Annotated in this window: 45 protein-coding genes and 7 tRNA genes (2 of these 52 only partly in view); 24 read left to right on the forward strand and 28 right to left on the reverse strand. The window is 66.9% G+C overall.

Going from position 1 to position 57,671, the window contains the following annotated elements; genetic code table 11:
* The 3 genes from KY496_RS08895 to KY496_RS08905 form a co-directional block, all read right to left on the reverse strand.
* Positions 1-60, reverse strand: the 5' end (the start) of a protein-coding gene (locus KY496_RS08895) for a fumarylacetoacetate hydrolase family protein (RefSeq protein WP_219864519.1). 1,125 nt of this gene lie to the left of the window's left edge; only the first 60 of its 1,185 coding nucleotides appear in the window; it begins with the start codon at positions 58-60; its stop codon lies beyond the left edge, outside the window.
* A gap of 161 nt (positions 61-221) precedes the next feature.
* Complete coding sequence (locus tag KY496_RS08900; protein ID WP_005666768.1) at positions 222-3,302, reverse strand: TonB-dependent receptor; 3,081 nt, start codon at positions 3,300-3,302, stop codon at positions 222-224.
* A 121-nt stretch (positions 3,303-3,423) separates the two neighbouring features.
* On the reverse strand, positions 3,424-3,567 hold the full coding sequence (locus tag KY496_RS08905) for a hypothetical protein (RefSeq protein ID WP_219864520.1): 144 nt from the start codon (positions 3,565-3,567) through the stop codon (positions 3,424-3,426).
* Between the two features lie 316 nt (positions 3,568-3,883).
* Between KY496_RS08905 and KY496_RS08910 the strand changes: the two genes are divergently transcribed.
* Genes KY496_RS08910 through KY496_RS08925 form a run of 4 tightly spaced genes read left to right on the forward strand, consistent with a single transcriptional unit; the run spans position 3,884 to position 10,406 of the window.
* Complete coding sequence (locus KY496_RS08910; protein ID WP_219864521.1) at positions 3,884-6,073, forward strand: alpha-glucuronidase family glycosyl hydrolase; 2,190 nt, start codon at positions 3,884-3,886, stop codon at positions 6,071-6,073.
* Positions 6,074-6,109: 36 nt separating this feature from the next.
* Positions 6,110-7,480 carry an enolase C-terminal domain-like protein gene (locus KY496_RS08915; protein WP_219864522.1) on the forward strand — a complete coding sequence of 457 codons (1,371 nt, stop codon included), beginning with the start codon at positions 6,110-6,112 and terminating at the stop codon, positions 7,478-7,480.
* On the forward strand, positions 7,477-8,781 hold the full coding sequence (locus KY496_RS08920; RefSeq protein ID WP_219864523.1) for an MFS transporter: 1,305 nt from the start codon (positions 7,477-7,479) through the stop codon (positions 8,779-8,781). The genes KY496_RS08915 and KY496_RS08920 overlap by 4 nt, the downstream gene beginning before the upstream one ends.
* Positions 8,778-10,406, forward strand: a complete 1,629-nt coding sequence (locus tag KY496_RS08925) for a glycoside hydrolase family 43 protein (protein ID WP_219864524.1) — start codon at positions 8,778-8,780, stop codon at positions 10,404-10,406. The genes KY496_RS08920 and KY496_RS08925 overlap by 4 nt, the downstream gene beginning before the upstream one ends.
* Here KY496_RS08925 and KY496_RS08930 read toward each other — a convergent pair.
* Both KY496_RS08930 and KY496_RS08935 read right to left on the reverse strand, forming a co-directional pair.
* The gene (locus KY496_RS08930; protein ID WP_219864525.1) at positions 10,388-11,665 is read right to left on the reverse strand and encodes an SGNH/GDSL hydrolase family protein; all 1,278 of its coding nucleotides are present in this window, start codon (positions 11,663-11,665) and stop codon (positions 10,388-10,390) included. The two genes, KY496_RS08925 and KY496_RS08930, sit on opposite strands and share 19 nt — an antisense overlap.
* Before the next feature lie 95 nt (positions 11,666-11,760).
* The gene (locus tag KY496_RS08935) at positions 11,761-12,858 is read right to left on the reverse strand and encodes a LacI family DNA-binding transcriptional regulator (RefSeq protein ID WP_071362151.1); all 1,098 of its coding nucleotides are present in this window, start codon (positions 12,856-12,858) and stop codon (positions 11,761-11,763) included.
* Between the two features lie 288 nt (positions 12,859-13,146).
* Here KY496_RS08935 and KY496_RS08940 point away from each other — a divergent pair, with 288 nt between their 5' ends.
* The 3 genes from KY496_RS08940 to KY496_RS08950 are packed head-to-tail and all read left to right on the forward strand — an operon-like array spanning position 13,147 to position 16,881.
* Complete coding sequence (locus KY496_RS08940) at positions 13,147-14,634, forward strand: MFS transporter (protein ID WP_219864526.1); 1,488 nt, start codon at positions 13,147-13,149, stop codon at positions 14,632-14,634.
* Between the two features lie 31 nt (positions 14,635-14,665).
* A complete protein-coding gene (locus tag KY496_RS08945; protein ID WP_219864527.1) occupies positions 14,666-15,685 on the forward strand; it encodes a glycoside hydrolase family 43 protein in 1,020 nt (339 codons plus the stop codon).
* A gap of 44 nt (positions 15,686-15,729) precedes the next feature.
* A complete protein-coding gene (locus KY496_RS08950; protein ID WP_219864528.1) occupies positions 15,730-16,881 on the forward strand; it encodes an endo-1,4-beta-xylanase in 1,152 nt (383 codons plus the stop codon).
* Between the two features lie 78 nt (positions 16,882-16,959).
* Here the strand turns inward: KY496_RS08950 and KY496_RS08955 are convergent, their stop codons facing one another.
* Positions 16,960-19,839: a glycosyl hydrolase 115 family protein gene (locus KY496_RS08955; RefSeq protein WP_219864529.1), complete on the reverse strand. Its 2,880-nt coding sequence runs from the start codon at positions 19,837-19,839 to the stop codon at positions 16,960-16,962.
* A 190-nt stretch (positions 19,840-20,029) separates the two neighbouring features.
* Here KY496_RS08955 and KY496_RS08960 point away from each other — a divergent pair, with 190 nt between their 5' ends.
* The 7 genes from KY496_RS08960 (at position 20,030) to KY496_RS08990 (ending at position 25,130) form a co-directional block, all read left to right on the forward strand.
* On the forward strand, positions 20,030-20,239 hold the full coding sequence (locus KY496_RS08960; RefSeq protein ID WP_123068002.1) for a hypothetical protein: 210 nt from the start codon (positions 20,030-20,032) through the stop codon (positions 20,237-20,239).
* A 1-nt stretch (position 20,240) separates the two neighbouring features.
* Positions 20,241-21,377 carry a class I SAM-dependent methyltransferase gene (locus KY496_RS08965; protein ID WP_219864530.1) on the forward strand — a complete coding sequence of 379 codons (1,137 nt, stop codon included), beginning with the start codon at positions 20,241-20,243 and terminating at the stop codon, positions 21,375-21,377.
* 96 nt (positions 21,378-21,473) lie between these two features.
* Positions 21,474-21,550, forward strand: a tRNA-Met gene (locus KY496_RS08970).
* A 65-nt stretch (positions 21,551-21,615) separates the two neighbouring features.
* Positions 21,616-21,873: a hypothetical protein gene (locus tag KY496_RS08975; RefSeq protein ID WP_219864531.1), complete on the forward strand. Its 258-nt coding sequence runs from the start codon at positions 21,616-21,618 to the stop codon at positions 21,871-21,873.
* 28 nt (positions 21,874-21,901) lie between these two features.
* Positions 21,902-23,311: an ATP-dependent RNA helicase DbpA gene (dbpA, locus tag KY496_RS08980; RefSeq protein WP_219864532.1), complete on the forward strand. Its 1,410-nt coding sequence runs from the start codon at positions 21,902-21,904 to the stop codon at positions 23,309-23,311.
* Positions 23,312-23,442: 131 nt separating this feature from the next.
* Positions 23,443-24,633, forward strand: coding sequence for a hypothetical protein (locus KY496_RS08985; RefSeq protein WP_219864533.1), 1,191 nt, complete (start codon positions 23,443-23,445; stop codon positions 24,631-24,633).
* Complete coding sequence (locus KY496_RS08990) at positions 24,630-25,130, forward strand: TssQ family T6SS-associated lipoprotein (RefSeq protein WP_219864534.1); 501 nt, start codon at positions 24,630-24,632, stop codon at positions 25,128-25,130. Before KY496_RS08985 ends, KY496_RS08990 begins: the two co-directional genes overlap by 4 nt.
* 3 nt (positions 25,131-25,133) lie before the next feature.
* On the opposite strand, the gene KY496_RS08995 is transcribed toward KY496_RS08990, so the two are convergent.
* Positions 25,134-26,735: an amidase gene (locus KY496_RS08995; protein WP_219864535.1), complete on the reverse strand. Its 1,602-nt coding sequence runs from the start codon at positions 26,733-26,735 to the stop codon at positions 25,134-25,136.
* Between the two features lie 185 nt (positions 26,736-26,920).
* Between KY496_RS08995 and ilvD the strand changes: the two genes are divergently transcribed.
* Positions 26,921-28,783 (forward strand): dihydroxy-acid dehydratase, encoded by a 1,863-nt coding sequence (gene ilvD / locus KY496_RS09000; protein ID WP_219864536.1) that lies wholly within the window; start codon positions 26,921-26,923, stop codon positions 28,781-28,783.
* Positions 28,784-28,868: 85 nt separating this feature from the next.
* Here ilvD and KY496_RS09005 read toward each other — a convergent pair whose 3' ends face one another.
* Together KY496_RS09005 and earP are read right to left on the reverse strand one after the other, a co-directional pair.
* Positions 28,869-29,444, reverse strand: a complete 576-nt coding sequence (locus KY496_RS09005) for an elongation factor P (RefSeq protein ID WP_005666727.1) — start codon at positions 29,442-29,444, stop codon at positions 28,869-28,871.
* Between the two features lie 107 nt (positions 29,445-29,551).
* On the reverse strand, positions 29,552-30,727 hold the full coding sequence (gene earP, locus KY496_RS09010) for an elongation factor P maturation arginine rhamnosyltransferase EarP (protein WP_219864537.1): 1,176 nt from the start codon (positions 30,725-30,727) through the stop codon (positions 29,552-29,554).
* Positions 30,728-31,089: 362 nt separating this feature from the next.
* Here earP and KY496_RS09015 point away from each other — a divergent pair, with 362 nt between their 5' ends.
* From KY496_RS09015 to KY496_RS09025, 3 genes are all read left to right on the forward strand, one after another.
* The gene (locus tag KY496_RS09015) at positions 31,090-32,001 is read left to right on the forward strand and encodes a hypothetical protein (protein WP_005666725.1); all 912 of its coding nucleotides are present in this window, start codon (positions 31,090-31,092) and stop codon (positions 31,999-32,001) included.
* A 110-nt stretch (positions 32,002-32,111) separates the two neighbouring features.
* Positions 32,112-32,366 (forward strand): hypothetical protein, encoded by a 255-nt coding sequence (locus KY496_RS09020; RefSeq protein WP_005666724.1) that lies wholly within the window; start codon positions 32,112-32,114, stop codon positions 32,364-32,366.
* Between the two features lie 24 nt (positions 32,367-32,390).
* The gene (locus tag KY496_RS09025; RefSeq protein WP_219864538.1) at positions 32,391-34,283 is read left to right on the forward strand and encodes a S8 family serine peptidase; all 1,893 of its coding nucleotides are present in this window, start codon (positions 32,391-32,393) and stop codon (positions 34,281-34,283) included.
* A 122-nt stretch (positions 34,284-34,405) separates the two neighbouring features.
* Here the strand turns inward: KY496_RS09025 and KY496_RS09030 are convergent.
* From KY496_RS09030 to apbC, 11 genes are all read right to left on the reverse strand, one after another.
* Positions 34,406-34,481: transfer RNA gene (locus KY496_RS09030), tRNA-Glu, on the reverse strand.
* A gap of 121 nt (positions 34,482-34,602) precedes the next feature.
* Positions 34,603-34,678 (reverse strand) — tRNA-Glu (locus KY496_RS09035).
* A 75-nt stretch (positions 34,679-34,753) separates the two neighbouring features.
* Positions 34,754-34,829, reverse strand: a tRNA-Glu gene (locus tag KY496_RS09040).
* A 40-nt stretch (positions 34,830-34,869) separates the two neighbouring features.
* Positions 34,870-34,945 (reverse strand) — tRNA-Ala (locus KY496_RS09045).
* An 87-nt stretch (positions 34,946-35,032) separates the two neighbouring features.
* Positions 35,033-35,108 (reverse strand) — tRNA-Glu (locus KY496_RS09050).
* Positions 35,109-35,164: 56 nt separating this feature from the next.
* Positions 35,165-35,240: transfer RNA gene (locus KY496_RS09055), tRNA-Ala, on the reverse strand.
* Positions 35,241-35,474: 234 nt separating this feature from the next.
* Complete coding sequence (gene gltX / locus KY496_RS09060) at positions 35,475-36,866, reverse strand: glutamate--tRNA ligase (protein ID WP_219864539.1); 1,392 nt, start codon at positions 36,864-36,866, stop codon at positions 35,475-35,477.
* A 63-nt stretch (positions 36,867-36,929) separates the two neighbouring features.
* Positions 36,930-40,571, reverse strand: coding sequence for an AMP-binding protein (locus KY496_RS09065; RefSeq protein ID WP_219864540.1), 3,642 nt, complete (start codon positions 40,569-40,571; stop codon positions 36,930-36,932).
* Positions 40,564-41,937, reverse strand: a complete 1,374-nt coding sequence (locus KY496_RS09070; protein ID WP_219864541.1) for an aminotransferase class I/II-fold pyridoxal phosphate-dependent enzyme — start codon at positions 41,935-41,937, stop codon at positions 40,564-40,566. The genes KY496_RS09065 and KY496_RS09070 overlap by 8 nt, the downstream gene beginning before the upstream one ends.
* Entirely contained in the window at positions 41,927-44,515 is a 2,589-nt protein-coding gene (locus KY496_RS09075) for a diguanylate cyclase domain-containing protein (RefSeq protein WP_219864542.1), read from the reverse strand. Before KY496_RS09075 ends, KY496_RS09070 begins: the two co-directional genes overlap by 11 nt.
* A gap of 223 nt (positions 44,516-44,738) precedes the next feature.
* The gene (gene apbC / locus KY496_RS09080; RefSeq protein ID WP_005666710.1) at positions 44,739-45,827 is read right to left on the reverse strand and encodes an iron-sulfur cluster carrier protein ApbC; all 1,089 of its coding nucleotides are present in this window, start codon (positions 45,825-45,827) and stop codon (positions 44,739-44,741) included.
* A gap of 151 nt (positions 45,828-45,978) precedes the next feature.
* On the opposite strand from apbC, the gene metG reads away from it, so the two are divergent.
* From metG to KY496_RS09110, 6 genes are all read left to right on the forward strand, one after another.
* Entirely contained in the window at positions 45,979-48,120 is a 2,142-nt protein-coding gene (gene metG, locus KY496_RS09085; RefSeq protein ID WP_219864543.1) for a methionine--tRNA ligase, read from the forward strand.
* A gap of 163 nt (positions 48,121-48,283) precedes the next feature.
* The gene (locus KY496_RS09090; RefSeq protein WP_219864544.1) at positions 48,284-49,600 is read left to right on the forward strand and encodes a hypothetical protein; all 1,317 of its coding nucleotides are present in this window, start codon (positions 48,284-48,286) and stop codon (positions 49,598-49,600) included.
* Between the two features lie 76 nt (positions 49,601-49,676).
* Positions 49,677-49,886, forward strand: a complete 210-nt coding sequence (locus KY496_RS09095) for a DUF3460 family protein (protein ID WP_005666706.1) — start codon at positions 49,677-49,679, stop codon at positions 49,884-49,886.
* A 16-nt stretch (positions 49,887-49,902) separates the two neighbouring features.
* Entirely contained in the window at positions 49,903-50,769 is an 867-nt protein-coding gene (locus KY496_RS09100) for a ScpA family protein (RefSeq protein ID WP_219864545.1), read from the forward strand.
* A 26-nt stretch (positions 50,770-50,795) separates the two neighbouring features.
* Entirely contained in the window at positions 50,796-51,635 is an 840-nt protein-coding gene (gene panC / locus KY496_RS09105; protein WP_219864546.1) for a pantoate--beta-alanine ligase, read from the forward strand.
* Positions 51,636-51,738: 103 nt separating this feature from the next.
* Positions 51,739-52,503 carry a flagellar brake protein gene (locus KY496_RS09110; RefSeq protein ID WP_219864547.1) on the forward strand — a complete coding sequence of 255 codons (765 nt, stop codon included), beginning with the start codon at positions 51,739-51,741 and terminating at the stop codon, positions 52,501-52,503.
* A 10-nt stretch (positions 52,504-52,513) separates the two neighbouring features.
* On the opposite strand, the gene KY496_RS09115 is transcribed toward KY496_RS09110, so the two are convergent.
* The 8 genes in view from KY496_RS09115 to KY496_RS09150 are tightly spaced (at most 37 nt apart) and all read right to left on the reverse strand, a layout consistent with a single transcriptional unit that may run on beyond the window.
* Positions 52,514-53,077 (reverse strand): GNAT family N-acetyltransferase, encoded by a 564-nt coding sequence (locus KY496_RS09115; RefSeq protein WP_219864548.1) that lies wholly within the window; start codon positions 53,075-53,077, stop codon positions 52,514-52,516.
* A 1-nt stretch (position 53,078) separates the two neighbouring features.
* A complete protein-coding gene (locus tag KY496_RS09120; RefSeq protein ID WP_219864549.1) occupies positions 53,079-53,504 on the reverse strand; it encodes a F0F1 ATP synthase subunit epsilon in 426 nt (141 codons plus the stop codon).
* A gap of 11 nt (positions 53,505-53,515) precedes the next feature.
* Complete coding sequence (atpG, locus tag KY496_RS09125; RefSeq protein WP_005666697.1) at positions 53,516-54,385, reverse strand: F0F1 ATP synthase subunit gamma; 870 nt, start codon at positions 54,383-54,385, stop codon at positions 53,516-53,518.
* Positions 54,386-54,422: 37 nt separating this feature from the next.
* Positions 54,423-55,466: a hypothetical protein gene (locus tag KY496_RS09130; protein ID WP_229520484.1), complete on the reverse strand. Its 1,044-nt coding sequence runs from the start codon at positions 55,464-55,466 to the stop codon at positions 54,423-54,425.
* A gap of 12 nt (positions 55,467-55,478) precedes the next feature.
* Positions 55,479-55,739 (reverse strand): hypothetical protein, encoded by a 261-nt coding sequence (locus tag KY496_RS09135; protein WP_005666694.1) that lies wholly within the window; start codon positions 55,737-55,739, stop codon positions 55,479-55,481.
* Positions 55,740-55,750: 11 nt separating this feature from the next.
* Complete coding sequence (gene fabI, locus KY496_RS09140; protein ID WP_071362129.1) at positions 55,751-56,533, reverse strand: enoyl-ACP reductase FabI; 783 nt, start codon at positions 56,531-56,533, stop codon at positions 55,751-55,753.
* Entirely contained in the window at positions 56,530-57,213 is a 684-nt protein-coding gene (locus KY496_RS09145; protein WP_219864550.1) for a 3-oxoacid CoA-transferase subunit B, read from the reverse strand. Before KY496_RS09145 ends, fabI begins: the two co-directional genes overlap by 4 nt.
* Positions 57,214-57,231: 18 nt before the next feature.
* Positions 57,232-57,671: the 3' portion of a 3-oxoacid CoA-transferase subunit A gene (locus KY496_RS09150; protein ID WP_219864551.1), read on the reverse strand. The gene runs 208 nt beyond the window's last position; 440 of the gene's 648 nt are visible here — the last part of the coding sequence; its start codon lies off the right edge, out of view; it ends in the stop codon at positions 57,232-57,234.

Raw genomic sequence — 57,671 nt, forward strand, 5'->3', positions numbered from 1 at the left:
GCCGACCAGCAGCGCGCGGTCGAGGTCATCGGGAAGCGGATTGGCTTGGATGGTAGTCATGGGTTCCTCGATTGCTGGTGCCGCCCTCGGGGCGGCAGTATGGGGTTCGGGGCGAAGCCTTCGGACATGATTCTAACATTAATGTTAACGCAATCATCACCTCCTCCTCATGCCTGCCGAGGGACGGCAGGCCTGAGGAGGGCGGGTCAGGCAGCGTCGGGTCAGAACTCGCCGCGCACACCCAGCTGGAAGGTGCGGCCCGGGTCATAGAACCCGAACTGCGCGCTCTCGAACTGGAAGTACGAGTCCCGCTTGGCCTTGTTGATGTTGACGACATCGAAGGTGACGGTCGGCCAGCCCTCACGATCGAACACCCGCTCCAGATCCACGCTCGACGAGAAGTCGGCCTGCTTGTACGCGCGGCCATACAGGGCAGCCGCCGCGATGCCGTTCTGGCCGCCGCTGGCCGCCTGGCTGCCTTCGCGGTAGGTGTGCGAGAAACGGGCCATGAAGCCGTGGTTCTCGTAGTAGATGCCGAAGTTGTTGCTCTTGCGCGGCACGTTCAGCGCCACGAAGCCGTTGGTGCCCTCGCCGCTGGCCGACTGGTTGATCAGGGTCGCGGTTTCGCTGAAGCCGAAGCCCTTGATCGGCAAGAACCTGTCGAGTGGCTGGACCCAGCCGATTTCCAGGCCGCGAATCCGCAGGATGCCGCCGGCATTGCGTTCCTGGCTCATCACCACGGTCGCCGCGCCCGGGCCGCCGCGCGCGTCGATCGCCGCCTGGGCGTTCGGGATCAGGTTGTTATAGGTGACGCCATACTGCTCCAGCGCGCTGAACGGCAAGGTACGGTTCTCGATCACCGTGAAGCCCTTGAGCTTCTTCTGGAACACGGTCAGGCTCACATAGCCTTCGCCGCCGGTGTACCAGTCGACGCCGAAGTCCAGGTTCTTCGAGATGTAGGGCTGCAGTTCGGGGCTGCCGATCGTGCCGACGTCGGCCGACACCGAGCTGAAGTTGATGCCGGGACGCAGCGAGTTCGGATTGGCGCGCGTCATGCTCTTCGATGCCGCGGCGCGCACGATGACGTTGTTGGCGACCGTCAGGGCGGCGGTGCCGGATGGCAGCGTGTTGTTGTAGGTGTTGTTCACATACTGCCACTCGGTCGCGTTCGGGTACTTGGCGCCATTCAGCGTCAGGTTGGCGTTGCGTGGATCGCTGAACGAATTCAGGGAGCCGACCTCCTGCTTGGTGCGCACATACCGCACGCCGGCGTTATACCGGAACGGCATGTTGGCGAGCAGGGTCGACCCGTTGATCTCGGTATAGAAGCCCGAGGTCTTCTCGCGCATGTAGCCCGCGCTCGCCCCGGTCGACGAACTGGTCGAATCCGGCGCCGTCGAGTTGTAGTAATCGTAGTTCGAATCCTTCCTGAAACGGTCCCAGTCGACGACCAGGCGGCCGTATTCGCCAGGCACCAGGTAGCTTGCCAGCTTGTCGGCCGGGATCAGCGAGCCCTGGTAGACCAGCTGGTCGGTGCGTCCCGCGGTGTAGCCGGTGCCGAAGCCGGGATAGAGCGCCGCTGCGCTCGCGCCAGGCGTGTTGGCGCCGTCGCAGGCCGGCGCGCCGTTGGGGCCTTGCAGGAACACGCTTGGATTGTTGCCGCACACCGCGGCCTGCCAGGCGGCCGAGTTGTCCTGGCCGCGGATGCGGCGGTCGATGTCGTCGTAGGCGTAGCCGAGCTTCAGGTTCAGCTTGTTGTCGCCCCAGGTCAGGTCGGTATGGAAGCCCTTGGTGCTGGTTTCGCGCAGCTCGTTCTGGATATTGACGCGGCCACCTGCCCAGCCAAGATTCGCCGGGTTGTTCACATCGTTGTTGAACGTGATGCTGGGCACCCCGCCATTGGTGGCGTCATAGCTGGCCACCAGTCCGCTGCCCGCCGCGGTGATCGGCATGACGGTCGGCGCTTCGTGCGTGAAGTCCGACTCCGTCGCGTTGGCCTGCGCCTCGAGCTTCAGGGTTGGCGCGATCTGCCACGTCATCCCCGGGTTGATGCCCTTGAGCGTGGTCTTGTCGCGGCGCGGGCCGTACTCGATGAAGTAGCGCGCATTGGCGAAGGTGCCGCCCGTCGCCGTGCAACCGGCGCTGCAATCGGCGCGGTCCACGGTCATATTGAGCGGAATGGCGAACTCGTTGCGCATGGCCCAGGTGTAGCCGATGCGCTGCATGTCGTCGTCCTTTTCGCTGTACAGCGTGTCGACGTAGAAGTGCAGGTTTTCGGTAGGACGATACTCGGCGCTGATGATGGCCGAGGCCTTGTCGCGGTCGCCGTAGTATTCCATGTAGCGGCCGAGGCGCGGGACCAGCGCGTTGTCGATCGCGGTGATGCTGGTGCCCGGGTTGTTGGCCTCCAGGAAGCCCTGGTTGATCGGCGTGCCGGGAACGAGGCCCGCGCCCGCGCCGACGGGCACGGTGCCGGGAATCGTCCAGTTGCCGCCGCCGGTATTGTTACGCGAAGGCAGGCCGTTCTGCGCAGCCGACAGGTTGGCATTGGTCAGGCCGACCGTCTCGTAGCCGGTGGTGCGCGCTTTCTGGCGGTTGTAGTAGACGCCGCCGAGGATACCGAACTTGTCGCCCCAGGTCTTGCTCGCCAGGATCGAGCCGCGCCCGCCGACGTCGTTCGCGATTTCCTGCTTCTGCGCGCTCGCGTTGTACACGACGTAGGCGCCTTCCTTGTCGAACGGCCGCGCGCTGCGCAGGTTGACGACGCCGGCGGCGCCGCCCTCGAGCTGCGAGGCATTCGGGCTCTTGCTGACCGTTAGCTTGGTGAACAGCTCGGTCGGCAGCAGGTCGAGGTCGATCTCGCGGTTGGTGCTGGCGCCGTCGATCGGTCCGGACGACGCCACGGCGATCTGCGCATTGTTCAGCAGGACCTTGGTGAAGCTGGAGCCCAGGCCGCGGATCTGGACGTTCATGCCTTCGCCCGTGACGTCGCGCGAAATCTGGACGCCGGGAATGCGGCTGAGCGATTCCGCGATGTTCTTGTCCGGGAATTTACCCATGTCTTCCGAACTGATGGTGTCCTGGAAGCCGACGGCTTCCTTCTTGTCGCGCGCCGACGCCAGCAGGCTGCCGCGGTAACCGGTCACTTTGACGACGTTCACATTGGCTTGCGCATTGGCATCGGTGGTGGTGGCGGTGGTGTCCTGCGCGTACGCCTGGTGAACCAGGCCCGCCATGACGGTCAGGCCGAGCGCCCACTGGCGCCGGCGAGCTACACCCTGCTGCTTAGCATTACGAGTCATTCAATGTCTCCTGATGGTTTTTTTACTTCTATGTACTTCTTGGCAAGCAACCTTCTACGGTTGTCTTATGGGTAGGCAAAACTGCCTTGTCGGGGCAAACAGGGCTTTCTTCCCTGGCGCGCTAGCGGCAGGTCACGCCCTTCGACACGAAGGAATGCGCAGGGCGCGGGGTCGGCAAGTCCGGCCACGCGACTGGAATGGATGAGTGATTGGTGCGGCCGCCAGAAGGCATGGCCGGACGTGCGGTGACGTCTCGCTGTTGCATGCTTATCTCCTCGTTATTTTTCTACTTCAAGCACATGTTACGAACATCTCTATTAACACGAATGTTATCGCAACCATCGCAGTCTACTGGTCAAAAATAATGATTGTCAACAAAATATTCCGCGCGTGGCGAAAGCGCGGATGTTAGGCCTATCTAGCGTGCCTGGCGACCCGGCTGCTGGTGCGCCGGCTGCCGCCTCCGCATCGTGGACGACGCAACAAAATGCTTTCAAATCGAAAAGGTTCGCGCTAACATTCCCGCAGCCGGATGATACAAAACAAACATTCTGGGTCTATAAAAACATGGAGACAAGCGAATGCACCGACTCTTCGGGCGGCTCTGGGCCGCGTTTCTTCTCGGCATGCTGTTATGCATCCCGACCCATGCCGCCGCAGAGGATGGCTATCAACTGTGGTTGCGCTATCAACCCCTCCCCGCCGCCCAGCGCGCGCAGGTTGCCGACTCGATCCTGATGCTCGGCGCCGACAGCCCGACCAGGGGCGCGGCGCGCGCCGAGCTGCAACGTGGCCTGCAGGGACTGCTGGGCAAGGAGCCTGGCGTCGTCGACAGAGCGCGCCTCGATACCATCGTGCTGGCGCGCGGCGTCGACCTGCCGGCCGGCCTGGATGCCGTATCCGCCGTGCGCGAGCAGTTGCGCAAGCTCGGCGACGAAGGCTACCTGGTGCGGCGCGCCAGGCTGGATGGCGTCGCCGTCACCCTGGTTGCGGCCAATACCGACATCGGCCTGCTGTACGGCAGCTTCGCCTGGCTGCGCCAGCTGCAGACGGGCGCCCGCGCTGACCAGATTGCGCTGGCCTCCAGCCCCACCCTGCCCCTGCGCGTGCTGAACCACTGGGACAACCTCGATCGCAGCGTGGAGCGCGGCTATGCCGGCGAGTCGATCTGGAACTGGTGGGAACTCCCGCACATCGTCGATCCGCGCTATACCGACTATGCGCGCGCCAATGCCTCGCTGGGCATCAACGGCGCCGTCCTGAACAACGTGAACTCCAAGGCCGAGGTGCTCGGCGCGCCCTTCATCGCCAAGGCCGCCGCCATCGCCGACGTGCTGCGCCCCTACGGCATCCGGGTCTACCTGTCGGTGCGCTGGTCGACGCCGCTCGAGATGAAGCAGACGAAGACGGCCGATCCGCTCGACCCGGAGGTCGCCGCGTGGTGGAAGAACAAGGCCGACGAAATCTACCGCACCATTCCCGATTTCGGCGGCTTCCTGGTCAAGGCCAATTCGGAAGGCCAGCCGGGTCCGCAGGACTATCGCCGCCACCACGCCGACGGCGCCAACATGCTGGCGCGCGCCGTGGCCCCGCACAAAGGCATCGTGATGTGGCGCGCCTTCGTGTACGCCTCGCCCGAGGAATCGAAGGCGGGCAAGCTGCATGACCGCGCGGTCGAGGCCTACGACCAGTTCCTGCCGCTGGACGGCAAGTTCGACGACAACGTGCTGGTGCAGGTGAAGAACGGCGCGATCGACTTCCAGCCGCGCGAGCCGGCCCACCCGATGTTCGGCGCGATGCCGAAGACGCCGCTGATCATGGAATTCCAGATCACCAAGGAGTACCTGGGCTTCGCCACCCACCTGGCCTATCTCGGCCCGATGTTCCAGGAGACACTGGAATTCGATACCCGCATTGGCGGACGCAAGCTGACGGTGGCCGACACCATCCAGGGCAAGCAGGGCCGCGTCGGCGGCAAGGTAGGTGGAATTGCAGGCGTCGCCAACATCGGCAGCAGCCGCAGCTGGAGCGGCTCGATCTTCGACCAGGCCAACTGGTATGTGTATGGCCGCATGGCCTGGGACCAGGGCCTCGACAGCCGCGTCATCGCGCGCGAGTGGGCGGCCCAGACCTTCAGCCCGGACGCGCGCCTGCTGGACCCGGTCGTGAACATCATGATGCGCTCGCGCGAAGCGGTGGTCGACTACATGACGCCGCTTGGCCTGAACCACGTGATGGGCAGCAGCCACCACCATGGTCCGGCGCCCTGGGTCGACAACCTGGAACGCGCCGACTGGAACCCGATCTATTACCACCGCGCCGGCCGCGACGGCATCGGCTTCGACCGCACCGCCAAGGGCAGCAATGCCGTGGCCCAGTATGCGCCCGAGGTGGCGCGCCGCTTCGCCGACCCGAAAACGACGCCGCCCGAACTGCTGCTCTGGTTCCACCGCCTGCCGTGGGATTACCGGATGCCGTCCGGCCGCACCCTGTGGGAAGAACTGGTGGCGCACTACGACCACGGCGTGGCCGAAGCCGCCGCGATGCAGGCCGAGTGGCAGCGCCTGAAACCCTTCGTCGACGCCCAGCGCTTCGCCGACACCGCGCAGCGCCTGGCCCAGCAGCACGTCGAAGCGCAATGGTGGCGCGACGCCAGCCTCGCCTATTTCCAGGACGTGTCCGAGCTGCCGTTGCCGGCCGGCGTGCGCAAGCCAGCGCACTCGCTCGACCACTACAAGTCGATCCGCTTCCCGTATGCCCCGGGGATCTGAACGATCCCGCCTGCCCCATTCACTCCTGGAGATGAGATGAACCCGATTCAACGCGCCGCCACCCCGACCATCGTGGAAATGCGGGTGATCCCGGTCGCCGGCCGCGACAGCATGCTGCTCAACCTGTGCGGCGCCCATGCGCCCTACTTCACCCGCATCCTGGTGCTGTTGAAGGACAGCGCCGGCCGCACCGGCATGGGCGAGGTGCCCGGCTCCAACGGCATCCTGCTGGCCCTGCAAAAGCTGGTGCCGCTGGTGGAAGGCACCGAGATCGCCCACCACCGCCGCACCCTGAACCGGCTGCGCGCCGCCATCTCGGGCGTCAGCCACCAGGTCACGTCCAGCGCCGAAGCGGCGGTGATGAAGCAGCCGCACGAGATCAACCTGCGTCTCGAGAACGTGGTGACGGCGGTGGAGGCGGCCCTGCTCGACCTGCTCGGCCAGTTCATGGGCCTGCCGCTGTGCGAGCTGCTGGGCGACGGCCAGCAGCGCAGCCACGTGCCGATGCTGGCCTATCTGTTTTATATCGGCGACCGTGGCCGCACCGACCTCGGCTACGACGATGATGCCGGCCGCGACGGCTGGTACCGGGTCCGCAACGAAGAAGCGCTCAGCGCCGAATCGATCGGCGAGATGGCCGCGGCGGCGGTCGAGCAGTACGGCTTCAGGGACTTCAAGCTCAAGGGCGGCGTGATGCGCGCCGAAGAAGAGATGGAAGCCGTCGCCACGATCAAGCGCCGCTTCCCCGAGGCTGGCGTGACGCTCGACCCCAACGGCGCCTGGTCGCTGCGGGAGGCGATCGACGCCTGCCGCGGCCAGGGCCAGCTGCTGGCCTACGCCGAAGACCCGTGCGGCCCCGAGGGCGGCTATTCGGGCCGCGAGATCATGGCCGAGTTCAAGCGCGCAACAGGCATCCGCACCGCCACCAATATGGTCGCCACCGACTGGCGGCAGATGGCCCATTCGCACCTGCTGGGCGCGGTCGACATCCCGCTCGCCGACCCGCACTTCTGGACCATGCAGGGTTCGGTGCGCCTGGCCCAGCTATGCCACGACTGGGGCCTGACCTGGGGCTCGCACTCGAACAACCACTTCGACGTGTCGCTGGCGATGTTCACCCATTGCGCCGCGGCGGCGCCGGGCACGATCACGGCGATCGACACCCACTGGATCTGGCAGGAAGGCCGCGAGCGCCTGACGAAAGAACCGCTGCAAATCGTTGGCGGCCAGGTGGCGGTGCCGGAACGGCCGGGCCTGGGCATCGAGCCGGACATGGAGCAGATCAACGCGGCCCATGAACTCTACAAGAAGGTGGCCGGCGGCGCGCGCGACGATGCGATGGCGATGCGCTACCTGGTGCCGGGATGGACCTACGATCCGAAGCGCCCCAGCATGGTCAATCCATGATCGCAGCAATCCTTGGCCGGACCCGCGGCGGCACCATCCGCGGCCTGCGCTGGTGGATGATCGGCCTGATCATGCTGGGCGCGGTGGTCAACTACCTGACCCGCAGCTCGCTGGCCGTGGCCGCCCCCACCCTGCTGGCGGAGCTGGAGATCACGGCCAGGGAGTATTCGTACATCACGGCCGCCTTCCAGGGCGCGATCATGCTGCAGCCGCTGTGCGGCTACGTGCTCGACGTGATCGGCCTCAAGTACGGCTTCGCGATCTTCGCCACCGCCTGGTCGCTGATCTGCATGGCGCACGGCATGGCCACCAACTGGCAGACCCTGGCCGTGCTGCGCGGCCTGCTCGGCTTCGCGGAAGGCTCGGCCAACCCGGCCGGGATGAAGGCGGTGTCCGAATGGTTCCCGGCCAAGGAGCGCGGCCTGGCGGGCGGCGTGTTCAATATCGGCGCCTCGTTCGGCTCGATGCTGGCCCCGCCGCTGGTGGTGTGGGCCATCCTGCACTACAACTGGCAATCGGCCTTCGTGATCACCGGCGCGCTGGGCCTGGTGTGGGTGTGCGCCTGGCTGCTGCTGTACGACGCGCCGAAGCGCCACCGCCGCCTGTCCGAGGCCGAGGCGGCGCACATCGCCGCCGGCCAGGAAGACCACCTGGCCGGCGACGGCACCAAGCCCTCGGTGCTCAGCATCCTCAAACAACGCAATTTCTGGGGCATTGCCCTGCCGCGCTTCCTGGCCGATCCGGCCTGGGGCACGCTGGCGTTCTGGGTGCCGCTGTACCTGACCACGGTGCGCGGCTTCGAGCTGAAGGACATCGCCATGTTCGCCTGGCTGCCCTTCCTCGCGGCCGACCTGGGCTGCATGTTCGGTCCGGTGGTGGTGCTGGCCCTGCAAAAGCGCGGGATACGCCTGATCAATGCCCGGCGCGGCGCGTTCACCCTCGGCGCCATCATGATGATGGGCGTGGCCTTCGTCGGCTACGTCGACGATGCCTATGCCGCGATCGCCCTGCTCAGCCTTGCGGGCTTTGCCCACCAGACGCTGTCGGTCACCGTCATCACCATGTCGTCCGACCTGTTCTGGCGCAACGAGGTGGCCACCGTGGCCGGCATGTGCGGCACCTTCGGCAACCTGGGCCTGCTCATCTTCTCGCTGCTGATCGGCACCCTGCTGGCCAGCGTCGGCTACACGCCCTTCTTCGTCAGCCTGGCGGTGCTCGACCTGGTCGCGGCGGTGCTGCTGTGGACCCTGGTACGGGATCCCACCTTCGAGCCCCAACCCATTTCGATGCAAAAACCATGATCCACAACCCGATCCTGCGCGGATTCAATCCCGACCCGTCCATCGTGCGGGTCGGCGACGACTACTACATCGCGACCTCCACCTTCGAGTGGTACCCGGGGGTGCAGATCCACCACTCGCGCGACCTGGTCAACTGGCGCCTGGCCGGCCGGCCGCTGACCCGCGCCAGCCAGCTCGACATGCGCGGCGCGCCCGATTCCTGCGGCGTGTGGGCGCCGTGCCTGACCCATGCGGATGGCCTGTTCTGGCTGATCTACACCGACGTCAAGCGCTATGGCCGCACCTCGACCGGCGGCGCCGGCGGCAGCGCCTCGCTGCGCGATTTTCATAATTACCTGGTCACCAGCCCGAGCATCGACGGCCCGTGGTCCGATCCGGTCCACCTGAACAGCAGCGGCTTCGATCCGTCGCTGTTCCACGACGACGAGGGGCGCAAGTACGTATTGAACCAGCTATGGGACCACCGCCCCGGCGGCAAGCGCTTCGCCGGGATCGTGCTGCAGGAATATTCGGTCGAGGAGCGGCGCCTGGTCGGCACTCGCACCAATATCTTCGCCGGGACCGAACACGGCCTGACCGAAGCGCCGCACCTGTACCGCCGCAACGGCTATTACTACCTGCTCACCGCCGAAGGCGGCACCGGCTGGAACCATGGCGTGACGATGGCGCGCTCGCGCGACTTGCTCGGACCGTACGAGCTGCATCCGGACGTGAACGTCCTGAGCACCCGTGCGCGGCCCGACGCCGCACTGCAGCGCGCAGGGCACGCCGACCTGGTCGACACGCCGGACGGCCGCACGTACATGGTCTACCTGTGCGGCCGGCCGCTGCGCAACCGCGGCACCTGCACCCTGGGACGCGAGACCGCGATCCAGCAGGTGGTGTGGGGCGAAGACGGCTGGCTGCGCACGCTCGATGGCGAGGGCATGCCGCAGCTGGACGTGCCGGCGCCCGGCCTGCCCGAATACCGTTTCGACGCCGCGCCCGAACGAAGCGATTTCGACGCCTTGGTGCTGCCGATCGATTTCCAGTGGCTGCGCACGCCGTATCCGGAAGAGCTGTTCAGCCTGACGGCGCGGCCCGGCCACCTGCGCCTGTACGGACGCGAAAGCCTGGGCAGCACCTTCCGCCAGGCGCTGGTCGCGCGCCGGCAGCAGGCCCACTGCTTCAGCGCGTCCACTCTGGTCGAGTTCGAGCCGGAACACTTCCAGCAGCAGGCCGGCCTGGTCTGCTACTACGGCGCCTCTAAATTCCACTACCTGTACATCACGCACGACGACGAGATCGGCAAGCACCTGCGCGTGATGAGCAGCCTGCCCAACCACCTGCAGGCGGACAGCTTCACCGCGCCGCTCGCCCTGCCCGCCGGCGTGCCGGTCGAACTGCGGGTCGAGGTGGACGAGGAGCGCCTGCTGTTCGGCTATCGCGTCGACGACGGCCCCTGGCAGTGGCTACCGCAGCAGTTCGACGCCAGCATCCTGTCGGACGAGGCCAGCGCGCCCGGCCAGCCCAACTTCACCGGCGCCTTCGTCGGCATGGCCTGCCAGGACATGGCCGGCACCGCGCTGTATGCCGACTTCGATTATTTCGAATACCGCGAGCGGCCCTACCGCAGCCGGCTGTAGGCGCAATTGTCGAACTGCTGCAGCGGCACCGCCGCTGCCAGCGCGGCATAGCCGGCGTGCGACGGATGCAGGCCGTCGCCGCTGTCATAGGCCTTGGCCAGGTAGGACGGACGGGCCGGATCGCGCAGCACACCGTCGAAATCCAGCACGCCGTCGAAGGCCTTTTCGGTCCGCACCCAGTCGTTGACCGCTTGGCGCAGCGCCTCGTTGTGCTGCGCCGGCGCATAGTAGCCGCTGCCCATGAAGGGCGTGATGGTCGCGCCGATCACGCAGATTCCCTTGGCATGGGCGCGCGCGATCATCTGCAAATGCGCCTGCTTGAAGTCGCCCAGCATCGCCTCGATCGCTTGCGGCGTGTCCTCTTTCGAGCGGCGCAGCACCCCGATGTCGTTGACGCCGATGAAGACGACCGCATGGCTCACGCCATTCCTGGCCAGGACGTCGCGCTCGAAACGCGTGACGAGGCTCGGGCCCAGGCCCTCGCGCAGCAGGCGGCCGCCGCCGATGCCGGCATTGATCACGGCGAGCTGTCGCTTGCCGTCCTGCGCGATGCGCCGCACCAGATGATCGGTCCAGCGGTTGTTGGCGTCCGTCGTGGCGCCATAGCCGTCGGTGATCGAATCGCCGATCACGACCACGGCCCGCGCGGGCGGCGCGGCGCTGACTTCGATATCGGCCAGCTGGTGCCAGCGGGTGACGGTCTTGGCGTCCGGGAGACTCGCGGCCATGGTCTGGCGGCCCGGAGCCAGGTAAGTCGTGGTACGCGCGCCGGCATGGCCGGTCTGCTGCCCGGCCGCATTCGCCAGGTGCATAGTGACCGCGATATCGAGGCCGCTCGCCGCCGCCAGGTCGACCGGATCGCTGACATACTCGGCGCCCGCCGGTATGCGCACCGAGGTACTGCCGTTGAAGCGCAGGCCCTGGAGCGAACCCGCCACCACCTCGGATGAACCGGGCCGCACGGCGCGCGCGATGCTCGCCTCGTTCACGACCAGCATCTCGCTGCCGTAGGCATTGCTGATCCGGACCCGGACCTGGCTGCCACCCAGCGACAGGCGCACGACCTGGCGCACGGTGCCGTCCTTCCACAACTCGGCCGGCATGGCTTCGGCCTGGCCGTAAGACATCTGGGATGTGCCCCAGCTGGCCACCCAGTGGCGGGAGCCGCTATCAGTAACAGAAGGTGGCAGTGTGCAGGCGCCCAGGCCAAGCGTGGCCAGGACGGCGATGGCCAGGCGGCCTCGACGAAAAGTATTCAATGTGGTCTCCGGTGATGGCATGACCTGCGGGACGCAGGACTACCAAATCTGTAACGCTAATGATAGCGCAAACAAACCAGTGGTAGACGGGAGTTTCAGGCGACGATGCGCACCGGCGGCCGGATCCGCGGCGCCGCGTCGGACTGGCGCCGCACCAGCGTGAAATCGGTCTTGATGTGCTCGGGACCCGCGGCCAGGCCGGTGCGCTCGTTCGTCACGCGCCGGACGATGCATTCGATCGCCGCCTCTGCCATGTCCATGGTCGGCTGGCGCACGGTGGTGAGCGCCGGCCAGATCGTGGTCGACAGCGCGGTATCGTCGAAGCCGACCACCGTGATGTCGCCCGGCACGTCGAGCCCCAGGCGATGGGCTACCGCGACCGTGGCGGCGGCCATGTCGTCGTTGCTGGCGAAGATCGCCGTCGGCCGGTCGGGCAGCGCCAGCAGGATCTCGGCGGCGTCGAGCCCCGAGCGATAGTTGAACATCCCCTGCGCCACCAGCTCGGGCGCGGGGTCGGCGCCGAATTCCTCGATGGCGGCCTGGTAGCCTTGCAGCCGGGCGCTGCTCGCCGACTGGTAGGGATGTCCGCTGATGAAGCCGATCCGCTGGTGGCCCAGTTCGATCAGGTGGCGCGTCATCTCGTAGGCGGCCTGGCGATCGTCGATGCCGATCGCGCTGGCCCGCGCATCGGGCTGGCCGCAGGCGATCAGGGCCAGCGGAATGCCGGCGTCGACGATGCGCGCCACGATCTCGGCATTGTCGACCAGCGGCGGCGGCAGGATGATGCCGTCCATCTGGTTATCGATCAGGCGCTGGGTCTGCTCGGCGATCTGTTCGCCGTCGGCGCACTTCTCGACCAGCAGCTGGACGTTGTTCAGGCTGACCTTGTTCAGCAATCCCAGCAAGACCTCGGTGAGATAGGCGCCGCTGCGCACGCTCGGCATGCTGTACAGGAAGCCGATGCGGATCGGCCGCGATCCGGCCAACAGCCGCGCCTCGGGGTGCGGCGCGTAGTTCAGGGCCGCGGCGGCGGCCGTCACCTTCTTGCGCGTGCTGGCGCGCACGGTAGCCTTGCCGCTCATGACCCGCGACACCGTCATCGGCGACACCCCGGCAAGCTTCGCCACGTCGGCCATATTGGGGCCGCGCTTGAGCTCCGCTGGATTGACGAGTCCGATCGTGGAATTAGGCATGCGGAGAATCCCTGGAAGACCTTGCGATGTTTGCGCGAACTTTAACGTCCTCATTCTAACACGCAGCGCCGTATTTACCGCCACTCCCAGGCTTATATCTGATATGCGGCCGGGCAATAAAGCGGTTGACGGGCGTTAGCATCTCATCCACAATCGAAAACAATGATTGCGCTAACTTTTTGCGAGGTTGACGTGATACATGCGTGGCCCGACCGTCATGAACGCGCTTGCCGCGTGCCTGACGGTTGAGGGCCGCAATTGCTTTTCAACATATAGATTGGCAAGACAATGACTACAATTATCAAGGCGCAGCCGACGCTGGAGACAACTGAAAAAATCGGCTATGCATTGGGCGATCTGGCGGCCAACCTGATCTTCCAGACCCTGCTCACCTTCCTCGCCTTCTTCTACACCGACGTCTATCAGATCTCACCCAACGCCGCGGCCAGCATCATCTTCATGGGCGGCCTGGTCGGCGCCTGCTTCAACCCGCTGATGGGCATCATCGCCGACCGCACTTCGACCCGCTGGGGCAAGTTCCGTCCCTGGATCCTGTGGACCTCGGTGCCGTTCGGCCTGGTGGCGATCCTCGCCTTCAGCACGCCCGACCTGGGCGAGCGCGGCAAGTACATCTACGCGCTGCTGACCTACATCCTCCTGATGCTGGTGTACTCGGCCAACAACCTGCCCTACTCAGCCCTGAGCGGCGTGCTGACCGGCAGCATGGCCGACCGCAACAGCCTGTCGTCGTACCGCTTCGTCGCGGTGCTGGTCGCGCAGCTGGTGATCCAGGTGCTGCTGCTGCCGCTGGTGCTGATCCTGGGCGCGGGCGACAAGGTGGCCGGCTTCCAGACCGTGATGATGTTCTTCGCGGTGGCCGGCACCATCTGCTTCCTGATCACCTTCTTCACCACCCGCGAACGCATCGTGCCCGCGCCAAGCCAGCGCTCGAGCATCAGGCAGGACGTGGCCGACCTGCTGTGCAACCGCCCCTGGGTGGTGATGCTGGTGCTGACCATCCTGGTGTTCATCACGCTGTCGCTCAAGGGTGGCATGTACATCTTCTACTTCCGCAACTACCTGGAGGAGGCGGCGCTGGCGGCTTTTCTCAGCGACGTCGGCTTCCTGGGCTTCATCGACGGCCTCAACGCGGTGCTCACCGGCATGGGCCTGACCGCCTTCCACTGGCCGGAAGACGCCGCCACCTCGGGCTTTTCCCTGTTCAACGCGGTCGGCATCATCCTGATGATCGTCGGGATCGGCTTCTCGAAGCCACTGGCCGACCGCTTCGGCAAGCGCGACGTGTTCGGCGCCGCGCTGCTGCTGGCAGCGATCTTCCGCCTCAGCTACTACTGGATCGGCCCGGGCTCGATCGGCCTGGTGTTCGGCGCCCAGATCCTGTACGGCTTCTTCTACGGCATCACGATCCCGTTGCTGTGGGCGATGATCGCCGACGTCGCCGACTACTCGGAATGGAAGAACAACCGCCGCGCCACCGCCCTGCTGTTCTCGGCCATGATCTTCGGCCTCAAGGCGGGCCTCTCCATCGGTGGCGCGCTGGTGGCGGCCCTGCTGTCGGCCTATGGCTACGACGCCGCCCTGGCCGTCCAGTCGGGCCAGGTGGCCGATGGCGTGCGCCTGTCGGTCAGCGTGTATGCCGCCATCCCCTTCCTGCTGGCCGTGTGCTGTCTGTCGCTGTACGACATTCGCAAGACCACCGAGCTGCAGATCGAGCGCGAACTCGGCGAACGCCGCGCACTCGCCGCCCAGCAATGATTTTCTTCTGAACCCGAACCAGACCATATCCATGCCTGAAATTATCGACAAAGACCGCGTGCAAGCCCTGAAAGAGCGCGCCATCTCCCAGCCGCTGCTCGAGCACATCTACATCGCCGATCCGTCGGCCCACGTGTTCGACGGCCGCATCTACATCTACCCGTCGCACGACATCGAGGCCGGCGTGCCGTTCAACGACGACGGCGCCCATTTCGCGATGGAGGACTATCACGTCGTCTCGATGGACCATCCGGGCGCCGAAGCGGTCGACCACGGCGTGGCCCTGCACGTGCGCGACGTGCCGTGGGCGGCGCGCCAGATGTGGGCGCCCGACTGCGCGCGCAAGGACGGCAAGTATTACCTGTACTTCCCGGCCAAACGGCCGGACGGCATCTTCCAGATCGGCGTCGCGGTCGGCGACAGTCCGACCGGCCCGTTCACCGCGCAACCGCAGCCGATCGCCGGCAGCTATTCGATCGACCCGGCCGTGTTCGGCGACGACGACGGCGAGTTCTATCTCTATTTCGGCGGCATCTGGGGCGGCCAGCTGCAGAAGTACCGCGACAACCTCTACAGCCCCGACCATGAAGAACCGGCGGCGCACGAGCCGGCCCTGCAGCCGCGCGTGGCGCGCCTGCGCGGCGACATGCTGGAGCTGAGCGAAGAGCCGCGCCCCGTGCGCATCCTCGACGCCGACGGCAAGGAGCTGCTGGCCGGCGACCACGATCGCCGCTTCTTCGAGGCCCCGTGGCTGCACAAGCACGACGGCAAGTACTACTTCTCTTATTCGACCGGCGACACCCACCTGCTGTGCTACGCAATCGGCGACAGCCCCTACGGCCCCTTCACCTACGCGGGCCAGATCATGACCCCGGTGATCGGCTGGACCACCCACCATTCGATCTGCGAGTTCGAAGGCCGCTCGTATCTCTTCTATCACGACAGCAGCCTGTCGGGCGGCGTCACCCACCTGCGTTCGGTGAAGGTGACCGAGCTGCATTACGACGACGACGGCAAGATCGTCACCATCTCGCCATATCGCCAGGACTGAGACCTGCGATAACAACCACAATAAATTAAAGGAGACACCACCCGATGACATCTCGACGCGATACGCTGAAACTGCTTGGCACGGCGGCCGGCGCCATGCTCGCCCCCCACGTACTGGCCGCGCAAGACGCCGGTCCCGCCCTGAAGGACCTGGCCAAGGCCAAGGGCATGCGCTTCGGTAATGCCATCGGCTTGCTGGAAGACCAGGACACCCGCAAGAGTTTCCGCGATCCGGCCTACCGCGCCCTGATGGCGCGCGAGTGCAATATGATCGTCGCCGAGAACGAGACCAAGTGGCAGGCCTTGCAACCGAAACCGGGCCCCTACCAATGGGGCCCGGCCGACGAGATGTTCGCCTGGGCGCGCAAGGAAGGCATGGCGATCCGCGGCCATGCCCTGATCTGGCAGGATCCGAAGTGGCTGCCCGCCTGGGTGAACGCGCTGGACCTGAAATCCAAACCGGTCACCCACGCCGAAGCAATCCTGCGCGAGCACGCCAAGACCGTCTGCACGCACTTGAAAGACGTGATCAGTCACGACGTCATCAACGAGGCGGTATCGCCCAAGGACGGCAGCCTGATCCAGAACGTGTTCACCAAGCGCATGGGCGCCGTCGAGCAGATCGAATTCGCCTTCCGCCAGGCCCACGAGCACGCGCCAAAGGCGCAGCTGGTGTACAACGACTTCATGGGCCCCGGCCTTGGCGACGACGCCAAGCACCGCGCCGGCGTGCTGAAACTGCTGGCTGAACTCAAGAAACGCGGCGCCCCGATCCACGCCCTGGGCCTGCAAAGCCATGTCAGCGCGGGCGACATGATGTCCGGCCCCGCCAACACGGCGGTCCTGCGCGAATGGCGCAAGTTCCTGGACGAGGTCACCGGCATGGGCCTGGACCTCCTGATCACCGAGTTCGACGTCAACGACAAGGCCTTCCCCGCCGATTTCGCCAAGCGCGACGCGGCCACCGCGGCGCTGGCGCGCGACTACCTCGACGTGACCCTGAGCTATCCGACTTGCCGCGATTTCCTGCTGTGGGGCATGGCCGACCACGTGAACTGGCTGCAGGTCTGGGCCGACGCGAAGCGTCCGGACGGCCTGGCGCAGCGTCCGACGCCTTACGACAGCCAGTTGCGCGCCAAGCCGATGCGCGAAGCGATTGCCGCTTCGCTGCGCGCGATGCCGATGCGTAAAGCCTGATTCTTCGGCTTCAGCACTATAAAAAAAGGGCAGTCCGCGTAATGCGGACTGCCCTTTTCAGTTAACGCTTCTCGACGCTTACAGGCGCGGGCTTTGCTGCGGGCCCAGGTAGCTCGGCTTCAAGCCACCCGCATCGAGCACCAGCTTCTGCACCACCAGGCCCGGATCGAGCGCCCAGAATTTCAGTACATGCTTGCCCGGTTTCGTCAGCTGGTGCTCGGTCGTGAACACCGCCGCCCCATCCGATACGATCTTTTCCCAGAACTGTTCCGACTCGTCCGCATGCACATTGACGATCTGCGGCGCCTCGTCGTCGATCGACACGGCATAGCGGAAACCGGCGCCCGGCTGGAACTTGAGGGTCGGCGCGAGCGTCACCTGCAACTTCACCTTGCCACTGCTGACCGTGTTGACGTCGTACTCCAGGCGCATGCCCTGCTTCACATCCAGCGCCGCGGCAGTCACCGGCAGAGTCGTCACGCCCGAATCGGTGCGGCCATGGCCTGGAATCCTGAGCCAGCTGCGGCCCTCGGGCGCCAGCGCACGGGTGTAGTTGGCGGCCTCGATCGACACCACGCCATCGGTCTCGACAAAACCCTTGGCGCCTTTCGGGATGTCCGCACGGCGTAGCGGCACATTGACCAGCACGCGCGTATCGTTCGGCCCGGTGATCGTCAGCATGGCCGGCTGCGGCTTGGCCGGCACCTTGTCCCAGCGCACGTCGACGGTCACGCGCTGCTCACCCGTCACCTTGCCGCTCGCCTGGCTCACCACCACCCAGGGTTGATTGGACTCGATGCGGTACTCGAACGGTGCGCTGCCACGGTTAAAGATGTCGAAGTAATGCGATTTCCTAGCGTAGGGATCGAAGGTCGGCAAGTCCAGCGCCTTCAGACCGTAGGCGCCCCAGGCCTTGGCGCTGCCCTCGACCGCCACCGACATATTGGCGCCGGCCGGCACGTCGATGCGGTGCACCGCCGGCAGCACGTTGGCGCGCGGCTGTTCCCAGTTGACGTAGCCGAAGCGGGTCTGCGACATCAGGTGGTTCCACTTGCCGCCGCCGAGCGCGTGGTACTGCTGCGCCAGCTCGGTATCCTTCTTGTACAGCGCCTGCACGCGATCGGCCATGTCGTTGGTGGTGGCGCGGAACTGGGTGGCGTAGTGATGGTTGAGGCCTGCCGCCACGTACAGCTCGTTCATATTTGCGGATGCGGCGACCGGATACTGCACCAGCTGGAAGAAGGCGTCACGCAGCTCGGGGCGCAGCTTGGCCGCCACCTTGCTCGCGCGTTCGGCCAGCGCAGCATAGTCGCGCGCGATGCGGCCGGCCTCGTCATAATTCAGTACGCTGTAGGTGCTCGGTTCGAGCTGCTCGGGCTTGCGGCGGCCATTGAAGCGGGTGTACTGCTCGACGAGGTCGGCGATTTCCACCGCGTGCTCGGCGCCGAACTCGCGCGTGGCCCACAGGCGCAAGTACTCGGGCAGGCGTTCTGCCGGCCAGGCCGCCGGGTTCCAGGCATAGGTCAGGAAGAACTCGATCGGCACTTCCATCGGTTTCAGGTCGCCGACGTTGACGATCCACATGCGCTTGGCGTCGTACTGCCAGGCCAGGTGCATCTGCTCCCAGATCTTCGGGATCGGCGTCACGTTCAGCCATTTATACGAGCGCGGGCCGCCCACGTAGTCGAAGTGGTAGTAGACGCCGGCGCCGCCCGGGCGCGCGCGCTCCTCGGGCGTCGGCAGGCGGCGGATATTGGCCCAGTTATCGTCGCACCACAGCAGCAGCACGTCGTCCGGCACGCGCATGCCTTTCTCGTAATAGCCCTGCACTTCCTTGTACAGCGCCCACACCTGCGGCACCTCGCCCGCCGGCTTGCCGGTATCCTTCTCGATCATCGCGCGCTGGTCGCGCACGATCTTCTGCAGCAGGTCGACGTTGTCGCTTTCCGACATCGGCTCGTCGCCGTCGCCGCGCATGCCCAGCGTGATCACGCGGTCCTGGCCATGCGAGTTGCGCAGGCCCTGCTTCCAGAACTCCTGCAGGCCGGCGGCATTCTTGCTGTAGTCCCAGGCGCCCTTGCCGAAGCGGGCCCACTCGTCGTGCGCGCGCATCATCGGCTCGTGGTGCGAGGTGCCCATGATGATGCCCATCTCGTGGGCCAGGCGGCCGTTTTCCGGATCGTCTGCATAGAAGGCCGTGGGCGGCCACATCGCCGGCCACAGGTAGTTGCCGCGCATGCGCAGCACGAGCTCGAATACTTTTTCGTAGAAGCGGTGGTTGAAGCCGCCGTATTTTTCCTTGGCCCAGTTGGTCAGCGCGGGCGCTTCGTCGTTCAGGAAGATGCCGCGGTACTGCACCACGGGAGCGTCGCTCACCTTGGTATCAAGCGCGACGGACAGCGTCGCCTGGCGCGCCGGGACCACGTCGGCCCACCACTTCCAGGGAGAGACGCCGATCTGTTCCGACAAGGTATAGACGCCGAAGATGGCGCCGCGCCGGTCGCTGCCGGCCACCACCAGCGCGCGCGCCACGCCCGGCATCGGGTTGGCCACGGCCTGGATCAGGAAGCCCTCCCATTTGCCGCGGATGGCGGCGGCGTCGATCTTGCCCTCGGCGGCGAGGCGGTCGACCAGGGCGCTCTGGCCGAGGGTGCCGACGATGACCACGTTATCTAGCGCGCTGCCGGCGCTGTTGGCGAGGACCGGCTTGGCGCCGGATACCAGCGCGATATCGCCCTGCAGGTCGGCGACGGCGCGCCGCACGCCCGCATCGTCGTTCGGGTCGACCAGCAAGGGCGCGGCGCGGCCTTTGTCCGCCAGCACCACGGCTTGCGGGCCGACATCAAAGCGCACGATCTGGCGCTCGCCCAGCGCCCAGGCCGATGGCGCGGCCAGCACCGCGCATACTGCCGTCAATGGCGCAAGGGCGCGCCGGAACAGCTTCATTGTCAGTGTCATGAGCTTCCTTGTCTCCTGTTTGTTATGGTGCATCGCGCACTGTAATAACAATTTATAACATTTAGTGTTAGCGCGATCATTCGAGTATAGGTTTGACGATTCTTTCTTGTCAATTCCTGCGTCGCCAAGCCGGGATGACGGGACGGCGGGTGTAAAATGCCGCTCTTTTCATTCACACCTACAGTTATCCATGAAGCCCGCCCGCATCCTGACCTTCAAGTGCGCCAAGTGCACCAAGCCGGTCAAAGTCTTCCTCCAGAAAGTGTCCGCCTGCTCGCACATCCAGCCCTACCAGGGCATCTGCGCCTGCGGCGAGGTGAAGCGCCACGCGACCGGCAGCCCGGACGCGGTGAAGTCCTATATCGAGTCGACCGACGGCAACTGGCATCACCATCACTGATATGACGACGCGCATCGAATGGGAGGAAGGCGGCGCGACGCGCTCGGCGCTGTGGCGCTCGGAGAGCGGCTGGCCCGCGCCGAAGAAGGTCGTGCTGGCCGACGACACCATGAGCGCCGACGCCGCCTATCGCCTTGCGCTGGACGGCACCGCCCTGCTCTGGCGCGGCGACTTCCAGAATGCACGCCAGCTGCTGCAGGCGCTGGTGCGCCGCATCGAGCACAAGGGCGAGCGCAGCCGCCGCGCCAAGCCCAAGGCGCCGGCCACGCCGACGGAAGCCTTCCACCGCCACCGCCTGACCCAGCTCCAGCGCGCGCGCACATTGGCGATGCTATTGATCCCGTTCGAGGCCGACCACGGCATCCTGCTGCGGCGCGCGCCGGATGCGCGCCTGGCCTGCCTGGAAGCCTATGGCCCGGCCGCCGAACCTTATATAGCTTCGCTGCGCGAACTGCTGGGCGTGATCGGCGCCCATGAGTGGCGCCGCAAGGGCGTCGAGATTGCCGCGCTCGACGACCGCATCCACCCCTGGTATGGCGTGTTCTCGCCGGTGCGCGGCGAATACGTCGAGCTGGTGGCGCAGGCGCCGCTGCCCGCAGGCGCCAAGGTCGCCTTCGACATCGGCGCCGGCACCGGCGTACTGTCCGCCGTACTGGCGCGGCGCGGCATGCGGGTGGTCGCCACCGACATGGATGCGCGGGCGCTCGGCTGCGCGCGCGAGAACGTCGCGCGGCTCGGCCTGGCAGCCCAGGTCGAGGTGGTCCAGGCCGACCTGTTCCCTGAAGGCCGCGCGCCGCTGGTGGTCTGCAATCCGCCCTGGCTGCCGGGCAAGCCGAGTTCGGCGATCGAATACGCGATCTACGATCCGGACAGCCGCATGCTGCGCGGCTTCCTCGGTGGATTGAAGGCGCATCTGGAACCCGGCGGCGAAGGCTGGCTGATCATGTCGGATTTCGCCGAACACCTGGGTTTACGCAGCCGCGAGCAACTGCTGGGCTGGATCGCGGACGCGGGGCTGGAAGTCGTGGCGCGCCACGATACGCGCCCAGTCCATCCACGCGCCAGCGATCCGGACGACCCGCTGCATGCGGCGCGCGCGAAGGAAGTGACTTCGCTGTGGCGCTTGCGCGCTGCTTAGGCTGGTAGCGACTCATCGCAACTTGGGCCCCCGCCTTCGCGGGGGCGACAGTCGATTGCAAATACCCGCTGAACGCGCTATACTATCGTTCTCAGACGCGGGGTGGAGCAGTCTGGCAGCTCGTCGGGCTCATAACCCGAAGGTCACAGGTTCAAATCCTGTCCCCGCAACCAAATTCAATACGAAGCCCGACTCAACGAGCCGGGCTTTTGTTTTCTGCGGCAACAAAAGGCAGAGGATGAGAGACAAGAAAGACAACGCAACGTTCGACCTGCCGGGCTTCGAGCCGGCCGCGCCGCTCGTTCCGCTGCCTGGCTCCAATCCCGAACAGAACTCGGCGCCCAAGCGCTCCGGCCCTCGTCCGCGCCGCATCGCGCTCAAGCAAGAGCAGCTACACCTGCTCGAAGAAACCGACACCACCGGCCTGCCCGTCTGGAAGCGCGACGACAAACTCGACCTGACCGGCCTGCCGGTCTGGGCGCCCGATCCCGAATAGCCCGGCCCTGCCGGCTGGAGGCTTAGCCATGCAATCCGACTCGTTCACCTCGCTGTCCCTCGAACCGCGTTTCCTCGCCAACCTGGCCACCCTCGGCTACCACCACATGACGCAAGTGCAGGCCGAGACCCTGCCGTCGGTGCTGGCCGGACGCGACCTGATCGCCCAGGCCAAGACCGGCAGCGGCAAGACCGCGGCCTTCGGCATCGGCATCCTGAACAAGCTCAATCCGGCGTGGTTCGCGGTGCAGGGCCTGGTGCTGTGCCCCACGCGCGAGCTGGCCGACCAGGTCGCCGGCGAATTGCGGCGCCTGGCGCGCGGCGTCGGCAACGTCAAGATCCTGACCCTGACCGGCGGCGTGTCGATGCGTCCGCAGATCGCTTCGCTCGAGCATGGCGCCCACATCGTGGTCGGCACCCCGGGCCGCATCCGCGACCACCTGGGCCGGGCCACGCTCGACCTGTCGAAGGTCCAGACCCTGGTGCTCGACGAAGCCGACCGCATGACCGACATGGGCTTCTATGACGAGATCGCGGGCATCGTCTCGGCCACGCCGGTCCACCGCCAGACCCTGCTGTTCTCGGCGACCTACCCGGACGACATCCGCTTCGCCACCGCCGGTTTTCTCCGCGACCCGCTCGAAGTGACGGTCGAGGGCCAGCACAGCCTGGAGGCGATCGACCAGCGCTTCTACGAGATCGGCTTCGAAGGCCGCGAGGAAGCGGTCGGCCGCCTGCTCAAGGCGCATCGCCCTGTGTCGGCCCTCGCCTTCTGCAATACCAAGGCGCGCTGCCGCGAACTGGCCGACAGCCTGCAGGCGCAGGGCTTTTCGGCGCTGGCGCTGTACGGCGAGCTGGAACAGCAGGAACGCGACGAGATCCTGGTGCTGTTCAGTAACCGCAGCTGCTCGGTGCTGGTGGCCACCGACGTCGCCGCGCGCGGCCTCGACATCGCCGACCTCGACACCGTGATCAACGTCGACGTCTCGCGCGACCCCGAGGTCCACGTGCACCGCGTCGGCCGCACCGGCCGTGCCGGCGCGAGCGGCATGGCACATACCCTGGTGGCGCCGAACGAAAAGAAATGGGTGCGCCTGGTCGAGGAATACCAGAACCAGGAAGCGATCTGGGAAAACCTGGATGCCCTGGGCGAGCACCAGGAACCGGCCGCGCCGGCGCCGATGGTCACGCTATGCGTGGCCGGCGGCAAGAAGGCCAAGCTGCGTCCGGGCGACCTGCTGGGCGCGCTGACCGGCGACGCCGGCCTGACCCGCGAGCAGGTTGGCAAGATCAATATTGGCGAGTTCAACAGCTATATCGCGCTGGAGCGGACCGTGGCCGAGGCCGCGGTCGCGCGCCTGGGGCAAGGCGATGCGCCAGGGCCGGGCTTTGGCGCCATCAAGGGCCGCTGGTTCAAGATGCGCTTCGTCGAAGTCTGAGCATCCACGTCGCCCACGTGACAACGACCGCGCACGGTTGAGCGGGACAGCGCCATTTTCGGCGCAATTCTGGCATTATTTGCAATAAATAAACAATCACCGGACGCCCCTCCAGCGTCCGGCACGATGCCATGATGAGTCCCGACACCGCAGCACAACAGCTCGACGGCCGTACCGTCCGCGAAATCGTCGAGCACAACCACGAAATGGTCAGCGAAGCCTGGTGCCGCCGCATCGTGCGCCAGGTGCTGCAATCGCTCGAAGTGCAATACGGCATGCGCATGCCGCACCGCCTGATCACGCCCGACACCGTACTGATCCTCGATTCGGGCGATCCGATGCTGCTGCCCAGCTCGGACGAAGAGCCGGATCCCGATGCACTGGCCGGGATCGAGGCGCGCGACGTGCACGACCTGGCGGCCGTGGTGCACTACGCGGTCACGCTCGACCTCGCGCCGACGACGCCGCTGCGCGGCCGCGCGCCCGGCGACTACAGCGAGTCCTTCATCGAGGCCATCGACCGCTGCCTGGCGCCCAATCCGGCGCTGCGGCCGCATACCATCGAACAGATGCGCGAGCTGCTGGGCATCGTGGTGCTCGCCCCGCCGCCGCCCTTTGACGACTCCGCGCCGTTGCCTGCCGACGACGAGAAGGCGCCTGCCGATCCGCAGGTCGATCCGCTTGCAATGCCTGCGACCGTTCCTTCTGCGATACCAATCCACGTGCCCCAGACGCGCTCCGCACCCGACCCGGCCTCGGCCCCTGCCGCCGCCGAACGCCCGCGGCGCTGGCTGTTGATCGGCATCGTCGCGCTGGCCGTGGCGGCGGCGCTGGCCGCCCTGTTCGCACTGCTGCGCCAGGCCGACTCCAGCGATGCGCTGGCCCTGCCCGTGCCGCCCGCGCTCGAAGACCCGTACAACGCATCCGAGGCGCCGCTGGTGGCGCTACCCCAGGAACCCGCGGCCCAGTTGCAAGGCCCGGTGATCGACGAAACCGCCTCCGGCGCGCCTGCCGCGCCGCCGCCCGCGCCGGACGCCGCGGTGCCGCCCACCGCGGTCCAGCTGGCGCCCAGGGGCACGCCGCCCGAGGCGGCCGTCGCCGGCACCACGTACACCCTGGCGGTCAAGCCCTGGGGCACGATCCTCGTCGACGGCGTCGCGCGCGGCGCCAGCCCGCCGCTCAGGCGCATCACGCTGCCGCCGGGCGAGCACACGATCCGCATCGTCAACCCGAGCTTCCCGGAACACACCGTCACCGTGCACTCGGTCGAAGGCCAGGCGGGCACGATCGAACTTGATTTCACCGAGGAGGCTGCACAGTGAGCATCGTTACCATGAGCCGCGCGGCTGCGCTGACCGCGCTGGCGCTGGCCGCAACCACGTTGGCGGGCTGCGCCCAGTTCGGCCCCATGTTCGGTGGCCAGGAAAAGGCGCGTCCGCACCCGCGCGCCGACGGCGCCCAGCCACGCACCCAGCGCGCCCAGCGCGCGCAGCCGGCGAACCGCCCCGCCGCGCCGACGTCGAAACGCGACGACGACGCGCTGCGCGAAGGCATCGCCCTCTACGACAAGGGCGACTATAACGGCGCGATCCGGCGCCTGAGCGGCAGCGACATGAACGGCGCCGGCCAGCGCGAACGGCTGGCCGCCCTCAAGTACACTGCCTTCAGCTATTGCCTGACGGGCCGCCAGGCGCTGTGCCGCCAGACTTTCGACCGCGCCTTCCAGCTCGATCCATCGTTCGACCTCGGCCCGGGCGAGCATGGGCACCCGCAGTGGGGACCGGCATTCGCGCAGGCGAAACAGGCGGCCAAGCGCTGAACCCTAGACCCTGATGTGCGCCACATAGGTCGGCGCCCGGCGGCGCCGGCCGGCCTGCTCATAGGCATAGGCCATGGCAATCAGCGCCGGCTCGCTCCAGGCCTTGCCGACGAAGGACAGGCCGACCGGCAGCCCGTGCAGCAGGCCGGCCGGCACCGTGACGTGCGGATAGCCGGCCACCGCCGCCGGCGACGAAAAACTGCTGCCGTAATGGTCGCCGTTGATGTAGTCGGTGAGCCAGGCCGGCCCGCCGGTCGGCGCCACCAGGGCGTCGAGCTTGCGGTCGCGCAGCACCTGCTCCAGTCCCTTGTCGCGCGCATAGCGCCGGTTGTTGGCCAGCGCCTTGACGTAGTCGCGCGCGTCCAGGCCGCCCTTGGACTGGGCCGCGATCAGGTGTTCCTGGCCGAAGTACGGCATCTCCCGTTTCGCGTTGCGCACGTTGAAGTCGATGATGTCGGCCATGGTCTTGACCGGCGCGTGCGGCGCATATTCCGCCAGCCAGGCCTCGAGGTCGGGCCGGAATTCGTGCAGCAGCACCGTCAGCTCGGTCTCGCCGTACTTGTCGCTGTTGGGGATCGTGACGTCTTCCAGGATCGCGCCCTGCTCTTTCAGCAGGCTCAGCTCTTTCTCGATCAGTGCATTCACCCCTTCATTGGCGCCGAAGAAGTCGCGCGCCACGCCCAGGCGCTTGCCGCGCAGGCCATCCTTGCGCAGGAAGCTCGCGTAGTTGACGCGCGGCGCCTTGGCGGTCGCGCCGTCTTGCGGGTCGGGACCGGCGAGCGCGCCCAGCAGGAAGGCGGCGTCGGCCACGCTGCGCGTCATCGGACCGGCCGTGTCCTGCGAATGCGCGATCGGGATGATGCCGGCGCGGCTGACCAGGCCCAGGGTCGGCTTGATGCCGACGATGCCGCAGCTGGAGCTGGGCGAGACGATCGAGCCGTCGGTTTCGGTGCCCACCGCCAGCGTGGCGAGGCTGGCCGCCATGGCCGCCGCCGAACCGGAACTCGAACCGCTGGTGTTGCGGTCGAGCGCATACGGGTTGCGGGTCTGGCCGCCGCGCGCGCTCCAGCCGCTGGTCGAGCGCACCGAGCGCATATTCGCCCATTCCGACAGATTGGTCTTGCCCAGGATGACGGCGCCGGCGCTGCGCAGCCGCGCGACCAGGTGGGCGTCGCGGGCGGCGCGCACGCCGTCCAGCGCCAGCGATCCGGCGGTGGTGCACATCTTGTCGCCGGTGGCGATATTGTCCTTCAAGAGCACCGGGATGCCGTGCAGCGGGCCGCGCAGCTTGCCGGCCTTGCGCTCGCGGTCGCGCTCGCGGGCGATCTCGAGGGCGTCCGGGTTCAGCTCGATCACCGAACGCAGGCGCGGGCCGGCACGGTCGACGGCCTCGATGCGGGCCAGGTAACGGGTGGCGAGTGCCTGCGCCGTCAGCTTGCCGGCGCGCATGGCCTGCTGCTGGACTTGCACGCCGGCTTCGAGCATCGGGTCGGGCTTGAACCTTGCGGATGACGGCTTCTGCGCGGTCGCGGCCAGTGCCAGGCCAGATGTTCCCGCGGCCGCACCGGCCGCCAAACCCAGTCGTACAAAATCCCTGCGCTCCATGCCCCGCCACTCCATATTACAAAGCAATAGCATAGCAGCACAAGCACAGCAACACGACAGCCTCCGCCGCAGCACTTGTGTGATACGCAGAACCACTTACAGGCGACACCATCATATATTGGACAAATCCAGTCCCAGCCTTCACCCTGATGCCATCATTGTTTTTCGCATTTGCAGGAGCATCCATGCCGACCTATCGTTCGCACACCACCACCCAGGGCCGCAATATGGCCGGAGCCCGCGCGCTGTGGCGCGCCACCGGCATGAAGGACGGCGACTTCGACAAGCCGATCATCGCCGTCGTCAATTCCTTCACCCAGTTCGTGCCCGGCCACGTGCACCTGAAAGACCTGGGCCAGCTGGTCGCGCGCGAGATCGAGGCATCCGGCGGCGTGGCCAAGGAATTCAACACCATCGCGGTCGACGACGGCATCGCCATGGGCCATGGCGGCATGCTGTACTCGCTGCCCTCGCGCGACCTGATCGCCGACTCGGTCGAGTACATGGTCAATGCCCACTGCGCCGACGCCATGGTGTGCATCTCGAACTGCGACAAGATCACACCGGGCATGCTGATGGCCGCGATGCGCCTGAACATCCCGACCGTGTTCGTCTCTGGCGGCCCGATGGAAGCCGGCAAGGTAGTCAAGGTGGTCAACAACGAGCGCAAGGTGATCAAGCTCGACCTGATCGACGCCATGATCAAGGCCGGCGATGCCAGCGTGTCCGACGCCGACGTGGCGGAAGTGGAACGCTCGGCCTGTCCGACCTGCGGCTCGTGTTCCGGCATGTTCACCGCCAACTCGATGAACTGCCTCACCGAGGCGCTCGGCCTGTCCTTGCCGGGCAACGGCACCATCGTCGCGACCCACGCCGACCGCAAGGAACTGTTCCTGCGCGCCGGCCGCCTGATCGTGGAACTCGCGAAGCGCCATTACGAGGGCGACGATTATTCCGTGCTGCCGCGCTCGATCGCCACCAAGGCCGCGTTCGAGAACGCGATGGCGCTCGACGTCTCGATGGGCGGCTCGACCAATACCGTGCTGCACCTGCTGGCCGCCGCGCATGAGGCGCAGGTCGAATTCACGATGGCCGACATCGACCGCATCTCGCGCCAGGTGCCCTGCCTGTGCAAGGTGGCGCCGATGACCGATAAATTCCATATCGAGGACGTGCACCGCGCCGGCGGCATCACCGCGATCCTGGGCGAACTGGCGCGCGCGGGCCTGCTCGACACCTCGCTGCCGACCGTGCACAGCCCGAGTATTCAAGCCGCGATCGAGAAATACGACATCAAACGCAGCGACGACCCCGAGGTGCATCGCTGGTTCCGGGCGGCGCCGGGCGGCGTGCCGACCCAGGTGGCGTTCTCGCAATCGGAACGCTACGAACAGAACGACCTGGACCGCACCAGCGGCTGCATCCGCGACCGCGCGCACGCGTACTCGCAGGACGGCGGCCTGGCGGTCCTGTACGGGAACATCGCCGAGAAGGGCTGCATCGTCAAGACCGCCGGCGTGGACGAAAGCATCCTGAAGTTCTCGGGCAAGGCGCGCGTGTTCGAGAGCCAGGATGCGGCGGTGGAGGCGATCCTGGGCGACACCGTGCATGCGGGCGACGTCGTCATCATCCGCTACGAAGGCCCGAAAGGCGGGCCGGGCATGCAGGAGATGCTCTACCCGACCTCGTACATCAAGTCGAAGGGCCTGGGCAAGGCTTGCGCACTGTTCACCGACGGCCGCTTCTCGGGCGGCTCGTCGGGCCTGGTGATCGGCCACGCCTCGCCGGAGGCAGCGGAAGGCGGCGCCATCGGACTGGTGGAAGAAGGCGACCTGATCGACATCGACATCCCGGCGCGCACCATCAACCTGCGCGTGACGGCCGAGGAGTTGGCGCACCGCCGGGCGGCGATGGAAGCGCGCGGCCATGAGGCGTGGCAGCCGGTCGACCGCGAGCGCTACGTGTCGCAGGCGCTGCAGGCGTATGCGGCGCTGACGACCTCGGCCGACCGCGGCGCGGTGCGCGACCTGTCGCAGCTGCGGCGTTGAGGGCGGCAGGCCAGCGCGCGTCGCTGGCCCGCATGGACGAAAAAAAACGCTGCCGAGGCAGCGTTTTTTCTTGACCAGCCGGTGCTTAGTTACGCACGACTTTCTTGTACTCGTTGGTACGGGTGTCGATTTCGATCGTGTCGTCCTGGCTCACGAACAGCGGCACCATGATGGTGTGCTGGTGGGCTTCGATCGCGTTCTCCAACTTGGCTTCCTTCAGGACGTTGCCCGAGGTGTTGCCCTTGACGGCTGGCTCCGAGTACACGATCTGGCGTGCGATGATGGTCGGCAGTTCGACCGAGATGGCCTTGCCGTCGTAGAACACGGCTTCGCATTCCATACCGTCTTTCAGGTAGTGCAGCGCGTCGCCCAGGTTCTCTTCTTCGATTTCGTACTGGTTGTACTCTTCGTCCATGAAGACGTACAGCGGGTCGGCGAAGTACGAGTAGGTGACCGGCTTCTTGTCCAGCACGACCACGTCGAACTTGTCGTCGCCGCGGAACACGTTTTCCAGCGGAGCGTTGGTCAGAAGATTCTTCATCTTCCACTTGTAGGTGAAGCCGGTGCGGCTCGAGCCGTTGACGTCGGAACGCAGCACGATGAATGGCTTCTCATCAACCATGATGATGTTACCAACACGAATTTCTTTTGCGGGTTTCATAGGTATTTTACGTAAAAAGATAGTTGCATTAAATCATCGCGGGCTGGTGACTGAGCGCCTCGGAACCTGCGTTTGATCGTCGGAATCCGTTAGAAACTAACCGGGCATTATACTCGGTTTTCAGGTGCCTGCCCCAGCTCGCGCACGAAATCGAGCAGCTTCGTCGCCAAATCGCCATGGGCGGTGACCTGGTCGCGCCAGGCTTCGGCCTGCTGCGCGATACGCGGCAGCTCGGCTTCCAGCGCGGCCCAGGCGCCCCGCCAGTCGACGACCTCGCGCGCCCCGTTCCAGCCGAGCATGAAAGCGTCCAGCACCGGCAGCGCCTGCGCATAGGCCTGCAAGAAGGCGCGCAGCTTCTTGTGGTGCAGTTGCTCGTCCTGCGGGTAGATGTGCCAGACGAAGGGGCGCCCCGCCCATTGCGCGCGCACCCAGGAATCCTCGCCGCGCACGAAGTTCAGGTCGCAGGACCACAGCAGCAGGTCGTAGTCGTCCTGCGGCACGAAGGGCAGCACCTTCACCGTCAGGGCGCCGCGGGTGGCGCCCGCGCCGGCCACCGCCGCGCCGCCGAGGAAGGCCTCGACCTGAGCCCGCGCCACGCCTTCCGGCACCAGGCACAGCGTCGGCTGCGCCGCCTCGCGCCAGGCCCCGAACAAGCCGTCCACCGGCGCCTCGGGATAGCAGAACAGCGACACCTTGCGCCGGGCCGCCTCCCCTGCTCCCACCCCGAAGCGCGCCAGGAAGGCGGCGGCCTGGGCCGGATCCCGCTGGAAGGCGCGGCGGCGCGCGTCGAGGCCGGCCTCGCACAGCAGGCCGCCGGTGCGCTCGTTAAAGCCGGGGAAGTAGAAGTGCTTGGTCAGCTTCAGCCGTGGATGCATCGACGGCAGCCGGTGGCAGCCCTCGACCCACTCCTCGGCCGTCAAGCCTTCGTAGTTGATCCATACCGGACGCGGCGTGCGCGCCGCCATCGCCTCGACCCAGGCCGGCGGCAGCTCGCAGCCGAAGAACTCGATCACGACGTCGGGGATGTCGCCGACGCCATACAGGCCGTCCTGGCCGCGCCAGTGGCGTACGGCGACGCCCTGCACCGCCTGCGCCGCGGCGCCCGGATCGACTTGCGGACAGATGCGGCGAAAGCTCGCCAGGTCGTCCACCCACAGCGTGACCGCCACCCCGTGCTCGTGGCGCAACTGGCGCGCCAGGCGCCAGCAGATGCCGATGTCGCCGTAATTGTCGACGACCTTGCAAAAGATGGCCAGCGACGGCGCGGAAAAATTCTGGAACATGGGTAAACAGTGTGCCCGTCAGGCCGCGGTGGCAGGGGCCGCCATTCTAACGCCATCCGACGAAATATCCATGAGCACAGTGCAATCCGCGAAGAAACTGGGGTGTTTCTGGCGCGCGTCTGCGTTATCGCAATGACCAAAACCGAAGTGCGCCTCGATCTCCAGGAGGCAAAAACTTCGCTATCGACGCCCGGTCGAACGCCTACCTGCAGGGAAGGCGGCCTCGATGGCAGCCTTTCCTGCCCTTCGCCTCGCTCCATCGGTATTGCGGTGGCGCGAACAATGTGAACACGGCCGACCGTGGCGAGCGCCAACCCGCTTTCTGCCCGCCGCGATACGGCCGACTACCTGGAGGAGTTACCATGAACGAGTATCAACAAGCAGGCTACCCACAACAATTCGGACCACAGCAGTTTGCACCGCAATCGCTGGGCAGCATGTTCGGCGCGCCACTGGGCGGCCTGATCGGCCGCGGCATCGGCGGCCTGTTCAACAATTCCGGCCTGGGCGGCCGCATCGGCGAGACGGCCGGCGGCTTCCTGGGTCGCTTTTCGCCGTTGTCGGCCGATCCGTCGGGCGGCCTCGGCGCGCAACTGGACCCGCAACAACTGCAAGAACTGCAGCAGCTCCAGCAATTGCAGCAGATGCAGCAGATGCAACAGCAGCAAGGCCAGTTGACCCCGCAAGGCGGCTTCTTCGGCAACCTGATCAGCACGATCGGCAAGCCGGCCGGCTCCCTCATCGGCAACCTGACCGGCAACCGCACCCTGGGGAACATCATCAGCGAAGGCTCCAGCTTCGGGCGCTATGTGCCGTTCGGGGCTGACGCCCAAGGTCAGCAACAAGGCCAGCAAGCGTCGTCGCCACTGGTCCAGCTGCAGCAGCTGCAAGTGCTGCAACAGCAACTGCAGCAAACGCTGCAGCAAGTCCAGCAGCAGCAAGCGGTGCTGCAACAGCAAGTCGCCCAGCAAGGCGGCCAGCAAGGTGGCCAGATCGCCCCGCAAGGCTGGCTCAGCAATGCCATCACCCAATACGCTCGTCCGGTCGGCGGCTTCATCGGCGAGCAGCTCGGCAACCAGGGCCTGGGGGCCGCGATCGGCAACGTCGCCAGCCAGCTGGGCCGCTACGTGCCGCTCGGGGTCGATCCCTACAGCCAGCAACAGTTCGGCCAGCAGCAGTTCGGCCAGCAACCACTGGGCCAGCAGTTCGGTGGCCAGCAAATGCCATATGGCGGCCAGCAGATGCCTTACGGCGGCCAGCAAACCGTGCACTAAACCAGGCGCCGAACGCTTGATCCGCAACGCGTAACGCTTATTGCCTAACGATGTGCGCCGGTCTGCCGCGGGCATGCGCCAGCGGCAGACCGGCATTCAGGAGCCTCTCCATGCCGGCATCCCTGCCTCCCACGCTCGGCCGCTACATTGTGCGCGCCGCCAACGATGACAACGCGCTCGCGACGTTTCTCGCGACCCTTGGCGCCGAACCAGGCGTGCAATTGGTCGACATTATCGGCCCCTCTTCCGGGCCGCCGCACACGGCCGTCGTCGAGACCGACGCGCCGACCGCCGAACGGCTGCGGCAACAGACTCTCCACCAGTTAACGATCGAACCGGACCAGCCGCTCTCGCTCTCCGACTGAGCGGCCCCGGGCAAAGGACATCCCATGCCAAAACATACGAAAGGCTCCGCCGGCGAAGACCAGGAGACGCCCAACCCGACTCCTGACGGCGCAGGAGCCAAACGCACCACGGCGGGCGCCATCAATGGCGCCTCGGCCATCGCACGCGGCCGACCGGTCGCCGAGCGCAAGAAAAAATACCTGGTCGCGCCACGCGCGGCGCTCACCGGCGCCTTCGGCGCCAGCAGCTGGGTCGCGCCGCTGGGCCTGTCGGCCGTCCAGCAGGCCCTGCACGCCCTGCCCGACATCGACGTGGTCGACACCATCACCACCCGCGGCGGCATGGCGCCGGCCGGCTTCGGCCCGTCCGCCATGGGCGAACCGGCCGACGGCGTGGTGGTGGCGCGCATGACCGACCAGAAGGCGGGCGAGCTGCTCCAGCGCGGCCAGGGCCAGCTGCTGGTCGAGCGCGACCAGCACCTGGAACTGCTCGACCCCATGCTGCGCCGCCCCGACCTCGTCAGTTCGCTGACGCCCTACCAGGGACCGCAGGCCGAGCTGCTGCTCGCCGTGGTCGGCAAGGACGGCGCCCCGCTGCCCGATGTCGAAGTCTCGCTGTTCGGCGGAGCACTGCCGAGCTCCGCGGTAACCGGCCCCGACGGGGTGGCCCATCTGCGCCTGTATGGCGAAGACGCGCACACGATCAGCGGCCTGTACGTCAAGCCGCGCACCGATTACTGGAGCCTCTACCAGCGCGACCCCGACCTGAGCCTGGACGAACCGAACGTCGTCATGCTGCGCCCGCTGGCCGATTGGGCGGCGCTGAGGGGCTTGCCGCAGCAGAGCGCCATGGGCTGGGGCGCCCGCGCCATGCGTCTCGACCAGGTGCCCCAGCAATTCCGCGGCCGCGGCATCAAGATCGCCGTCATCGACTCCGGCGCCGCCACCACGCATGGCAACCTCAACCAGATCCATGCCGGCTTCGACGTCGTCAACAAGAACGTCGACCGCTCCACCTGGAACGTCGACACGCTCGGGCACGGCTCGCACTGCGCCGGGGTGATCGCCGCCGCCGATCCGGCCTGGGGCATACGCGGCTTCGCGCCCGAGGCCGAGATCCACGTCTGCAAGCTGTTCCCCGGCGGCCAGGTCAGCCAGTTGATCGACGCACTCGAGTACTGCATCGAACAGGGGATCGACGTCGTCAACATGAGCCTGGGCGGCGGATCGCCGTCCGAAGCGCTGGAGCGGCAAATCGTGCGCGCCAAGCAGGCCGGCGTCGCCTGCATCGCCGCAGCCGGCAACTCGGCCGCGGCCGTCCAGTACCCGGCGTCGTCGCCGCATGTGCTGGCGGTGGCGGCGATCGGCAAGATCGGCGAATTCCCGCCCGATAGCTACCATGCCGAAACCATCGGCCCGGACAGCGATATGCAGGGTTACTTTACGGCCAAGTTCAGCTGCTTCGGGCCGCAGGTCGACGTCTGCGCGCCAGGCGTGGCCGTGGTGTCGTCGGTTCCCCCCAATAACTTCGCGGCCTGGGACGGCACCTCGATGGCGGCGCCCCACGTCACCGGCCTTGCCGCCCTGGTGCTGGCGCACCGTCCCGAGTTCCAGTCGATGTCGCTGCCGCGCTCGCCAGAACGGGTCGAGCGCCTGTTCCAGGTCTTGCGGATGAGCGCGCGCCCCGTGACCCTCAGCGACCCGACCAGGATAGGTTATGGCTTGCCGGACGCGCTGGTGGCGCTGGGCCTGCCTGTGGCGCAACCGGGCATGGCGTGGCAGAGTGCGGCCGCCGGCTTCGGCATTCCCGCCGGGATGTTCGGGGCGCCGCCAGGCGATGGCGCACGCCTGGGGCTGGGAGCGCCCGGCCTCGGCGCCGCGGGCCAGGCGGGAGCGATGCAATATCCATTCGGGGCAGTGCGGCTGGCGGGGTGGTGACGCCGCCCAGACGCTGAGGGCCGTCGGGAAGGCGGCCCCGGGACGGCATCCACATCACCGCACGCAGGCCACAAAAGAAAAACCGGAGCCCCGCTGTCGCGGCCGGCTCCGGCTTTCTGTATTGGCGTCCCCACGGGGATTCGAACCCCGGTACTCACCGTGAAAGGGTGATGTCCTAGGCCTCTAGACGATGGGGACCTAAAACTGTATTGCTGCTACTCTACTACCACGCCGCCCATGCGGGCGCACTTCTGCCGGCACAATAGAAAAACCGGAGCACCTCTCCGCGCATGCGCGTTGGTCTACTCCGGTTTTAAGCTGGCGTCCCCACGGGGATTCGAACCCCGGTACTCACCGTGAAAGGGTGATGTCCTAGGCCTCTAGACGATGGGGACCTAAAACTGCACAAAACTTAAACTACCGACTACCTTGCCATGCGCCGCCGCTGGCGCGGCGCATTGCCAAATTCTTGGCGTCCCCACGGGGATTCGAACCCCGGTACTCACCGTGAAAGGGTGATGTCCTAGGCCTCTAGACGATAGGGACCCTAGTAACTTCCGATACTGCCAACTGCTGCTTTCCATCGTGGTGGAGGTAAGCGGGATCGAACCGCTGACCTCTTGCATGCCATGCAAGCGCTCTCCCAGCTGAGCTATACCCCCTACGAGAAAACAACATTTTACTACACTGTTACTGCTTCGACTAGTGCCGCTTGCGCTGCCTTCGTCCGGTCATTCTTGCCAGTTGCCTGGCGTCCCCACGGGGATTCGAACCCCGGTACTCACCGTGAAAGGGTGATGTCCTAGGCCTCTAGACGATAGGGACCGGGAACAACCGCTTACTGCTTTTACTGCTCTACTACCTTACTGCCACTTCAGAGTTGGTGGAGGTAAGCGGGATCGAACCGCTGACCTCTTGCATGCCATGCAAGCGCTCTCCCAGCTGAGCTATACCCCCGCAGCGCTGAAGTGCGAGCATTATATAGGACGACCTTGCATTTCGCAAAGTCCGTTTTTAGCGTTTGTGTTCGGCGCCATTCAACGTCTTGTCTTGCGGTGGGTCGGCGGGTCTTTCCGCCGACGCGGTGATCGCTATCGGCGCCGCTATCGCGCCGGATGATCTCGCTGCCAACCATCACCGCGTGGACGGGGAACCCGTCCACCCTACAGTGCGTCCCGGACACGCGATGTATTACAAGCCCTTCTGCACGCGCGCCAGCACGACGTCACGCCCGAACAGTTCCAGCACCGCATCGATCGCCGGCGTCTGCAGCTGGCCCGTCAACAGCAGGCGCAGCGGCATGGCCAGTTGCGGCATCTTGAGGCTGTGGGCGGCCAGCACTTCCTTGAGCATGGCCGCCAGCGCCGCCTTGTTCCAGTCCACGGTGGCAGAGCGCTCTGCAAAAGTGCCCAGCGCGGCGCGCACGGCGTCGGTCAGGTGCAGGGCCAGCAATTCAGGATCCGGCTGCGGATCGCGGTAGAACAACATCGCCGCATCGGCCAGCTCGTTGATCGTGTTGACGCGCTCCTTCATCAGGCCCAGCACGGTCGGCAGCGCCGGGGCGCCATCGAAGCGCGCGCCGTCGCGCTCCAGCTTCGGCAGCGCCAGCTGCGCCAGGCGCTCGTTGTCGGTCTGCTTGATATAGTGGTTGTTCAGCCAGCCCAGCTTTTCGGGGTTGAACTGGGCCGCCGATGCGGTCAGGTGTTCCAGGTTGAACCACTCGGTGAACTGCTGCATCGAGAAGATCTCGTCGTCGCCGTGGCTCCAGCCCAGGCGCGCCAGGTAGTTCAGCATTGCTTCCGGCAGATAGCCCTGCTCCGGATATTCCATCACGCTCACCGCGCCGTGGCGCTTGGACAGCTTCTGGCCGTCGGCGCCCAGGATCATCGGCAGGTGGCCGTACTGCGGCAGCTCGGCGCCGAGCGCGCGCAGGATGTTGATCTGGCGCGGGGTGTTGTTGACGTGGTCGTCGCCGCGCAGCACGTGGGTGATCTTCATGTCCCAGTCGTCGACCGCGACGCAGAAGTTATAGGTCGGCGTGCCGTCCGGACGCGCGATGACCAGGTCGTCCAGCTCCTTGTTGCCGATCGTGATCGGCCCTTTGACCACGTCCGTCCAGGTCACTTCGCCGTCGAGCGGGTTCTTGAAGCGCACCACCGGCTTGACGCCTTCAGGCACGGCGGGCAGGGTCTTGCCCAGCTCCGGACGCCAGGTGCCGTCGTAGCGCGGCTTTTCGCCGGCCGCGCGCATGCGCTCGCGCATCGCCTCGACTTCTTCCGGCGAGCAGTAGCACAGATAGGCGGTGCCGGCGTCCAGCATGCCCTTGACCACCTCGCGATAGCGGTCCATGCGCTGCATCTGGTAGAACGGGCCTTCGTCGTGCTCCAGGCCCAGCCACTTCATGCCGTCCAGGATCGCCTGCACCGCTTCCGGCGTCGACCGTTCGAGGTCGGTGTCCTCGATGCGCAGGATGAAGGTGCCGCCGAAGTGGCGGGCATAGGCCCAGGAATACAGCGCGGTGCGCGCGCCGCCCAGGTGGAGGTAGCCGGTCGGGCTGGGAGCGAATCGGGTGCGAACGGTCATGGCAGAAAGCAATCAGGTAAAAGAGCGTATTTTACCCCGTCGCCCTGCGCGCGGCTGCATCGGTCAGCCGCCCGCCGCCCCTTCCTGCGCCGTCCCCGCCGCCCGCCTGGCGTCGAGATAGGCGGCCAGCTGCGCCACCGTCTGGTATTCATACAACAGCTCGGCATTGATCGTCATCCCGGTCTGGCGCTCGAGCTCCAGGGCCACCGGCATCGCCGACAGCGAATCCAGTCCCACCTCGGCGAAGGGCTGGTCGTCGCCCAGCGTCTCGACGCCGCCATCCAGCCCGTACAGCAGGCAGCGCCGCACCAGCGCCCGGGTGTCCTCCAGGCCGGCCGGCGCCGGCGCCTCCATTTTCGCCGGCGCGGGAACGGACGCGCGCGCGGCCGCCTCCCCGGCGCCGGGCGCCCAGCCGGGTTCCAGCAGCGGATCGCGCTCACGGCCCTCCCCCGCCGCCTCCTGGTCCGGCGTGCCGATCGCGTCGGCATAGGCGTCGATGCGCGCCGCCAGGGTCGCCGGCGCCGCCGGCGCGCCATGCTTGAGCTGCGCCCGCAACGCCGACCAGCGGCGCCGCGCCCAGGGGGCCGCCGGGCCGTCGCCGCAGGCTGCCACCAGCAGGGTCCAGGCGCACAGTTCGCCGGCCGCATAGCCCGGGCAGGTCGCGCCGGCCTCCAGCAGCGCCGCGCGCGCCTGCTGCGCCACGTCCGCCCCGTCCAGCACGTCGGCGGCGAACGCCAGGCAGCCGCCGTCCAGCGCGCCGGCGCCCAGGTGCACGTACAGCGCCTCGGTCGGCCCTTCCAGGATGCGCATCACGCGCGCGTCGCGCATCAGGAGCGGCGCCAGGCTCGGCTCCAGGTAGCCGCGCCCGCCCAGCAGCTGCATCAGCATGTCGGCCGCCTCCCACAGCAGCTCCGAGGCCACGCACTTGCAGGCCATGCAGGCTTCCTGCGGCAGGCCGCCGCGGGCGCCCTGGGCCCCATGAGCGCCGCCCCGATCGTCGTAGGCGCCGAGCGCGCGCACCAGCGCCTCGAGCGCGTCGATCGCGCTTGTCAGGCCGTCCAGCCGCGCCAGGGTCACCGGATGCTCGAGCAGGCGCCCGCCCGCCACCTCGCGCCGGCTGGCGTAGCGCAGCATCAGCTGGGCGCAGCGCTTCATGCCGCCCACGCACAGCGCGCCGATGCCGAGCCGGGCGAAGGCCATCGCGTCGCGCGCCACCTCCATGCCGGCGCCTGGCTGGCCCAGCACGTGGGTGTCGGGCACGAACACGTCGTCGAAGCGCAGCGCGTTCTGGACCATGGCGCGCATGCCCATGGTCAGCGCCTCGGCGTCCTGGCGCAGGTCCGGCGCGTCGTCCGGCAGCAGCAGCGCGACCGTTCCCAGCGCCATCCCCTGCTCGTCCAGCGCGCGCGCCACCACCGTGATCCAGCCGGCCCAGTTGGCCAGGCCGATCAGGTGCTTGTCGCCATTCAGGCGCCAGCCCCCTGGGCAGCGCTGGGCGCGGGTGCGCATCGCCAGCGGATTGGCGCCCGCCGCCGGCTCGGTCAGCGCGAACGCGGCCAGCTGGCGCCCGCCGGCCAGGTGCGGCGCCACCGCCGCGCGCAGGCGCTCGGGCGCGAAGCGCAGCACCGGCCGCAGCCCCAGGCCGTTGTGCACCCCGACCGCCGTCGCCAGGGTCAGGTCGATCGCGGCCAGCTGCTCCATCAGGCGCAGCAGGTCGCCGGTCGCCAGCGCCTTGCCGCCCAGGGCGAGCGGCGCCTGCATGCCGAGAAAGCCGTGATTGCCCAGGTCGAGCAGGACGTGCGGCGGCATCGTGCGGCGCTCATCCATCAGGCGCGAGTCGAGCCGGCGCGGCGCCCAGCGCCGCAGCCAGTCGCGCATCTCGCCCGCCGTGCGCCGGCTCTGCTCGGCGGCGCTCGGGTCGCGCCCGTCGCTGCTGCGACGGCGCGGATGCAGTTCGCGCTCCGGATACCGCGCCGCGTACACCACGTCCAGTTCCTCGCGCGCGGCCAGCGCGCGACACAGCGCGCGCTGCACCTTGCCGCTGCTGGTGCGCGGGAAGGATCCGGGCCGCACCAGCGCCAGCAGTTCGACCGTGGTGCCGAAGCGGCTGGCCACCGCGCTGCGGATGCGTCCGACCAGCGCGTCGAGCTGGGCCAGGCTGGCGGCGTCGCCGCGCCCGCGCCGGGCGATGCGCACCAGGCGGCGGTCGGCTTCGAGCACGATCGCCAGCCGTTCCTGGCCGCCGTCGTCGACGCCGAACACCGCGCAGCGGTTCGGCTCCAGGAAACCGGCCACCTCTTCCACCAGCATCTCGACGTCCTGCGGATAGATATTGCGGCCATTGACGATCACCAGGTCCTTCAGGCGCCCGGTGATGTACAGCTCGCCGTCGCGCACGAAGCCCAGGTCGCCGGTGCGCAGCCAGGGTCCGGCGCCGTCCGCCAGCCTGGCCTCGAAAGCGGCCTGCGCCACGAAAGGCGCGTTGCGGTAGCCGCGCGCCACCGCGGGTCCGGCCAGCCAGATCTCGCCGACCCGGCCAGGGCCCGCCGGACGGCAGCTGTCCGGATCGACCGCCAGCAGGTCCACGCCCGGCGCCGGCGGGCCGCAGCTCACCAGTTCGCGCGCATCGGGGTCGCTGCGGTCGGCCTCGCGCACCTGGCCCGCCTCGAGCCGCGACTGGCTGAGGGCGAAGGTGCGCGGCGCCTGCCCGCGCGGACCGCCCGCCGCCAGCAGGGTGTGCTCGGCCAGGCCGTAGCAGGGGAAAATCGCGCCGGGCCGCAAGCCGCACTCGGCGAAGGCCGCGAACAGGCGGCGCACGGTGGCCGCGCGCACCGGCTCGGCGCCGTTGTACGCCACCGTCAGGCAGGACAGGTCGAGCCGGGCCTTGTCTTCCTGCGTGGCGCGGCGCGCGCACAGGTCCCAGGCGAAATCGGGCGCGCCGGCGCAGGTGGCGCGGTAGGCATGGATCGCCTCCAGCCAGCGCTGCGGCTGGCGCAGGAAGGTCGCGGGCGCCATCAGGACCGAGCGAAAGCCCACGCTGACCGGCGTGACGATGCTGCCCACCAGGCCCATGTCGTGGAACGGCGGCAACCAGCTCACCATGACGCTGTCGGCGTCGAAGCCGAAAGCGGCGCGGATCATGGCGACGTTGGTGGCCAGGCTGGCATGTCCCACCTCGACGCCGCGCGGCGCCATGGTGGAGCCGGAGGTGTACTGGATGAAGGCCAGCGCATCGGGCGCAGTCATGGGCAACTGCGTCGGCACTCCTTGCAGCGCATCGGTGCACAGCAGGCGCGTACGGCCGCCATCCATCACGAAGGCCAGCCCGGGCGCGGCCTCGCGCAGGGCCAGCGCCAGCGCCGGATCGGCGTCGACCAGCAACGCGCGCAGATGCCGCTCGCCGCCGTTGCGGCGCGGCAGCGGGGCCGGCACCGCCACCAGGCCGGCGCGCAGGCAGGCGAAGAAGGCGGTCACGAAGGCCAGGCCGGGCGGATACAGCAGCAATGCCCGTTCGCCCGGCGCAGCCTCGCGCGCCAGCACCCCGGCCAGCGCCTCGACGCGCGCGGCCAGCTCGCCATTGCTGAGGGATTCCTCGCGCCCGTCCTCGCGCAGGAAGGTGAAGGCGACGCGTTCGGGCGCGCTGCGCGCGTGGCGTTCCAGCTGGCGCAGGACGAAAGCCGCCTGCAGCGGCTCGCTCTCAGCCACGATAGCGCTCCTGGTAGGTCTCGCGCGGCGACTTGCCGACGAAGGCGCCGGCGCCGGCGCGGCCGCAGGCATTGGCGACCAGGCTGGCGCCGCGCCGCAGCTGGGCCGGCGTGTGCTGGGCCATCAGCTGCAGCCGCAGCCGCGCCGCGCCGAGCGGCACGCCGGGAAACTCGACCGGGTTGACGAACACCGAATCGCGCGCCACCAGCATGCCGGCCACGCGCGCCGCGCTTTCCAGGCCGGTCCACACCGGCACGATCGGCGACGGCTCGCCCAGGCAATGCAGGCCAGAACAGGCCAGCAGCGCGCGCAGCTCGACCGCGTTGCGCAACAGGTCGGCGCGCAGCCCGTCGCCCTCGCTCGAGGCGACGATGCGCAGGCTTTCCAACGCCACCGCCGCCTGCATCGGCGGCAGCGCGTTCGAGAACATGTGCGGCCCGGCGTACAGCTGCAACTGGCGCCGCGCCCCCTGGCTGGCGCAGGCGACGAAGCCGCCGTTGGTGGCGAAGGTCTTGGAAAAGCTGCCCATCACGATGTCGATCCGTCCCTGCATGCGCTGGCTGGCCACCACCCCGCCGCCGCCCGGCCCCAGCGCGCCCAGGTCATGCGCCACGTCGACCAGCAGGGTCGCGCCGTATTCGCGGCACAGGTGCTGCAGCAACGGCAGGTCGGGGCTGTCCGCGTCCATGCTGAACAGCCCCTCGGTCACCACCAGGATGCCATTGACCGCGTCCAGCGCGCGGATCCGCGCCAGCAGCTCGCGCACGTGGTCGCAGTCGAGGTGGCGGTGCACCAGCACGTTGCGGGTGGCGCAGGCCGCGCCCTGGCGCAGCGAGGCGTGGGCCAGGGCGTCGATCACCACGTGGTCGAACGAGTGCACCAGGGCCGTGATCACGCCGAAGGCCGCCGCCCAGCCGGTCGGGAACAGCACCAGCTGGTCGAGGCCCAGCAGCTCGCCGAGCGCGCTTTCCAGCGCCTGCGAATGGCGGGTATTGCCCAGCAGGACGGCCGAGCCGGCGCTGTGCGGCCCGGCGTCGTGCAGCGCGCGCCGCGCCGCCTCGTGCACCGCCGGATGGGCGGCCAGCGACAGGTAGTCCTGGGACGCGAAATTGATGCCGCGCGCGGGCGAGGCGCCATCGTCGGCCACGCTCGCCAGCGGACCGGGCGCGCCGATCAGCACCCTGCCGTAGGGCCAGACGCCGTGGCGGGCGCGCAGCTGCACCCAGGCGTCGAGCGCGCCGCCGCGGCGCAGCAGGTCACGCCCGCGCGGCTGGGCGTACTGGGCGACGTTGCCGTCCAGGGCGCCGGAAGCGCCCAGGGCCGCCGGGTCGCGCACCGGGTCGAAGGGAATCGATTCATTCTGCACGGCGTCCTCCAGCTACGGATTCAAGAATGCGGGTTGGCGCGAGCGTGTCGTCGGCGCACTCGCGCTGCTGGCGCCCCAGCAGCGCCGCCACCAGCTCGGGCGCCAGCGGCCGGTCGAACAGGTAACCCTGGGCGGCGTCGACGCCCATCGCGCACAGGTCGCCCAGCTGCTCCGGCGTCTCGACCGACTCGGCGATCACCGAAAGGCCAAGGCGGTGCGCCATCGCCACGATGCTGTCGGCGACGGCGTAGGCGCGCGCGCGGCCGCTGGCGGCGCCCAGACGGCGCACGAACAGGCCATCCATCTTGAGGATGTCCACCGGCAGCTCGCACAGGTAGTTCAGGCTCGAATAGCCGGTGCCGAAATCGTCGATCGAGACCAGCACGCCGGCGCGGCGCAACTGGTTAACCACGGCGCAGTTGGCCGCCAGGTCCTCGATCAGGATGCCTTCGGTGATCTCGAGATCAAGGCACGCGGGCGGCATTCCGGTCTCGGCCAGGATGGCCAGCATGCGCCCGGCCAGGCCCGGCTCGCGCAGCTGGCGCGCCGACAGGTTGACCGCGGTCTTTATCTCCGGCAGGCCGGCGGCGTGCCAGGCGCGGTTCTGCAGGCAGGCGCAGCGCAGCACCCACTCGCCGATCGGGACGATCATCCCGGTCTCCTCGGCCAGCGGGATGAAGCGGCCCGGGTCGATCCGGCCGTACGCCGGATGCTGCCAGCGCACCAGCGCCTCGACCCCGATCACGCGCCGCTCGCGCAGCTCGACCTGCGGCTGGTATTCGATGAACAGCTGGCCCTGGGCCAGGGCGTCGCGCAAGCCGTTCTTCAGCGCCAGGCGCTCGCTCTGCGGCGGCGCCAGCGCGCCGGCGGCGGCGCCGCCGCTGCCCGCATAGAAGCGCACGATGTTCTGGCCCCAGCCCTTGGCGCTGCGCATCGCGATGTCGGCGCGCTTGAGCAGCGCGTCGACGTCGCAGTCCGGCGCCGGATAGAGGGCGATCCCGACCGCCAGCGTCACGTAACAATCGCGTCCCGCGACCGTCAGCGGCGCCGTGAAGCGGTCGAGGATCTTGTCGGCCACCAGCTGGGCGTCGGCCTGGCTGCCCAGGTCTTCCAGCAGCGCCACGAATTCGTCGCCGCCCCAGCGCGCCACCGTGTCGCAGTCGCGCAGGCAGCGCCGGATCGCGCCGCCGGCCTGGTGCAGCAGGATGTCGCCGGCCTCGTAGCCGAGCGCGTCGTTGACTTCCTTGAAGCGGTTGATGTTCAGCAGGAGCAGCGCCACCAGGCGGCCGTTGCGGCGCGCGCGGTCCATCGCATGGCGCAGGCGGTCGCGCAGCAGGCGCCGGTTCAAGAGGCCCGTCAGCTGGTCGCGCTGGAAGCCGTCGGCGCCGTCCAGCGGCGCACGGGCGTCGGTGACCGGCGCGCCCAGGCTTTTCGCCACTTCGGCCGGCCCATCCTCGCCATGGCACAGCACCCGGTTGCGGCCGCCCGACTTGGCCAGGTACAGGGCCTGGTCGGCGCGCACGATGGTTTGCGCCACCTTCTCGCCCAGCCGGTACTCGGCCACGCCGGCCGACACCGTCAGCGTGATGGTGCGCTCCGCGTCAAGGCAGCGCAGGCCTTCGACCGCGCCGCGCACCCGTTCGGCCAGCGCGATCGCGCTCGCGGCCGGCGTCTCGGGCAGCATCAGCAGGAACTCTTCTCCGCCATAGCGCCCGAAGGCGTCGAGCGCGCGCAGCTGCTCCTGCACCGTGCGGGCGAAGTCGCGCAGCACGGCGTCGCCGGCCGCGTGGCCATAGGTGTCGTTGATGCGCTTGAAGAAATCGATGTCGAACAGGCACAGGCAGAACTCGCTGCCGTTGCGGTCGGCGCGCTCCTTTTCCTTTTCCACGAGGTCGAGCAGGAAGCGGCGGTTATGGATGCCGGTCAGCTCATCGCGGATCGCCAGCTCGTTGATGGTGGCCAGGGCCTGGCGCAGGCGCGAAAAGCCGTCGTTCTTGGTCAACTCGAACAGCAGCACGAACACCAGCACCACGACGTACAGGCCGAGGTCGCACACCAGGTGCAGCAGCGGCATGTCGGTCCGCGGCGTCAGCGGCTGGGCCAGGCCGTTGGCCTCCAGCAGGTAGATCAGGGTGGCGCTGGCGCAGCTCATGGCCAGCCAGAAGCCGGCGCAGCGCTTCCCACCCAGGAACATGGCCACCACCGGCCCCGTGATCAGCCAGCTGACGGTGGGCGAGACGATGCCGCCCAGGTGCCAGCTGAGCCAGCTGAAATTGAAGAACAGCGCGCACAGGAACACTTCGCGCGCCGCCACCGCGCTGCCGGTCAGGCGCAACACCGGCGGCGCCGACAGCATCACCGCGCAGCACAGCAGGATCTCGACCGCGGCCGTCTCCAGGCCCAGCAGCCAGTAGGCGAGCGCGTACAGCGGCCCGGCGGTGCCGGCCATTACCGCCGCATTCACCACGTTGCCGGCGCGCGCCGCCTGGGCCGCGTCCTGCTGCAGCGCGGCGGGGATGAAGCGGTGCGCGACGCCCAGGTAGCGCCCGCTCCACCGCTGTGTGCTGTCGTCGTCCATGTGATTCCCAATACCCGTTTGCACACCCGTGCGGTGGTCGCTCAAGGTCAGAGTGTAGGTAGGGAATTTCCTAACGACTTTATTTTCAAACAGATAGTTAGCAGGAAAATGCTGACCGATCGGCGCAGTTTCGGGATGCGAAATGAATGACGCGCGCCAACAACAAGGTGCTGGCGCGCGTCGGCGGGAGGGAGTGGAGCGGGGCTTGGCGCCCCGACTCGCGTCAGTCGTTCTTGACGACGATGCTCGGGAACTTGCTGCTCATGTCCTTTGCCTTTTCGGCGATCTTGACCGCGACCTTGCGCGCGATCTGCTTGTAGACGGCAGCGACCTGGCCCTCCGGATCGGCGACCACGGTCGGACGGCCGGCGTCGGCCTGTTCGCGGATCGCCATGGTCAGCGGCAGCGCGCCCAGGAAATCGATGCCGAAGTCGGCGCACATCTTTTCGCCGCCGCCATGGCCGAAGATCGCTTCGGTGTGGCCGCAGTTGGAGCAGGTGTGGGTGCTCATGTTCTCGACCACGCCCAGGATCGGGATGCCGACCTTCTCGAACATCTTGAGGCCCTTGCGCGCGTCGAGCAGGGCGATGTCTTGCGGGGTGGTGACGATCACGGCGCCGGTGACCGGCACTTTCTGCGACAGCGTCAGCTGGATGTCGCCGGTGCCCGGCGGCATGTCGACGATCAGGTAGTCCAGGTCGCGCCAGTTGGTTTGCTCGAGCAACTGCTGCAGGGCGCCGCTGGCCATCGGGCCGCGCCATACCATCGGCTCGTCCGGATCGATCATGAAGCCGACCGACGACACCTGGATGCCGTGGTTCTCGAGCGGCTCCATGCTCTTGTTGTCGTGGCTGACCGGACGGCCGGACACGCCCAGCATCATCGGCTGCGATGGGCCGTAGATGTCGGCGTCGAGCATGCCGACGCTGGCGCCCTCGGCGGCCAGGGCCAGGGCCAGGTTGACGGCCGTGGTCGATTTGCCAACGCCACCCTTGCCCGAGGCGACGGCGATGATGTTCTTGACGTTCGGCATGACCTTCATGCCGCGCTGCACGGTGTGCGACACGATCTTGCTGTAGGCGCGGATGGCGACGCCTTCGACGCCGGGCAGTTCCAGCACGGCGGCGGCGGCCATGCCGCGCAACATTTCGACCTGGCTGGCGGCCGGGTAACCCAGCTCCAGCTCGAAGGTGACCTGGCCGCCTTCGATCTTGATGTTCTTGACCGACTTGGTCGTGACAAAGTCTTTTTGGGTGTTAGGATCGATGACTTCCGACAAAGCGGTCTTGACGTCGTTCTCAGTGATGCTCATGGTGCTCTCCGGATGATATTGGGGCGAAGTGTAGCGCAAAACGGCCGGCTTGCTGGGCCGATGGACGCAAAACCGGGCAATACCCCCTGAGCGCGCAGGGCCATCCACTGGTAAAATGCTTCTTTTCATATAACCCGAGCGTTTCGACACCATGACCCGCAAGCTGTTCGTCACCACCGCACTGCCCTACGCCAATGCTGCCTTCCATATCGGCCACATGATGGAATACATCCAGGCCGACATCTGGGTGCGCTTCCAGCGAATGCAGCGCGACAATGGTACGCAACGCGAGGTGCATTTCGTCTGCGCCGACGATACCCACGGCACGCCGATCATGATCGCGGCCGAGAAGGAAGGCATCACGCCGCAGGAATTCGTGGCCAAGATCGCCGCCGGCCGCCCGCAATACCTGAACGGCTTCCATATCGCCTTCGACAACTGGTATTCGACCGATTCGCCGGAAAACGTCGAACTGTCGCAGGGCATCTACCGCAAGCTGCGTGATGCCGGCCTGATCGTCACCAAGACCGTCGACCGCTTCTACGACACCGCCAAGGGCATGTTCCTGGCCGACCGCAACATCAAGGGCGAGTGCCCGGTGTGCCACGCCAAGGACCAGTACGGCGACAACTGCGAAGTGTGCGGCGCCGCCTACCAGCCGACCGAACTGATCAACCCGTTCTCGGTGTTCACCGGCTCGACCCCGGTGCTGAAGCCGTCCGAGCAATATTTCTTCAAGCTGTCCGACCCGCGCTGCTTCCAGTTCCTGAAGGAATGGCTGAACACCCCGGGCCGCCTGCAGCCCGAGATGGTCAACAAGGTGTCGGAATGGCTGGGCGAAGAAGGCGAGAAGCTGGCCGACTGGGACATCTCGCGCGACGCGCCCTACTTCGGCATTCCGATTCCGGATGCGCCGGGTAAATTCTTCTACGTGTGGCTGGACGCGCCGGTCGGCTACCTGGCCAGCCTGAAGAACTATTTCGAGAAGCAAGGCAAGGACTTCGACGCCTTCCTGAACGACCCCGACGCCGAACAGCTGCACTTCATCGGCAAGGACATCGTCTCGTTCCACCTGCTGTTCTGGCCGGCCATGCTGAATTTCTCGGGCCACCCGATCATCGACAAGCTGAAGGTCGCGGTGCACGGCCACCTGACCGTCAATAACGAAAAGATGTCCAAGTCGCGCGGCACCGGCATTTCGCCGCTGCGCTACCTGGAGCTGGGCATGAACCCGGAGTGGCTGCGCTACTACCTGGCCTTTAAGCTCAACGCCAAGGTCGAAGACCTGGACTTCAATGGCGACGACTTCGTGGCCCGCGTGAACAGCGACCTGATCGGCAAATATGTCAATATCGCCAGCCGCTGCGCCGGCTTCGTCGCCAAGCGCTTCGACGGCAAGCTGGCCGACAGTCTGTCGCAGACCGCCCGCGACACCATCTGCAAGGCCCTGATGGCGGACGGCGCCGAGCGCCAGACCAGCATCGCCGCCGCCTTCGAGGCGCGCGAATATGGCCGCGCCCTGCGCGAGATCATGGAAATCGCCGACGTCATCAACCAGTACGTCGACGAGCACAAGCCCTGGCTGCTGGCCAAGGATGAAACCAAAACCGCGGAATTGCACGACGTGTGCACCACGGCGCTCATCCTGTTCCGCCAGCTGACCATCATGCTGGCGCCGGTGCTGCCGAACGTGGCGGCGCGCGTGACGGAATTCCTGGGCGATGCAGAACTGAGCTGGGCCGACACCCATGGCGCCGCCGTCTACGAAACCATGCTCGGCCGCACCATCGGCGCCTATGCGCACCTGATGCAGCGCGTCGATGCCAAGATGGTCGAGAACCTGTTCGACAAGCCTGCGCCTGCCGCGGTTCCTGCACCGGCGCCGAAGGCTGAGGCAACGCAAGCACCGCAGGCCGAGTCGGCCGGCGACAGCGACATCGAAGCCCTGGCCCCGGAAATCTCGATCGACGACTTCACCAAGATCGACCTGCGCGTGGCCAAGATCGTCAACTGCGAACATGTGGAGGGCTCGAGCAAGCTGCTGCGCCTGACCCTGGACGTGGGCGAAGGCCGTCACCGCAATGTGTTCTCGGGCATCAAGTCGGCCTACCAGCCGGAAGACCTGATCGGCAAGCTGACCGTGCTGGTCGCCAACCTGGCGCCGCGCAAGATGAAATTCGGCGTCTCGGAAGGCATGGTACTGTGCGCCTCGAGCGCCGACGAGAAAACGAACCCGGGCCTGTACCTGCTGGACCCGATGCCGGGCGCGACGCCGGGCATGCGTATCCGCTGAATTGTTAAGGCATGAGGTCGCTCTACCACCGGCACGGCTGGTCGTAGAGCGGCCTCATGCAAGTCTCGGGAAGCATTCCCGAGCTTGTGGCGTGTGTGTACAATGCCATGTTTTAAATATGACAAAACGCCGCCACAAACTCTTTTGATAGGTAGCTAATAATATGACCGATTTGACTCCTCTCCGCCATATCCCAGAAGCCAATGTGTTCCGTAAGGGCGACGTCTTCGTCCTGTTCGGCGAACTGTTCGGCCGCGGCTATGTGAACGGCCTGATCGACCAGGCGCGCGCCGCCGGCATGACCATCGTCGGCGTCACCGTGGGTCGCCGCGACGACAGCGGCGCCCTGCGCGCCCTGAACGACGAAGAACTGGCCGAGGCGGAAGAGAAACTGGGCGGCCGCATCATCAACGTGCCGCTGATGGCCGGCTTCGACATGGACGCCCCGGAAGGCGAACAGAACCCGACCGAAATGCTGTCCGGTATCACCCTGAAGAACTGGCAGGAAGAAAAGCTGGACTGGGAACGCATCGAGCGCTGCCGCGCCGCCGGAGTGGCCCGCTTCACCGGCTCGGCCGCGACCGTGATGGCGGAGATCGACAAGCTGGTGCCGGAAGGCGCCAACGTCTTCTTCGCCCACACGATGGCCGGCGGCATCCCGAAGATCAAGGCCTTCCTGGCCATCGCCAACCGCATCTACAAAGGCCGCGGCGAGCGCTTCATGTCGTCGCGCGCCCTGCTCGACAGCGACCTGGGCAAGCTGATCCTGATGAACTTCGACGAAGTCTCGGCCAACACGCTCAAGTACCTGATCGACGCGTCTAGCGCGATCCGCGAGCGCGTGACGCAAGCTGGCGGCGAAGTGCGCTACACCGCCTACGGCTACCACGGCACCGAGATCCTCATCGAGGACAAGTACCAGTGGCAGACCTACACCAACTACACCCAGGGCTACGCCAAGATGCGCCTGGAATCGATCGCTGAAGCGGCCTGGAAGAACGGCACCTTCGCGACCGTGTTCAACTGCCCGGAGATCCGCACCAACTCGTCCGACATCTTCGTCGGCGTCGAGCTGTCGCTGTTCCCGCTGCTGCGCGCGCTGAAGAAGGAAGGCGGCGGCGCCTGGGCCGACGAGCAGTGGCGCATCTGCGAAGAGCTGCTGGGCGAAGGCACCTCGCTGCAACAGTTGCTCGACACCATCGAGGGGTACAATAACGATGCGACCAGCGCCACCTTCCGCAACTTCGAAGCCTGGCCGATGGACAACACCCCGGAGCTGGCCGACGTCATGATCGGCACCTCGGAAGCCATCACCGGCCTGCACAAGGACAAGAAGGCGCTGATCACCGATCACCTGTCGAGCCTGGTGCTGGAAGGCGCCGGCCCGTTGATGTTCCATGGCGCGTCGGAAAAAATCGCGCCGGTACTGTGGCTCAACCACGACATCATCGCCCGCCAGCTGAACGAGTTGCACAAGTAAGACTTGACGCCGGCGGCGGGTGGCAGAAGAATCTGCCCGTCGCCGGCAACCAGCCGTCATTTATCTTAAGCGAACCATGATCTTCTCGAAAAAACACGTGATGTACGAATCCGAGCACACCAAGTTCATCTCGGAGCTGAAGAAGCAGAATCCGCACCTGGACGCAGGCCAGGTCGCCGGCCGCGCCCTGCTGTGGGACAAGGAGCCGGTCTCGCTCGACGAGCAGGCCCGCATCCAGGAATCGCGCCTGCGCCAGCAGGCCTACCCGTACCAGACCAAGGTCTGAGGCCAGGAGCGCGCGCATGATGCCCCAGGGGGCGGCCGAGGGGGAGGATATCCCTCTGGAAGCCGCCGTGGATGACCAGCATGCCGCGCCATCCTCGCCGGAAGACGCCGCGATCGCGCGCCTGTATGGCGAACCGCTGACGCGCCTGCCCAACGACCTGTACATCCCGCCCGACGCGCTCGAGATCTTCCTCGACGCCTTCGAAGGTCCGCTCGACCTGCTGCTGTACCTGATCCGCAAGCAGAACTTCAACATCCTCGACATCCCGATGGCGCAGGTGACCCTGCAATACCTGGAATACGTGGAACAGATCCGCAAGAGCAACCTCGAGTTGGCGGCGGAATACTTGTTGATGGCTGCGATGCTGATCGAGATCAAATCCCGCATGCTGCTGCCGAAGCGCCAGGACGACCTGGTCGAGGACGTCGGCGACCCGCGCGCCGAACTGGTGCGCCGCCTGCTGGACTACGAGCAGATCAAGTCCGCGGCCGTCGCGCTTGGCAATGTGCCGCAAGAAGGCCGGGACTTCGTGCGCCCGCAACTGTTCGTGGAACAAGGCCTGCACACCGCCCTGCCCGACGTCGATCCCTGGGACTTGCAGCGCGCCTGGCTCGACGTGCTGCGCCGCGCCAAGCTGACCCAGCACCACCGGATCGGGCGCCAGGAATTGTCGGTGCGCGAGCATATGTCGGCCATCCTGCGCACCCTGCAATCGGAGCGCTTCGTCGAGTTCGGCGACCTGTTCGCGGGCCAGCACACGGTCCCGATCGTGGTCGTCCATTTTGTCGCCATGCTCGAACTGGCGAAAGAAACACTGATCGAAATTACCCAGGCCGAGCCCTTTGCACCGATCTACGTGCGTCTCGCCTATTCGCCGGCTTGATGCCGGTTTATTCTCATCCGTTCACCATGAAAATCATTTCTTCCATTGACGAATTGCGCGACCAGTTGCGCGGCCAGCTGCGCACCGCCTTCGTGCCGACAATGGGCAATCTGCACGAAGGCCACCTGTCGCTGATGCGCCTGGCGCGCCGTCACGGCGACCCGGTGGTCGCCTCGATCTTCGTCAACCGCCTGCAGTTCGGCCCCAACGAGGATTTCGATAAATACCCGCGCACCTTCCAGGAAGACGTGGCCAAGCTGGAAAAAGAAGGCGTCTACGTGCTGTTCGCGCCGACCGAGAAGGATCTGTATCCGGAGCCGCAGGAATACCGCGTGCGTCCGCCGGAAGGCCTGGGCAATACGCTGGAAGGCGAGTTCCGCCCCGGCTTCTTCGAGGGCGTGTGCACCGTCGTGACCAAGCTGTTCTCCTGCGTGCAGCCGCGCGTGGCCGTGTTCGGCAAGAAGGATTACCAGCAATTGATGATCGTTCGTAATATGGCGCGCCAGTTCGCCCTGCCGACCGAAATCATCGGCGCCGAGACTTTCCGCGCCGAGGACGGCCTGGCCCTGTCCTCGCGCAACGGTTACCTCTCGAGCGACGAGCGGGCCGAAGCCCCGGTGCTGTACCAGCACCTGAACGTAGTGGCCGACACCATCCGCAGCGGCGAGCGCGACATCGAAGCCGTCGAAGCACGCGCGATGGCGGCCCTGGCCGGCCGCGGCTGGAAACCGGACTATGTTTCGGTGCGCAAGCGCATCGACCTGCAGGCGCCGGAAGCTGCCGACCTGGAGCGCGGCGAGCCGCTCGTGGTGCTGGCGGCGGCCAAGTTGGGCGCCACCCGCCTCATCGATAACCTGGAAATTTGATCGATGCCAATGCTGCACGATTGATTTCCGGATTGCAACAAGATTGCAAAGAGGGTTATACTCCCGTGCAGCAGCATTTTACAATCACGTCCAGGACCCCGCCGTGAACGTCTCCGATGCCGTCGCCATTGCCCGCAAGGGCCCGCCAAAGTCTTCCGACCTCTTGAGCCGCATTCCCGGCAATGCCGCGCCACACCAGATGTCGGATCCTTTCGACATCGGCGAAGCCTTGACCGCCCTGTCGCTCAGCGGCGATCCGGTGACCGTCTATTCCGGCATCCAGGAGCCGATCCTGGTGCGGATCGAGTCGGTCGATCCGGAGTTGCCACACTTCGTGCTGGATTTCACTGGCAGTGAATTGCCGATGACCCACCACGCCACCTTCGTCAGCGCGATCGGCGGCAACGCCAAGCTGCAATTCGAACTCGAAAGCGACTGGGACAGCCTGCCCGGCCAGCCGCACCTGGTGCCGGCGACCTTCCCGGAACACTGCCTGGTGCTGAACCGGCGCTCGGCGCGCCGGGTCGAGACCCCGGTCGGCGCCAACTACAGCGCCAGCTTCGGCCTGTCGGGCCGCCTGTACGAACTGCCGCTCTACGATTTTTCCCAGGGCGGCGTCGGCATGCGCGCCACGCCCGAACAGTGTTTCGGGCTACACGTGGGCAAGAAACTGATCGGCGTGCGGCTCGAACTCGGGCCGGCGCTGGTCATCACGGCCGACCTCGAAGTGCGCCTGATGCGCCCGTTCCGCACCTTCCTGCTCGGCGAGCAGGTGCAGATCGGCTGCAGCTTTTGCAGCATCTCGATGCAGATGCAGCAGACGCTGGAGCGCTTCCTGACCAGCGAGCGCCGCACCCCGGCGCGCTGACCCGCGCCCTCTATCCTGCGTCGGCGACGCCGCCGGCCAGGTCCAGCCTGACCACCCGCAGCGTGGCGTCGTCGTCGCATTGCCGGTCGACGAAGCCCAGGCGCCTGGCCAGCCGCCGCATCGGCGTGTTGGCCGCAAGCACATACCCCTCCATGCAGCGCAATCCGCGCGCGGTTGCCTGCGCAATGAGTATCTCCAGCAAGCGCCGCGCCAGGCCGAGTCCGTGCCAGTCGTCGGCGACGGTGACGGCGAACTCGCAGGTATCAACGCCCTGCGCGCCGACATAGCGCGCGCCCGCGACGATGTCCCAGTCTGGCCCGCCCTCCCCGCTGACGGCGACCAGCGCCAGGTCATGGTCCGGGTGTGGGCGCGTCGCCGCCGCCAGCATGGCGGGCGACGGCTCGCGCACCGGCATCATGAAGCGCGCGTAGCGCGAATCCGCCGACAGCCGATGGAAGGCGTCGCGCAGTTCGTCTTCGTCCTGCGTCCGGATCTTGCGCAGCCAGACCGTGCGGCCGTCGCGCAGTTGTACCAGGGCCGGCAGCCCCGCCCTGCCAGGTGGGTCGTCCTGCATCTCAGCGCCGTTTCTTTTGCCGCGACAGGGTCTGGATTTGCGCAATCGCGATCGCCAGTTCCGACTGCGCCTTGGCGTAGTCGATCTTGGTGTCCCGGTTGCGCAGCGCCTCTTCGGCCTGCCTGCGCGCCTCGTTCGCGCTGGCTTCGTCCAGGTCGCGTCCGCGGATGGCGGTGTCCGCCAGCACCGTGACCTCGTACGGCTGCACTTCCAGGATGCCGCCGGCGACGAACACCAGTTCTTCGTCCTCCTGCCCCGGCACCTTGATGCGCACCGCCCCCGGCCGGATCCGTGTCATCAGGGGCGTATGCGTGGGATAGATGCCGAGCTCGCCGCTTTCGCCGGGCAGCGCGACGAACTCCGCGTCGCCCTCGAACACCCCTTCCTCGGCCGAGACGACGCTGGCGTGGATCGTAGGAGTTGCCATGATGTTCTCGCTCAGACCGCCGCCGCGCCGGAGACGATCTCGGACAGTTCCTTCGTGATCGCCGCCTGGCGCGTCTTGTTGTAGACCAGCTTGAGGTCGTCGATGATGCTGGCCGCGTTGTCGCTGGCCGCCTTCATCGCCATCCTGCGCGCCGAATTCTCGGACGCGAAGCTTTCGGCCACGGCCTGGTAGATCAGCGCCTCGACATAACGGATCAGCAGGTCGTCGATCACCTGGGCCGGTTCGGGCTCGTACAGGTAGTACCAGCCATGCGTGCCCCGTTCGGCCCGCACGTTTTCCGGAACCAGCGGCACCAGCTGCTCGATGACCGCTTGCTGGCTCATCGAATTGATGAACTTCGTGTAGCACAGGTGAATCGCGTCGACCTGCGCGTTCTGGTAGGCGTCGAGCAGCACCTTGGCCGGGCCCAGCAGCCGTTCGAGGTGCGGGGTGTCGCCCAGTTGCACGGCATGCGCGACCACCCTGGCGCCGATGCGGTTCATGAAGGACAGTCCCCGGTTGCCGATGACGACCAGGTCGCTGCCGATGCCGCGTTCCTGGTGTTCGCGCATGGCCTGCGTCACGGTGCGCAGGATATTGGTGTTCATGGCGCCGCACAGGCCCTTGTCGGTCGTGACCACGATGAAGCCGACCCGCTTGCCCTCGCTGTGCGTGATGAGAAAAGGATGGCTGTATTCGGGGCTCGCCTCGGCCAGATGACCCGTGATGTTGCGGATCTTGCGCACATAGGGACGCGCGGCGCGCATCCGTTCCTGCGCCTTGCGCATCTTGGACGTGGCGACCATCTCCATCGCCTTGGTGATCTTCCTGGTGCTTTCCACGCTCTTGATCTTGTCGCGTATTTCCTTGCCCCCAGCCATGATGTCTGCTCCTTGTAGGCTGCCTGGTGAACCGGCATCAGGACCAGAGTCCGGACGCCAGCAGTTGCTCAGCTTCCTCGAACACGCTTTTTTCCGGTAGCAGGCTGGTCCGCGCAAAGCGCACCAGCGCGAATGCGCGCACCCGCGGTGGCAGCGTCGGCAGGCGCGCGATCCGGAATTCGAGGTCGCTCATTGGCGCGCCCGTCGGCGTGCCCGGCTCGACCACGACGTTCATCCGGTCCAGGGTCAAGCGTCTGGTCGACACCGACAGATGCCGTGCAGGCTGGGCGAACACCGCGCGCACCTGCTCGAGTTCGCGCTCCAGCGCGTCTTCGCGCAGCCCCAGCCCGGCCAAGTCGCGCGCGTTTTCCTCGACCCGCTCTTTCAGCCGCGCCAGCTCGCCAAGGTCGCTCGCGACGTCGCCGCCGATCACCGAGCGGATGCCGCGACCCTGGCGTTCGAGCAGTTGCAGCCGCGTCTTGAGCAGCGCACGCTCGCGCTCGAGCGCGGCGCGGCGCGACTTGTCCGCGGCGGTGCGCGCCAGTCCCGCCAGCGCGAGTTCGTCCAGCAGGCGCCGCACGATCTCATCCCTGAGTTCGGCATCAACGCGGCCGCACATCCTGACCTGGTGGTCGCCGAAACTCAGCGTGGTCTGCGGCACGTCGCGGCGCATCGTTTCACCCTCTAGCCTGGCGCCCAGGACGTGGCGTTCGACCAGCTCCATCCCCAGCACCGCATACGCTTCGGGCGCGTCGCCGTTGTCGGCGAAATAGGCCCGCAAGTCGGTCGAGCGGCTGATCCGCAATGCGACGTCGTCGGGTCCGGCGAACCAGGCGTGGACATAGGGGTCGCCATCCCAGGCGGCGGCGCTGGCCTCGCGCGCCGCCGGCACGGCATCGACCAGCGCGCGCACATAGGCGTACGAGGTCGCCACCGCCGGCGCGAGATGCTTGCGGCAGTGGCGCGCCAGGTCCAGCTGCGGATGCAGCGCCAGCAGGCGTTCGATCGCCGCGTTGACGCTTTCCCTGTCCTGCGCAGTGGCGTTATCGCCCTCGCGCCTGATCCTGTCGAGCAAACCCATCGCCGGTCCTCGTTACTGCTGGTTATAGCGTTCGTTGACGATATGCACATGAATCTTCCGGTTGTTCCAGAACATGTCCTGGACGCGCGGCAGCAGAGTGCGCAGCGCTTCCGGCGGCGCATCCCGGAACGTCAACAGCACCGCAGGCCGCGAACCGTTGCCGGGCAGGTGTTCGATCTCGTCGAACGGCGGAAACCCATACTTGACCAGGAAGGCCTTGATGTCCTCGTCGCTGGTGCCCGCCTCCACGTTTCCCATCACTAAGTCAGCCATCGCAGCTCCTTTCAGGCCATGATGTGCACGCCGCCATCGACATACATGGTTTCGCCGGACAGCCGCCTGGCATACGGCGTGGCCAGGAAGGCGCAGGCGAAACCGACGTCCATGATGTCGACCAGCTCCCCGAGCGGCGCGCGCTCGGCCGCCTGCGCGAGCAGCAGGTCAAAGTCCTTCAGGCCCGAGCCCGCACGCGTCTTGAGCGGCCCCGGCGACATCGCGTGCACCCGGATATGCCTGGGCCCGAGTTCATAGGCCAGATAGCGCGCGCACGCTTCCAGCGCGGCTTTGACCGGCCCCATCAGGTTGTAGTTGGCGACCACCTTGTTGGCGCCGTAGTAGCTCATCGTGAACATGCTGCCGCCGTCCTTCATCAGGCGCGCCGCCTGGCGCGCCATGCGCACGAAGGAGTGACACGAGATGTCCATCGCCTGGCCGAAGCCCTCGGCGCTGCTGTCGAGCAGGCCGCCCTGCAGGTCTTCCTTCGGCGCCCAGGCGATCGAGTGCACGAACAGGTCGAGCTTGCCCCATTGCCGTTCGATCTCGCCGAACACGGCCTGGATGTCTTCCGGCCTGGTCACGTCGAGCGGCATGAAGACCGGCGCGCCGAGCTCGCGCGCGAGCGGTTCGACATAGGTCCTGGTCTTTTCGCCGGTATAGGTGATGGCGAGTTCCGCGCCGAGCTCGCGGAATGCCTTGGCGCATCCGTAAGCGATCGAATGCTCGTTGGCGATCCCGGAGACCAGGGCCTTCTTGCCCTCCAATATCGGGCGGTGGCGTTCATTCGTCATGACGAAGCTCCTTCGATTGAATTCATGCCCTCGATCCGCATCTGCGGCACCTGGCCCGGCACCACCAGCTCGGCCTCGGTGGCGGCCAGCACCTGTTCCACCCCGACGCCGGGCGCGGTTTCCAGCAAGGTGGCGCGTCCGCCTTCGAAGCCGATGACGGCCAGTTCGGTCACCAGGAGGTCGATCGCGCGCGTCGACGTCAGCGGCAGCGAGCATTGCCGCACGATCTTCGGCTTGCCCTTGGCGGTATGCTGCATGGCGACGATGACACGCCTGGCGCCCGTCACCAGATCCATGGCGCCGCCCATGCCGGGCACCATCTTCCCGGGAATCATCCAGTTGGCCAGCAAGCCCCCCTGGTCCACCTGCAGGCCGCCCAGCACCGTGAGGTCGAGGTGCCCGCCACGGATCAGGCCGAACGAGAGCGCGCTGTCGAAGGTCGCGGCGCCAGGCAGGGCCGTGACCGGCTGGCCGGCGGCGTCGGTCAGATAGGCCTGGGCCAGGCCCTCCTGCGGAATCGGCCCGGTGCCGACCAGGCCGTTCTCGGACTGGAAATAGATGTGCATATCGCGCGGGACGTAGTTGGCGACCAGGGTCGGAATGCCGACGCCGAGGTTTGCCAGCATCCCCGCGCGCAGTTCCTGGGCGATGCGTCTGGCGATCAGGGTTGGCGCGTCCATGGTTCGACCTTCCATCATTCACGCGTGGGCCACGAGGTAATCGACCAGCACCGCCGGCGTCACGACATGGTCGGGCGAAATCATCCCCACCGGCACGATATGTGCGGCATCGACGATCACGGTGTTGGCGGCCATCGCGATCACGGGATTGAAATTGCGGGCGGTCAGGGCGTAGACCAGGTTGCCCTCGTAATCGGCAAGGAAGGATTCGACCAGGGCGAAATCGGCCCCGAGCGCCGTCTCCAGCAGGTAGGGTGCGCCGTCGACCTCGATCTTGCGCTTGCCCTCTTCGACCGCGGTGCCGACGCCGGTCGGCGTCAGGACGCCGCCCAGCCCGTAGCCGGCGGCGCGCAGGCGCTCGATCAGGGTGCCCTGCGGCACCAGTTCGACCTCGATGGCGCCGGCGATCATCTTTTGCTGGGTTTCCGGGTTGAGTCCGATATGGCTGACGATCGCCT

Source organism: Massilia sp. NP310, from assembly GCF_019443485.1.
Lineage (GTDB): Bacteria > Pseudomonadota > Gammaproteobacteria > Burkholderiales > Burkholderiaceae_D > Telluria > Telluria timonae.

Bases quoted from the DNA above. Each gene is read 5' to 3' on its own strand.
- KY496_RS08900 (WP_005666768.1), bottom strand. From the start codon at position 3,302: ATGACTCGTAATGCTAAGCAGCAGGGTGTAGCTCGCCGGCGCCAGTGG.
- KY496_RS08905 (WP_219864520.1), bottom strand. From the start codon at position 3,567: ATGCAACAGCGAGACGTCACCGCACGTCCGGCCATGCCTTCTGGCGGC.
- KY496_RS08910 (WP_219864521.1), top strand. From the start codon at position 3,884: ATGCACCGACTCTTCGGGCGGCTCTGGGCCGCGTTTCTTCTCGGCATG.
- KY496_RS08915 (WP_219864522.1), top strand. From the start codon at position 6,110: ATGAACCCGATTCAACGCGCCGCCACCCCGACCATCGTGGAAATGCGG.
- KY496_RS08920 (WP_219864523.1), top strand. From the start codon at position 7,477: ATGATCGCAGCAATCCTTGGCCGGACCCGCGGCGGCACCATCCGCGGC.
- KY496_RS08925 (WP_219864524.1), top strand. From the start codon at position 8,778: ATGATCCACAACCCGATCCTGCGCGGATTCAATCCCGACCCGTCCATC.
- KY496_RS08935 (WP_071362151.1), bottom strand. From the start codon at position 12,858: ATGCCTAATTCCACGATCGGACTCGTCAATCCAGCGGAGCTCAAGCGC.
- KY496_RS08940 (WP_219864526.1), top strand. From the start codon at position 13,147: ATGACTACAATTATCAAGGCGCAGCCGACGCTGGAGACAACTGAAAAA.
- KY496_RS08945 (WP_219864527.1), top strand. From the start codon at position 14,666: ATGCCTGAAATTATCGACAAAGACCGCGTGCAAGCCCTGAAAGAGCGC.
- KY496_RS08950 (WP_219864528.1), top strand. From the start codon at position 15,730: ATGACATCTCGACGCGATACGCTGAAACTGCTTGGCACGGCGGCCGGC.
- KY496_RS08955 (WP_219864529.1), bottom strand. From the start codon at position 19,839: ATGACACTGACAATGAAGCTGTTCCGGCGCGCCCTTGCGCCATTGACG.
- KY496_RS08960 (WP_123068002.1), top strand. From the start codon at position 20,030: ATGAAGCCCGCCCGCATCCTGACCTTCAAGTGCGCCAAGTGCACCAAG.
- KY496_RS08965 (WP_219864530.1), top strand. From the start codon at position 20,241: ATGACGACGCGCATCGAATGGGAGGAAGGCGGCGCGACGCGCTCGGCG.
- KY496_RS08975 (WP_219864531.1), top strand. From the start codon at position 21,616: ATGAGAGACAAGAAAGACAACGCAACGTTCGACCTGCCGGGCTTCGAG.
- dbpA (WP_219864532.1), top strand. From the start codon at position 21,902: ATGCAATCCGACTCGTTCACCTCGCTGTCCCTCGAACCGCGTTTCCTC.
- KY496_RS08985 (WP_219864533.1), top strand. From the start codon at position 23,443: ATGATGAGTCCCGACACCGCAGCACAACAGCTCGACGGCCGTACCGTC.
- KY496_RS08995 (WP_219864535.1), bottom strand. From the start codon at position 26,735: ATGGAGCGCAGGGATTTTGTACGACTGGGTTTGGCGGCCGGTGCGGCC.
- ilvD (WP_219864536.1), top strand. From the start codon at position 26,921: ATGCCGACCTATCGTTCGCACACCACCACCCAGGGCCGCAATATGGCC.
- KY496_RS09005 (WP_005666727.1), bottom strand. From the start codon at position 29,444: ATGAAACCCGCAAAAGAAATTCGTGTTGGTAACATCATCATGGTTGAT.
- earP (WP_219864537.1), bottom strand. From the start codon at position 30,727: ATGTTCCAGAATTTTTCCGCGCCGTCGCTGGCCATCTTTTGCAAGGTC.
- KY496_RS09015 (WP_005666725.1), top strand. From the start codon at position 31,090: ATGAACGAGTATCAACAAGCAGGCTACCCACAACAATTCGGACCACAG.
- KY496_RS09020 (WP_005666724.1), top strand. From the start codon at position 32,112: ATGCCGGCATCCCTGCCTCCCACGCTCGGCCGCTACATTGTGCGCGCC.
- KY496_RS09025 (WP_219864538.1), top strand. From the start codon at position 32,391: ATGCCAAAACATACGAAAGGCTCCGCCGGCGAAGACCAGGAGACGCCC.
- gltX (WP_219864539.1), bottom strand. From the start codon at position 36,866: ATGACCGTTCGCACCCGATTCGCTCCCAGCCCGACCGGCTACCTCCAC.
- KY496_RS09075 (WP_219864542.1), bottom strand. From the start codon at position 44,515: ATGGACGACGACAGCACACAGCGGTGGAGCGGGCGCTACCTGGGCGTC.
- apbC (WP_005666710.1), bottom strand. From the start codon at position 45,827: ATGAGCATCACTGAGAACGACGTCAAGACCGCTTTGTCGGAAGTCATC.
- metG (WP_219864543.1), top strand. From the start codon at position 45,979: ATGACCCGCAAGCTGTTCGTCACCACCGCACTGCCCTACGCCAATGCT.
- KY496_RS09090 (WP_219864544.1), top strand. From the start codon at position 48,284: ATGACCGATTTGACTCCTCTCCGCCATATCCCAGAAGCCAATGTGTTC.
- KY496_RS09095 (WP_005666706.1), top strand. From the start codon at position 49,677: ATGATCTTCTCGAAAAAACACGTGATGTACGAATCCGAGCACACCAAG.
- KY496_RS09100 (WP_219864545.1), top strand. From the start codon at position 49,903: ATGATGCCCCAGGGGGCGGCCGAGGGGGAGGATATCCCTCTGGAAGCC.
- panC (WP_219864546.1), top strand. From the start codon at position 50,796: ATGAAAATCATTTCTTCCATTGACGAATTGCGCGACCAGTTGCGCGGC.
- KY496_RS09115 (WP_219864548.1), bottom strand. From the start codon at position 53,077: ATGCAGGACGACCCACCTGGCAGGGCGGGGCTGCCGGCCCTGGTACAA.
- KY496_RS09120 (WP_219864549.1), bottom strand. From the start codon at position 53,504: ATGGCAACTCCTACGATCCACGCCAGCGTCGTCTCGGCCGAGGAAGGG.
- atpG (WP_005666697.1), bottom strand. From the start codon at position 54,385: ATGGCTGGGGGCAAGGAAATACGCGACAAGATCAAGAGCGTGGAAAGC.
- KY496_RS09130 (WP_229520484.1), bottom strand. From the start codon at position 55,466: ATGGGTTTGCTCGACAGGATCAGGCGCGAGGGCGATAACGCCACTGCG.
- KY496_RS09135 (WP_005666694.1), bottom strand. From the start codon at position 55,739: ATGGCTGACTTAGTGATGGGAAACGTGGAGGCGGGCACCAGCGACGAG.
- fabI (WP_071362129.1), bottom strand. From the start codon at position 56,533: ATGACGAATGAACGCCACCGCCCGATATTGGAGGGCAAGAAGGCCCTG.
- KY496_RS09145 (WP_219864550.1), bottom strand. From the start codon at position 57,213: ATGGACGCGCCAACCCTGATCGCCAGACGCATCGCCCAGGAACTGCGC.